The organism is Desulfovibrio inopinatus DSM 10711, assembly GCF_000429305.1.
GTDB lineage: Bacteria > Desulfobacterota > Desulfovibrionia > Desulfovibrionales > Desulfovibrionaceae > Alteridesulfovibrio > Alteridesulfovibrio inopinatus.
In genome coordinates this window covers 1-57,671 of record NZ_AUBP01000020.1, presented here as the reverse complement: position 1 = coordinate 57,671, position 57,671 = coordinate 1, and the positions used below count along the sequence as shown (strand labels likewise).

Sequence of the window (57,671 nt, the reverse complement as noted above, 5' to 3'; positions counted from 1 at the left end):
GGCACAGAGCACCCGCGGGACAGGTCGTTCACCGGTTTACGCAGGCCCTGAAGAATTGGGCCGATGGCCACTGCTTGAGCCGCACGTTGAACCGCTTTGTACGTATTGTTACCCGTATTCAAGTCGGGGAAGATGAAGACCGTCGCATGTCCAGCGACCTGAGAATTCGGCAATTTGGTCATTGCCACGGCAGGGTCAACAGCCGCATCGTACTGAATGGGCCCTTCAAGGGGCAGATCCGGAGCCATTTCTTTCGCAATGCGAGCGGCTTCTTTGACCTTTTCCACTTCTTCGCCCTTACCGGACGCTCCTGTGGAGTAGGACAACATAGCGACTTTGGGGTCGACGCCAAAAATGGTCGCCGTCTGAGCAGAAACCACGGCAATTTCAGCAAGCTGTTGCGCTGTGGGGCTTGGGTTAACGGCGCAGTCACCAAAGACAAGCACACGATCTTTCAAGCACATGAGAAAGACGCTGGAGACAATGGATGCACCCGGCTTCGTTTTCACGAATTCAAAAGCGGGACGAATGGTTTGCGCCGTAGTGGTTTCCGAACCCGAAACCATACCGTCGGCATCGCCTTTATACACCATCATCGTGCCAAAATACGTCGGATCGCTCATGCGGTCGCGAGCATCAGACTGACGGATGCCTTTGTGCTTGCGCAGTTCAAAGTACGTGGAGACATAGTCATCAAACAGACTGGACTCTTCAGGATTGATGATGGTTGCACCTTCAATCGCAGCCCCACACGCCGAGGCTTTTGCCCGCACTTCTTCCGGTTTGCCGATCAAAGTAATGTCGGCCACCCCACGACGCAGCAGGATATCCGTTGCTTGCAAAATGCGTTCGCCCGAACCTTCAGGCATGACAATGCGTTGCTTTTCGGCTTTAGCTTTTTCCACCAGACCGAATTCGAACATTTTGGGCGTGACGCGGACAGACTTCCGGGCATCGAGACGGCTCCGCAATTCCTTCACGTTGACGTGTGCTTCAAAGACACCCAACGCGGTAGCGATTTTGCGCTGATCTTCGGGATCAATGCGGCCATAAAGCTGCCCAAGAATGCGGCTGGCCTTGTAGGTGTGCTCTTTGACAGATAAAATAGAAACAGGCACGCCGGTCCACCCTTCAATAAGGCGGTGAACATTACGGCTCGGCTGCAAACCGCCCGTGAGAAGCACACCGGAAATATCAGCATACGACGTCGACAGCCGGGATGCGAGACAGGCTAAAATAATGTCTTCACGATCGCCGGGGGTAATAACGAGCGACGACGGTTCGATGTATTCGAGAAAGTTTCCCACCTGCATAGCCGCGATGACATAGTCCCCGACCAAAGCATCAAGTCGACCATGACCATAGAGCACATCGGCCTTCAGCCATTTTCGAACGCTGTCCATGCTCGGGTTACCCAGCGTGGGTTCTTCAGGAATGAGGTGAATGAGGCAGTCGGGTTCACCGGTACGTTTACAGGTCAGGGCCGAACGAATCGCTTCCAGATCGCTTGATTTAACCCGGTTGATGATAGCGGCAAGGACGTCGAGTCGCTTTTCATAAAATGTGTCGATAGCCAGCCGGGTAGAGCTTACAATATCATCGGGGTCTTTCCCGTTGGCATTGGTTACCAGCGCAACAGGGCTTCCGATGTTTGCGGCAATTTCCGCATTGATATCAAATTCAAATGCCGGATCATGTCCTAAGTAGTCCGTGCCCTCGCAAACGATGAAATCATATTCGGATTCGAGTTTCTTATACCGGGACAAGATTGTTTCAATAAGCTCATTGGTGCGGCCAGCATTCACAAGGTCGCGAGCCTGTCGTAGGGTGTAAACATGGGTATCTTCATACGCCATATCGAGATGGAAGTGGCTCAAGATCAAACTAATATCATGATCCTTCACATCTTCAGGGTAACTGGTAATGATGGGTCGGAAAAAAGCTACACGGCCGACGTCACGAAGAAGTAATTGCATAAAACCGAGGCAAATCGCCGATTTGCCACTTTTTTGCTCTGTTGCCGTGATATAAACGCTTTTTGCCATAAATGTTCTCCTTGCTCGTGTTTTTTTGGGGGAAATATTACCGCGTGATTTGGAATTAACGACCTCAATAAATAAGCCAACCAGCCACTACACCCCAAGGGCTGGGTGTCGTCAAGTCCTCAACATGAAGAAGCCGGCCGGCTTGACCGGCTTTTCATGTCAGCGGATTGTGACACGCGGATTACGAGCTCAGGGTTTCGGCATAAAGTTCCACGGCGTGACGAACAGGAGTTTTCGCTCCCTTTCGCGAGAGTTGATCACTCAACTGCATCATGCACGCAGGACAGCCTGTGGCCACGACATTGGCCTGTGAATCGATGACATTCTGCGCTTTAGCCTCACCAATCGCCGTTGACATCTCTGGAAATTTAACGGTGAAGCTGCCGCCGCAACCACAGCATGACGCGGCATCTGCCATTTCTACATACTCATACGTCTTCGTCGCAGCCAAAAGAGTGCGAGGTTGCGTCGTAACGCCCATGGAATTCCGTAAATGGCAAGGGTCATGCCAGGTAACAGCGGGTATACCAGCCTGTTTGTCCACAGCTTTGACGCCAACGACATCCACCAAGAATTGCGTAATATCCATCACCTTGGGCGCAAGCTGCAAGGCGCGACGCTTGTCATAGGGTCGGGAGTATTCAGGCCAGAGTTTTTTGATGGTAGAAGCGCAGGTTGCGCAGGGGGTAACGAGATAGTCAAACTCGACACCGTCGAACAAATCCAGGTTTTCCCGGACAAGCTCCTCAAATCCTTCGTGTTCGCCGGATGACAATCCGGGAATACCACAGCACGCCATATTTTCAGGCATGAAGACCCCAACGCCGTGATAATCAAACACTTTCAGACAGGCGTGACCAACTTCGGGAAACATCTTATCCACCACGCATCCCGGATAGAATGCCACTGTGACCCCAGACGCACCAGGCTTTGTCATCCGTTTGGGAACGTCGGCATGAAACGGCGTCTGGGCCAACTTCTTAAAATGACGGTCACCGACGAGGGGAGCCTGAAAGCGAGCGCACGATGTGCCCAAGGTTTCGTTGGCTTCCTTGGTAAAAAGCCCCTGAAACTTGGATGCTACGCTCACCAGGCTGTTGAACAACGTCGGGTTGGTCAACAACTTTTGGAAAGCCAAACGCTGAACCGAAGACATTCCAAAGTATCCGGTGAGAATAGCCCGTGCTTTAAAGAAAATATCCGTCACTTTGACGCCACTGGGACAGTTGGCTTCACACGTACCACACATCAAACATTTATTGATGAGCTTGTTCACCTTTTCCGGCTCAGTGAACATTTCCGAAGCCAGACCATCCAATAATGCCAGCTTACCGCGAGTGACATCCGTTTCACGACCGGTCTGCTTGAAGACCGGACACACAGCCTGACACATGCCGCATCGCATGCAGTTGACAAGCTGGTCGTCCAGCTCTTTCATCATCATTGCAAGTCGTTTTACATCAGCCATGGGAACCTCCTACTCGGCCAAAAGTGGGCCCAGGATTTTGCCGGGATTGAGGATACCCTTGGGATCGAGGACGGACTTCATTCTGCGGCAATATTCAATTGTCGCCCGGCTCGTTTCTTGTTCCATGTACTTGGACTTGGCGATACCGATGCCATGTTCACCCGAAAGCGTTCCACCGAGCGCCAGTGCTTCGTCAAAAATGGCGTCAATGGCTTCTTCGACGCGAACCCATTCGTCATGGTTGCGTTTATCCGTTAAAATGGTCGGATGCAGATTGCCGTCGCCAGCATGGCCGAACGTGCCGATAGTGAGATCATAGCGTTTGGCAATCTTGTCCAAAGCTTCCATCATGGCCGGAATCTTGGAACGGGGAACAGTGGCGTCTTCAAGCACGCAGGTAGGTTTCAGCTTAGCCAACGCCGGCAAGGCATCGCGGCGCGCTTGCCATACTTTGTTGCGTTCAGCCGCATCTTTGGCCACGGAAACACTTTTTGCACCGTTCTTTTTACAGATATCTTCCACCATGGCGGCTTCGTCTTCCACCTGTCCGGGGTGGCCATCGACTTCAATGAGCAGCATGGCCTGCGCTTCAACGGGAAGCCCGGCTTTCCGGAAATTTTCAACCGTGCGAATAGTAAAATTATCCATAAATTCCAACGTCGCCGGCACGATCTTCGCGGCAATGATGGCGGCAACAGTGCGCGAAGCGCTCATGACGTCGTCGAAGACGGCCATCATGGACTTAGCGGTTTGCGGAGGAGGAACGAGTTTGAGGGTGATCTTTTCAAAAACCCCAAGCGTTCCTTCGGAAGCCACCATAAGCCCGGAAAGGTTGTATCCCGTCACGCACTTCACGGTTTTGGAACCGGTTTTCACCAACTCGCCATTGACGTCGAAGAAGTCCACGCCCATGACATAATCTTTCGTGACCCCATATTTAAGACCACGCAATCCACCAGCGTTTTCCGCAACGTTACCGCCGAGGGTAGACACGGTCTGTGAACCTGGATCAGGAGGATAGAACAGACCACGTTTCGCCACTTCAGCGGCAAAGGGGGCCGTTATAACGCCGGGTTCAACAACAGCGTAGAGATCTTCTTCGTTGATCTCGAGAATTTTATTCAGCGCATTCGTCAAGATAACAGCGCCACCTTTGGACGGGATGGTGCCACCGGACAGGTTCGTCCCCGAACCACGTACCGTGATGGGAAAGCCGTTCTCGTTGCACAGCTTAACGCATTTCCCCAACTGCTCGCGGCTGGTGGGACGCAGGGCAAAGCCGGGAACACGTTGATCCAAAGGGGCGGCATCATAAGAATATGCGTGCAGGTCGGCTTCCTCGGTCATGACATTCTGTTCGCCCACGATGGCAGCAAAATCTTTTTTCAGAGCATCACTCAGCATGAATACACCTCGTTTTGTTGGCGAAGCCCGCAGCCCCATGCCGACGGGCTTCGCTTGATGGGGGATTTAACTCGGTTTTACAATTCTGCTTAGAAGATACCAGGGAAAAGGACGTAACAGAAGATCAAACCCATAATGCCGACAACAAGACCGTAGAGCACCAACGGAATGGCGTTGCGTCGAATAATGACGCCTTCCATACCTACCAAACCAACGGTAGCCGATGCGGCAACGATGTTGTGGATACAAACCATGTTACCCATGGCGCCGCCAACAGCCTGCAAAGCAACAACAATCTGATGGGGCAAGCCAAGGTTACTGGCCACACCGTACTGAAATTCAGCAAAGAGCAAGTCGGAAACCGTGTTGGAGCCAGTGATGAACGAACCGAGTGCGCCGACAAAGGAAGCAAACATCGGCCAGGTGCTCCCGGCAATACCAGCAACCGCTTGGGCCATACACAGTGGCATGGAGGGGATACCGATGCTGTTGTTGGCGCTCTGTCGAAAAATCGCAACCAGGGCGACGGAGAAAAGCAACGCGATGGTGGGGTTTTTCATGCGCTTAATGGAATCGCCCCAGGCAGCCTTGACTTTTTCAGGTTTCATGCGGTGCAGGAAAATGGTCAGAATGGCAACCAGCGTAAAAGGAATGGTTCCGGGGAGATACAGCGGTTTGATATTGTAGCTGACCGTGTCGTAACCCAGGATATGGCTCCAGGTGAGCGAAAGCGAAGTAACCCAGCCTTTGAAGGGCAGGGTATTCAAACGCGTAAGAACAAGCAGGACACCGATGAGGATGTACGGCAACCATGCCATGAACTGGCTCATGTGGGCTTTGTATTCGCAATTATCTTCACTGGAAATTTCACCGGTCCATTCAGCTTCCCAGTTCGATTGCGGACCGAAATCCCAAACGTCTTTAGGCAGAAACAGACCTTTTTTAGCCGCCGAAACAACGATACCCAAACCAATCAGGCCACCGAGCAGCGAGGGAAACTCCACACCGAAAACGTATGCCGTAATAATGTAGGGAACACCGAATGCCGTAGAGGCGAACAACGAGAACTTCAGCGCGCCAAAGCCTTCAGACCACTTTTTATTCTGACCGAAAAAGCGGGTCATGAAACAAATGGTGAACAAGGGCAAAATGTAAATCATGACCAAGTGGAAGGTGGCAGACCATTTCCCGACGAGGAACATGAATTGTTCCACGCTGGCGACATTCATGGACGTTCCCGAAGCAATGGCTTCCGTCAAAACGGTCTTCAGCGGGGTGAGGCCAAGTAAGATAGGCGTACCGACCGCACCAAAGGTAACCGGCATAGAGTTGAGAATCAGACAAACCATGGCCGCGGCAAGGGCCGGGAAACCAAGAGAAAGCAACAGCGGAGCAGCGATGGCGGCCGGGGTACCGAAACCGGCGGCGCCTTCAATGAACGCGGCGAAGACGAAGGCGATGATGAGTACCTGGATTCGGCGGTCACGGGAGATGCCGTGAAATCCGCAGTTAATGGTTTCCATCGCGCCTGAGTCGCGTAGAGTGTAGAGAATGATAATCGCACCGAAAACAATGATGAGGACGTTAAAGGCTGTTCCGAATCCGCTCAAGGTGGAGGCGAGAACGAAGCCAATGTCCATTTTCCAAAACACCATACCAAAAATTGCCGTCACCAACCATGCCAGCGGCATGGCTTTGGTTGCGGGCCAACGCATGCCCGACATAAGGATAAGCGCTAAGACGATGGGTACGAAAGCGATCAGAGCAAGCACACCGATTGACATGAGATCCTCCACATTTGTCGCGCCGTTTTCACAGGTTTGGAACATCACCACGCTCGACGCGCAGCATAACGTTGTGATGTTCTGGAGGATTATGCTCCGGCGCTACGACCGCCTTCTCAAACGCTGTGAACGGGAAGCCGGACTCCCATGATGGGGAGCCCGACCCCATAATTCCGTTCCACTGCGCAGAAACGCGCGGTGGTATCAGGAAAAAAGCGATTTCATCCAATAACGATGCATCTCTTTTCTCCTGATGCCGGAGGATCTCCTCACATATTACTTTCCGGCTCGACCATCGTCACAGGCTTCACCTGATTCTGGACGGGCCATTTCCCCAGTTTCCGCGACTTCACACACCGGATTCACCGCGGTATCGTCGGTGGTTGCGACCGATTCAGCCGAAACCGAGACGTCATAAGGATTGTGTTCGGCCAGCAGCGAAAGAATTTCAAAACGGCTGAGAATTTCCTTCTCAATCGCTTTACGCAGTTTGGCCGATTCCTCAGGAGCTATTTTTTCCAAGAGGCCGTAGCGGTTTTCCCCAGCCAGGAATTCCTGAAGGGAGCCGTTGGGGGCTTTGGAATCGAGCGTGAACGGATTTTTACCTTCAAGAGCAAGCAGCGGATTGTAGCGGAACAGCGGCCAGTAGCCGGATTCCACGGCCAGCTTGGTTTCAAGCTGAGTTTTACCCATTCCCTTGCGAATCCCCTGGTTGATGCAGGGGGCGTACGCCAGGATAATGGACGGTCCGGGGTAAGATTCAGCTTCTTTGAAGGCCTTGAGCATCTGCTGCTTATTGGCGCCCATGCCAACTGTCGCCACATAGACATAGCCGTAGGTCATGGCCATGCGGGCGAGATCTTTTTTCGCGGTCTTTTTGCCCGATGCGGCAAACTTGGCGATCGCGCCGGTCGGCGTGGCTTTGGAGGACTGCCCACCTGTGTTGGAGTACACTTCCGTGTCCATGACCAGAACGTTGACGTCTTCACCCGAAGCAATGACGTGATCCAGTCCGCCGTAGCCGATATCGTAGGCCCAGCCGTCACCACCGAAAATCCAGACGGATTTCTTGGTGAAGAGATCGGACATGGAAGCTATTTCAGCCAAAGCCGGATCGCTGGTGTCGGCCAACAACGCTTTAAGCTTGTCACCAAAGACACGGGACTGTTCCGGATCGTTCTTATTGGCCAACCATCCATCCATGGCGTCACGCAGGTCACCGGAGGCGCCTTCCAAGGATTTTTCCATGCAGGCTGCCAAGTAATCGCGACGCTGATTGACAGACATGTTCATGCCGTAGCCAAATTCAGCGGCATCTTCGAACAAAGAGTTGCCCCAGGCCGGGCCGTGACCATTTTTGTTGGTGCAGTACGGCGTGGTGGGAGCGGAAGCACCCCAAATGGATGAGCATCCTGTGGCGTTGGCAATGTACATCCGTTCCCCGAAGAGTTGCGTCAGCACGCGAACATACGGGGTTTCACCGCAACCCGAGCAGGCACCCGAGAATTCCATGAGAGGTTTCTGGAACTGGCTGCCCTTCACGGAATCGCGAGGCATGATGTCGTCTTTCAAGGAGATGGCATCGGCAAAGTCGAAATTCGGGACTTCACTGTCGGTCTGAGTTGCCAGAGGCTTCATAACCAGGGCCGATTCTTTAGCCGGACAGATGTCGGCGCAGTTACCACAACCCAGGCAGTCGAGCGTATTGATCTGAATACGGAACTTGAGCCCCTTGAGGCCTTTGCCTTTGGCTTCCAGCGTATCGAACGTACCGGGCGCTCCGGCAAGTTCTTCTTCCGTTGCCAAGACCGGCACAATGGCGCTGTGAGGGCAGACAAACGCACATTGGTTACACTGAATGCAGTTGTCTTTGACCCACTCGGGGACATTGATGGCAACACCGCGTTTTTCGTACTTGGACGTTCCCGAAGGCATGGTGCCATCGGCGGCAAAGGCGGAAACGGGGAGTGTATCGCCCTTCTGCGCCAAGATGGGGCGCATGACGTTTTTGACGTAGTCGGGTTCGTCCGCGTGGTTGACTGTTTCATCAGCCAAATCAGCCCAGCCAGCGGGATAGGCCACGTCTTTGAGGTTGGCGATAGCGCCGTCAACAGCGGCGATGTTCATGTTAACAATTTTATCGCCCTTCTTGCCGTACGCTTTTTTGATAGATTCCTTCAGGTAGGCAACGGCCTGGTCAAAATCGATGACGTTAGCCAATTTGAAGAAGGCGGTCTGCATGATCATGTTGATGCGTCCACCCAGGCCGACACCGGCGGCAATGGACACAGCATCGATGGTGTAGAACTTGATCTTTTTGGACGCGATAGTCTTCTTCAGCGAAGCAGGCAGATGTGTTTCCAGTGCGTCGAGATCCCAAGCACAGTTAAGGAGGAATGTTCCGCCCTCTTTGATGCCTTCAAGCAAGTCATACATGGTCACATAGCTCGGATTGTGGCAGGCCACATAATCGGGCTTGGTGACGAGGTAGGTGGACTGAATGGGAGACGGTCCGAAACGCAAGTGCGAGATGGTGATGCCACCGGACTTTTTGGAGTCGTACGCAAAATAGCCCTGGGCATAGAGCTCGGTCTTGTCGCCGATGATCTTGATGGCCTGCTTGTTCGCGCCAACGGTTCCGTCGGAACCCAGGCCCCAGAACTTGCACTGAATGGCACCGGCCGGGGTGGTATCGGCGAAATCGGCATCAATGGGCAACGAGGAGTTTGTCACGTCGTCGACGATACCGACGGTGAAATGATTCTTCGGTGCATCGGCATCCATGTTGGCAAAAACAGCGGCTACCATGGCCGGGTTGAACTCTTTGGAGCCAAGGCCGTAGCGGCCGGCAAGGAGCTTCACCGAGCGGCCGGCTTCAAGGCAGGCCGAGGCAACGTCGAGGTACAAGGGATCGCCAGCGGCGCCGGGTTCTTTCGTGCGATCGAGCACCGTGACAACCTTGGCCGACGCGGGGATGGCGGCGAGAACGGCTTCGTTGACGAAAGGACGGTACAACCGCACTTTAACCAAACCGACTTTTTCGCCCTTGGCCACCAGCGCATTGACGACTTCTTCAATGGTTTCACAACCGGAGCCCATAGCGATGATCACGCGTTCAGCGTCGGCAGCACCAACATAGTCGAACAAATTGTATTCACGACCAGTCAGTTCGGCGACCTGCTTCATCACCTCGGAGACGATGCCGGGCACGGCGTTGTAATACGAATTGGCAGCTTCGCGACCTTGGAAGTAAATATCGGGGTTTTGCGCCGTACCGCGAATATTCGGATGTTCCGGATTCATTGAGCGGGTACGGAATTTGGCCAAGGCGTCTTTATCGACAAGTGCGGCCATATCATCATAGTCGGAGACTTCAATCTTTTGGATCTCGTGAGACGTACGGAATCCATCAAAGAAATGCACGAAGGGCAGGCTTGCTTTCAGCGTGGCCAAATGCGCAACAAGCGCCATATCGTGGGCTTCTTGCACCGAAGCCGACGCGAGCAAGGCAAAACCAGTCTGGCGAGCAGCCATGACGTCGGCATGGTCACCGAAGATCGACAGGGCATGCGCAGCCAGAGCGCGAGCCGAAACATGAAAAACCGCGGGAAGCAATTCACCGGCGATTTTGTACATATTGGGGATCATGAGGAGCAGGCCCTGAGAGGCCGTGAAGGTCGTGGTCAACGATCCGGCAGCCAGAGAACCGTGAACGGCACCGGCGGCACCGGCTTCAGACTGGAGTTCGCGAACAAGCAGTTTTTCACCAAAAATGTTCTCGCGGCCGGCGGCGGCCCAGTCGTCACAAACTTCGCCCATAGTCGAGGACGGAGTGATGGGATAAATAGCGGCAACTTCGCTCATGGCGTAGGCCACATATGAGGTGGCGGTGTTGCCGTCGACTGTCATCGTCTTCTTGGACACGAAATCCTCCTTCGAGATATCGTCAGTGTTTCCACATAAACCTCGGCCTGCCGTCAGGGACGCGTATGAAACGACGACAAACCGAGGTAAACTGCCAGGGCAGGGGTGTGGGTACGTGGGTAGCCTGCGTGCTGAGGCTATGGGGGCAACCCCGGCAGTGATGCACATAAGGCAAGACCCGTGCCAGGAAGGTGATTCGAGAGTCAAAATGAATAATTCTAATTAATTATGATTGATTGGTCGGTCAACTGCGTAAGGCTTTGAGAAAATTAAGAATCAGAAAAAACAGAGCAGAGTCTTAAATTCTGGAAAATCAGAATAAAGAGAGGGAAGTTTTCTGGTTTTTTGGAATCGGTTCAAACGTGAAAGCCATGAATCGCCTTCACAATCATTTGTCGTTGACCTCTAAAACTCTTTTTAGAATTGCTTCTGCCCTCGGGACAGTTTCAGTACAACAAACGCCTCAAGCCAATGAGGCATTTACACGACACTCCTTCAGGAAGAGCTCAACAGTGTCTAACTCTAACTGAATATTCCATTCTCCTCTGACACCTTCTCAATATCTGCGATGCCATTCAGGTTCGGCACACGCCGCCGTGAAGCTGACTAACGCAAAAGAAAGCGTTCCATTCATTTTTTCATAGAACAACCTCAAAATGTTCCATATTCAACCTCTTCATCATCTTGAAATGGGTCGATCGGGAGTGGGGTCTTTTTATTTTGCTGATGTTGTTGATGGAGTTTCTTGCAAAGAGCGTATGTTCTTTGGGCTGAAGCGGTAAACCCCATAAGAGAAAATCTGAGAAATATCGGATTGAGCTTGGTATGTATTTTAAAGAAAATCGATCTCCCATAAACCATGTCTTGGAGAAGACCTTGCGGATTGGAAAATTTCTGGAATGCTATTTCATAGAGCCCGGTATTGCTGAAAAGATTAAGAACATACCTGAATTTATGTATTCGTCTTTCATCAACTCTCCCTTCAGCTATCAAATTCTCTTTTGATGTATTTCTTTCACCGCCATACCTCCCGAGAATACTCATATACTGAATACTACAATTGCGTGGTGATCTCCACAGGTAAAGCGTTTCCCCGTAAGCACATTGCTGACATGGAGTTGATGCAACAGCCATAACTTCCTTTTCAGTATCTAAAATAAAAGATTTCCACGCCTTACTCGATTTAAGCTGTGAAGTCGTATTCTCTGCAAGACCTTGAACGGAAAAGCTGAGAAAAATCAGAATGAAGAAACAGTATCTGATAAGCATACGCCCCTCTTTGAATAAAGCTGTCTCCGTTACGAAAATACAAATCTATGAAAGATTACAATAAAATGACACTCCTTGAGGAAAAGGCATGCGAATTCCATCAATATGGGGATACTTTTTCTCTGTAGCACGAATTTCGATTGGTATACAAGAGATGGTAAAGAAAAAGCAGTGAATCTCAACTTGATTTCAATTGGATCGACTCTTTCTCACCGTCATCAAGGCCTGTGGAGGCCACAAATTATCGATACGTTCATGAACGCAATCTTCCGCTTCTGAAATGAATTGAATGCTCTTTTCGAGCACTCAGTAAAGAGTGTTCTCCTATACCATGCAATACATACTAATGAAGTACACATTGACACGTTCCCATCAATATGGATGTTCTTTTTCAAAAATAAAATTAATGCAGAACAAATACAGCAAGGTGTCAATCTCAGATGGCTCAATTTTAAAATGATACTCTAAATAGTCATGAATTTTCATTAAATTATGGAACATGACCAGCCTTCGTTTAATATATTACAAAAATGAACACAACGCCCGCAGCGCTTCCTGATGATTCAAAAACACAAAGCATACACTAAAAAATAACACTTAAATACAAACATTTAAACTAACACCATTACATTTACAACAGATACCAACTTGACATTCACCATGCCACAAAATACTTTTTTGTAAATTTATGAAATGCCTACCCCGTCGTGAGACGGGTGTGTTCGGAAAGCTACGGGTCTCATACCACAGGGAGATAGCCGAGCTGCAAGCCAATCAGGAATACTGATTGGCATTTTTTTTGGCCATGCGTTGGTTATAAACTATGATTCTATAGCGATCTATTATCATGGAGATTGCAATGAGTATGCTTGAGGTTGAAAGAGAAAATCTTCTTAAAATGATGCCTGCTGTTTCTGTATATAAAGAGAAACTAAAAACATTTGATAGGCAATGGGTGAAGATAACACTCACAGGAAAAATAAATTCCAATAGAGTTGCCTCCACATTGATAGATTTCATGGAGACAACGCAAAACAAGTTTTTATCATTGCAGGAGAACCTTATTCACGAGTTAGTGAATAAAAATTGTGAAAAAATTACGCAGGAAATGACGAACCTTTCACAGGTTGCCATCGACATTTTAAAACGCAACCTTTTTGAAAGGACTGCAGATGTTGGCTTTTTGGCAACGGATGATGATATTGTTCAATTCTTAATTGAGGGGAATTCGAGCACAGAGCACACCAATGACATTGAAAATCGTCTCCGCGAGTACCAAGAGAAATACACGGTCTATGAAGAAATCATAATTTTTGACAATTCCGGAAATGTTTGTGCACATCTCGACAAGAGCTCAGATATACGCACCAGTCATGATCCCGTCCTTTCGCAAGCCGCCTTGCATGATGGATATATTGAAACCTTCAACGCATCGGATATGCGACCGTCACAAGAACGTGCCCTCATCTATTCCCATCGCATTGTTCACCCCGAATATGGGACACCGCTGGGAACGCTCTGTTTATGCTTTGATTTTGCGGGGGAAATGGACGGCATCTACAAGCAGCTTATCCAAAAAGAACGCATCATTATCTGCATTCTCAACGACCAAGGACACGTCATTTCAAGCAGTGATCCTCAAACAGTACCGCTTGATTCCCACCAATCCATGGTGCTGGGGAAAGAATTCCAGCTCGTAAGAATCGACAATACCCTCTATTTGGCAAAAACAGCAGAAACAAACGGCTACCAAGGATTCTTTGGACTCCCTTGGTTTGGTCACATTCTGTATCCCCTTGAGCTCGCTTTCGGCAAAAGAAATGGCCTCGACGTTGCCACATCGTGTGATGTCCGCAACACCAATCTCTTTGCCGGCTCACTCCGACAAATCGATGAGGACGCCGATGATATACTGAGTGATCTTGGCCTGGTTGTTTTGAATGGCGAGGTCATGGCGGCCAAACAGATTGTCAATGCAGATCCCGTCATCTGTCAGGAGGCCAATGCACTCCCCCCGGTCCTCGACGCCATTCACCAAGTCGGCGAACATATTCGTGACTTGTTCTCGGAATCGATATCGAGTTTGCTCAACACCGTGCTCTCCTCCCGGCTTGATGATATGAAGTTCCAAGCGTCGTTGGCCATCGATATTATGGACCGAAACCTCTACGAACGCGCCAATGATTGCCGCTGGTGGGCGCTGAATTCAACGTTTCGGCGAATTCTGTCGCAAAGCTCCATCACAGAGGCAGACAAAAAGCGCTTGGAAGATATATTGGAGTATATCAACTCGCTCTATACGGTCTATACGAATCTTATTTTGTTTGATGCCACTGGACACGTTGTTGCCGCATCATCAAAAAACTCTGCCGTCTTTTTTGGAGATAAGTTGTCCTCCGACTACATTAGGCGGTGTTTGGGGTTATCGGCATCACACGAATATTGTGTTTCGAAATTCAAAACATTCGAAGAGGCTCGCATCGGCAACCAACCTTCGCCGTTCACCTATATTTACAATGCTGCCGTCTTTCATGAACACATTCCCGGCCACGCTGTCGGAGGAATTGCCTTAGTATTTGACAGCGGCCCGCAATTCAAAGCCATGTTGAATGATGCATTACCACGCAATGAGGACGGACGTATCCAAGACGGCTCCCTCGCCTTCTTTCTCGATCGTCACAAACGCATTATCAGCTCAACCTCGGAGGCGTGGAATCCAGGAGACAAGTTCCCCATCGAAGAACAATACGTCTGCATCGACAACGGGAATCTCTGTTCCGATATGGTCACAATTGATGGAAAAAACTACATCCTCGGCTGCACCATGTCGAACGGCTACAGAGAATACAAGCGCGATGGCATCTATACAAATGATGTATTGGCTGCGGTTCTAGTGGAAGTATGAGGAGACGAACGTATTGAATATACTTATGATACCGTTGTAGTATAGGCAACACTGTCAAAGCATGTTTTTTTTCATCAACACATGATCAATACCCGACCTCGACGGCGTTGCTCCGGACCTGCGAACTCATCGAGTCATAACAGGAAGCTTCCATCCCCTGCGGCTTGGCCGGCAGGAGTGAGTTGGCGAGTTCGCGGAAGCCTTCGCTTGTGAGATCAGCTCGGCCGTCAACACAGGGGGCGCATTCTACAATATGACCATGTTGCAGCACAGCGACGCGGTTACTTAGTCTGGAGACGACGCGTAAGTCATGCGAAATAAAAAGGATGCTCATTCCGTGTTCCCGGCCGAGTTTCGCAAGCAACTCCATGACTTGCGCCTGCACAAGCATATCGAGCGAACTGACGGATTCGTCGAGGACCACAATTTCCGGGTTCAGCGCCATGGCGCGTGCGATACAAACCCGTTGCAATTGGCCTCCACTGCAATGGGCAGGGAGTTTACCGGCATCCGAAGCACGAAGTCCAACCATTTCCAACAGCTCCGGCACCTGCTGACGCAATGCCGAACTCCTGGATTGGCCGAAATTACGTAAGGGCTCGGCAATGATGTCTCCCACCCGCATGCGTGGATTCACCGCACCGACAAAATCCTGGAAAACGACTTGGACGTTGCGTCGGTATGTCCACCAATCCGCCCCACGAAGCGTTGCAATATCATGCCCTTTATAACGCACAACACCGGCGTCTGGCCGTTCAAGCCCAAGAAAAAGCCGGCCAAGCGTTGATTTACCGCACCCACTCCGCCCCACCAGCCCCAGGCATTCACCACGATCAAGATATAAAGAAACGTCTGTCAGTACTTCGACCTGCTTACCGCGACTGAAGAACCCACCTTGCCGATAAACTTTTTGGACATGGGATGTTTCGAGAAGTGTCATAGCGTGGCTCCCTCTTGGTGAGCGTCGGCAAAGGCGTGGTGCAAAGCGAAATGCGCATCAAGAAGAGTTACCGTGTAGGGATGTGTCGGTGCATCGAAAATACGTTGAACCGATCCCGACTCCACAATGCGACCGTCGCGCATGACGGCGACAGTATCCGCTATTCTGGCCACAACGGAAAGATCATGGGTAACAAGCAACAATCCGATGTTGCGTTCACGGCGAAGATGATCGAGCAAATCAAGTACCATGGATTGTGCGGGCATATCCAGATCGGTCGTCGGTTCATCTGCCAACAACACACCGGGCGAAGTCACCATAGCCAAAGCAATCATGACGCGCTGCAACATACCACCGCTCATCTGAAAGGGAAAAAGCGGCAACACCGATTCGGGATCATGAAAACCGGCATCGGAAAGCGCCTGCAAGACTGTGTTCCAGTGCTTTTTTTCAGACAAACCGTGTGCGGCGAGCGTTTCACGAAAATGACTTTTAATGGAAAATACCGGGTCAAAACAACTGGAAGGGTTTTGCGGCATCATGCCGACATCCTTTCCACATCGAAAAGTTGGCCGCCCTTTGTACTGAATCGTACCTTCAACAATAACGGCCTTTGCCGGTAAAAGATCCATCACACTCAGGCAGGTCATAGACTTGCCGCACCCGCTTTCGCCAATCAAGCAGAGAACCTGGCCGGCGGAAAGGGACAGGCCCACCTGCTTGATGACGGATTTGGAGCGACCACTCGACACCACGTCGACGCACAGATTGTGGATCGCCAAAAGCGGCTCAGTGGCCATGATCGAGCTCCTCTTGAATGTGGGGGTCAAGATGATCACGCAAGGCGTCCCCAAGGAGATTGAATGCCATGACGGAGAGGAAAATCATGGCTCCTGGGATCAGCATAAGCTGTGGGGCCGTGCGTAAATATTGCCGGGCATCGCCGATCATCACCCCCCATTCGGGCGTGGGAGGTTGGACTCCGAGTCCCAAAAAGGACAGTCCGGAAACATGGAGCATCATATGGCCAACGTCCAATGTCGCAAGCACTGCCATTTGCGCGAGTACCGGGGGCAAGATGTGACGTATAAACAATGGAATACTGCGCGCCCCGGCAACGTGTGCCGCTAAGACGTGTTCTCGATGACGCTGTTGCAGCACCATACCACGTACCATACGTGCATACCAGGCCCAGTGTGTAAAGACGATCGCGATAATCACGTTGATTAAGCCCGTTCCTAAAACCCCAATAAGGAACAGCGCGAGGATAAATGTTGGAAAGGTCAGGACCACGTCGCACATGCGCATAATGCTGGCGTCGATCGCGCCCCCGCAGTAGCCGGAGAGACCGCCGACTGCAAAGGAAAGCACGAGGATGGTACAAACAATAATGGCGACGGACCCCAGAGATGCGCGAGCCCCGTAAAGGATACGCGAATAAATAGAGCGGCCCAAGTGGTCGGTTCCAAACGGTTCCGACAGACTTGGCGGCTCCAGCTTTCGGCTGATATCGGTCAGGTTGGGATTCGTCGTCGCAAGCCACGGCGCGAATGCAGCCATAGATAAGAGTACTACGAGGATGACAATCGCGGCCACGAGCACTTTACGACTCCATAGGGCATGTATCATGACTGTCCCCTGCTGCCGGAAAGGCGGATTCGTGGGTCGGCTACCGCATAAGCAATATCCACGACAAGATTACACGTAACAAAAATAGTGGTCATAACCAGCATGAAACATTGCAACACAGGAAAGTCCCGATTGTAGATGCTGGATACGGCGTAATGTCCCACCCCCGGCCAGGCAAAAACCACTTCCACCACGACCGCACCGCCCAACAATTCACCGATATGCATGCCCGTAGCCGTCAGGATCGGGATAAGTGCATTGACGAACATATGCTTCCAGACAACAACACGCTCCGATACGCCGCGCATGCGAGCATAAAGAACAAAGCGGTGGTGCATGGTTTCCAGCATACTCGCCCGGATGAGTCGTGTATTGACAGCCAGAGACATGACCGCCAGCGTAAAAGCAGGTAAAATCAGATGGGATATTCCGCCTCTCCCGAGAGGAGGCAACCAACCGAGCTCCACGGAAAAGAGCCAGACAAGGAGAAATCCCAGCCAAAAGTTCGGAATGGAAACGCCACTGAAGGCAAACAGACGCGTGAGATGATCTTCAATACTATCTTTGCGTAATGCCGCCCAAACACCCATCAACGTGGAAAAGACCAGCGTAATACCAAGGGATGCGGCGGCCAATTCCAAGGTGGCGGGCAGATAATACAGCATTTCATCGATGACGGGCCGCCCCGTCATATAGGAGCGGCCGAAATCGAGATGGACAGCCTTTGACAACCAGTCCGCGTATTGCACGCCGATGGGTTTATCCAAGCCCAAGGTCTCTCGCGCCATAGCGAGATTTTCAGCCGTTGGCGGAATCCGGGACAGCCGTAAATACGATTGAGCCGGATCGCCTGGAGCCCATCGAAGGATGCAGAAAATCACGAGTGACATGGCCAAAAGCAACACAGGTAACAGTGCGAGACGGCGCACGATATACTTTAACACGGTCGCGTCTCCCCTTTACTACGGAATGGTGTGACGACACGTTTGTTGTGAAGGGAAACGCATCGAAACACCTGCCGATTGGCGTTGCTCATTGCCACGACATCTCCTCGAACGGTACAACTTCTTTAATGAGGGCAAACCCAGGAACGATTAAATCATTCTTATGAACCATGATATTCGTCATATATGTAAGCGGCAGATAGACGGCCTGATCGTGCAATGTGGTCAGAATATCTCGGTAGAGAGCGGACCGGGATGCTTCGTCGGTCGTTGTGAAAACCTGATCGATCTTGGCGTCGATATCCTTTTTCATGGGCAACCCGACTTGGGCTTGATAGTCGGCGTGAGACGGGACGCGCATGCTGCTGACCATGGCGTGCGGTTCATACGGAGGGCCCCACGTATCATTGAATATCATGCCAAACGTCCCGTCCTGCTGGCGTCTTGAAAACGCGTCGGGCTCGTCGCCGAGAAGCGTTACGGCAATGCCGACTTTCGCCAACTCACCTTGCAACAGTTCAACGACAGCCTTCTGTAAGGCATCGTTGCCCACGAAGCATATCTCGATCGCAAGAGGTTGACCGTCTTTTACACGGACGGTTTCACCGGCAGGAAGTTTCCACCCGGCTTCATCAAGCAAACGTGCGGCTTTATTCCTATCGAATGCATACGGTTGAAGCCCCAGGTTGCAATATGGAATATCGGGGGCAAACAACGTATCGGCGCGTTTTTCCGCGTCGAGAAAAATCCCCTTCACAAACGCGTCCTTATCCACGGCATGCAAAATCGCACGCCGCACGGCCAGCTCTTTCGTCGGACCATAATTTGAATTGAGACAAAGAGCTCGAGTTCCCATGCCGCCCGATGTCGCCGTAATATTGCTTGTATCTGCCGACAGTGCTTTGAAAGCGTCCAGGCTGATTTGACCGGCAGCGTGTCCCCCAGGCCCATAGATGAGCCCCACCGTCCCGGTTTCATAGGCTGTAAGCCGTGAATTGGGGTCACTGATCACCATGACCCGAACAGAATCGATTTTGGGTTTTAGTCCCCAATACTTCTCATTCCGCACAAAGAGATCGTACTCTCCGAGTCGCGATTCTTTCAAAATCCAGGGCCCCGTCCCCACAGGCGCTTTGATCCCTTCAGTCGTATTGCCACTCTCCGGAAAGGCTTTGGGTGAAAGAAACCGCAAGGGACGAATGAGAGCGAGTTCTTGAAGCGTAGGATAATACGGCGCTTTGAGGTGTAAAACAAACGTGCTGTCATCGGGGGCTTCGACCGACTCGATTCTATTGACGAGTTCCAGCCATTTGTGACGTTTGAAATTGGCCAACACAGCCTCGAAATTTTTCACCACAGAGGGGGCATCGAATGGCGTGCCGTCCGTATACTGAACTCCATCACGCAACGTAAACGTATACGTTTTCCCATCAGGGGAAATACTCCATGATTCAGCCAAGCACGGGACGATATTTCCATTCTCCCCATATTTCACCAATGGTTCATACACCATGTTCTGGGCATACATCTGGTTGGGAGAATACAGGTGAGGGTTGAGCGGACCGGCATTGACCTGCCAGGAGAAAACCAATTCATGATTCTCCGCAAAGACCGAGCCTCCTGTCAGGACAAAGCCCATTGCGAGAAGAAAGGAAAGGACATAGCGCACCATGAGCACCCCTTCGTGTTACTATATATATTTTTTTAGCACGAATTAGTCTTATTTTAAGAAGTATGTCAACATAACGAGATATAGAATTCAATTTTTGATAACAGATATTAAGTGAAAATTCTTCGATACGACAATGAGCAAAGAGGTGATAACGGTCTTTGATGTATGGATATAAGGAGACTGTACAAGTGAAACGCAAGCCGTGCCACGGATCTGACGAGCCTTTGAATCACGACGATGCATCCATCGAGAATCGTATATTCAAAGCGTTGTGAGGCGACCGAACGTTCGGTCATTAGCGAGGAGAGAAAGGAAATATTGATGACGAGGGGGAAGCCCCTGAATGTGGAGGTCAAACGCCCATCACACCACATTCGCCAGGGCAAGAACACCATATAGCGCAATAAAACAATATGGCACGCGCGCTTCAATGCCAGACAAGTGACGACGACCGAGGCCGCGATAGATATCTTGTTCGCGCTTAAACAACGCCAAAGGCAGATCACGCTCGATTTCATGGAGCAAGCGAAACTTTGCGTCATTAAGCTTGTGGAACGACTCAAGCAAGGCTTTCCAGGTCAGACACACCAAAACCCCGGCGATGGGAATGGCCAACATCCACACCAACGACGTCTTTTCGCCCGACACCGGTTTTTTGTCCAAAAAACCATACAACCCAATCAATGCACTATTCACACTCAACATCCACGCATTCGCCTGCGCCCGCCGATCACTCACCTTCTCGACGGTGCTCACATAGAGCTTGTACAACTCGAACTTCTGCGCTTGGATTTGATCTTCAGCTTCAGGCATAGGGGTTATCCTTTGTTATTGAGAAGGTCGGGGTCGTAGTCGAAAATGTGAATTCTGCCTAGGCCATCACCAAGGGCGATGGCGTTGTTATAAATATCTAATTTCGACGGGACAGCATCAAGGACAATGCAGGCTAATTCTTCGCCGGTGTCTGTCTCCCAAATGCGTGCCGTCTTGTCTCCTGAGACCGTGACGATCCGCGTGCCGTCGAGGAAGAAGGCCGCGCGGAATACCGAACCTTCATGTCCGCGCAAAATAGTCATCTGTTCGCCGGTGTCGGCCTCCCAAATTCGTGCCGTCGTGTCCATTGATGTCGTGATGATCCGCCTTCCGTCAGGCGAGAAGGCCGCGCTGCAGACCCAATCTGCATGTCCGCGCAAAGTTGTTACGTGTTCACAGGAGTCTGCATTCCAAATACGTGCCGTTGCATCCTTTGATGTCGTGACGATCCACTTCCCATCGGGAGAAAAAGACGCTACGCGTATCCAATCTTCATGCCCGAGCAGAATCATAATCTGCTTGCCGGAATCCGCATCCCAAATGCGTATCGTCTTGTCATCTGAAGCGGTCAAGATCCGCTTCCCGTCGGGGAAGAAAGCCACGCAACAAATCCAATCCTCATGCCCGCACAAAGTCCTAAGATGTTCGCCTGTGTCCGTATCCCAAATTCGAGCTGTCGTGTCAGCTGAAGCCGTAACGATCCACCTACTGTTCGTAGGAGAAAAATCCACGCTAAGAGCTTGATGTGTATGTCCGCGCAGAGTAGTAATTACTCGGTTGGAGTCCAAATCTCCAATGCATGCAGTACAGTCTACTGAAGCCGTGGCAATCAGCCGGCCATCGGGAGAGAAGACTGAGCTGTTTATCCCTTTCTCATGGCCTCGCAAAGTGCCCAATAATTCGCCGGAACTCGCCCCCCAAATACGCGTCGCCTTGTCCCTTGAAGCCGTGACGATCTTCCTGCCATCAAGCGAGAAGGCCACACTGGTTATCGCACGTTCATGTCCGCGTAGAGCAGCTATACCTTCGTCGAAGTCAGTATCCCAAACGCGTGCCGTGTTGTCCCAGGATGCCGTGACTATCTGGCGACCGTCGGGAGAGAAGTCCGCACTGATTACATCAGCTTCATGCCCGCGTAAAATTGTAATTAGTCTGCCGGATTCCGTTTCCCAAATGCGTGCCGTCTTGTCTTTTGAAGCTGTGACGATCCTCCGACCGTAAGAGGAAAAAGTCGCGTAATTTATTACATGCCCATGTCCACTCAGAGCCATGAGATGTTCGCCAGTAGTCGTGTCCCTAATGTGTATCGTTGTGTTATCTACCGTTAGGATTCTCCTGCCGTCGGGGGAGAACGCCGCGCAGTTTACCCAACCTTCATGTCCGCGCAAAGTCGCCATCAGTTCGCCAGAGTCGGTTTCCCAAATGCATGCCGTCTCATCATATGACGCCGTGACGATCAGCCTGCCGTCGGGAGAGAAGGCCGCACTACTTACTGATTCAGTATGCCCAACAAGCCGAACCAACTCAGCTCCTGGAGGAGTCAAACCGGGCCAGCGTGGTTTGGGGTAAAAATCAGCATCTTGGGCGGCGTGATCCACAAGCGCTTGGATTTTGGGAGCATCGGAACGTTCTTTGAGCCGCCCCCAGAGTTGTAGGGGGAGTTGGTTGGGACGCTCTGACAAGACAGGGATAGACAAAGCCAGCGCTCGGCCAATGAGTTGGGCGTCAGGATCGGTTGCGTAAAGTCGATACGACTCCCATAATTCTTGCGAGCCACGGACTTCCAATTTGCGTTTAATCCAGGCGTAATCCGTTAAAAGCGCATCGGCTTCAGCGATCTGTCCGGCAGCACGGAGGTGGTAGAGACAAAAGCGCCAGCCGTAGTCATTATCGGCTGGCAATGTCTTCCAGTCCCCTGTGATATTGCATTGCCTGGCTAGCGCTTCGACCATGGCGGCGTGGTATTCGATCAGCGTCTCTTTGCTGATGGAATCGCGGAGATACCAGAGGATATTGTCATGGAGGTGAAGGGTTTGGGAATCTAAGTCATAATTTTGCAAGAGAGACAATGCAGCAAGACGATCAAGAAAGTCTTCGCTGTCTAATTCATCCAAATTTTCTGTTTGCTCCCATAAACGTATCGGCACGGTTAAAGGCACGACAACATCTTCCGGCAAGATGGCTAAAGTTGTAAACCGGACTCGCTCTTCAGTATCAAGCTCTTCCAAGCTGGCCTCAATACAGGCCGCAACAGCCTTATTCCTGTCCTCCGGCTTTTTGGGATCAAAAGCGGTAAGACCTTTCATGTTGAGACGTTTTTCAAAATTCTCAATAGCCTGCCCAAGCCGCTCTCCTCGATCAACGCGACTTCGCAACCAGCCATTCGCCATTTCCAGCAATTGCGCCCAATGTTCGAGCCGTTTTGCCAATTGACGTAAACGGGAATCACATGCGTTATCCGAATGAGGAAGCCCCCACTGGAGCAGAGCAAGTGATTCATTGGCTTGCATCTCATCGACGGGAACAGGAATCGCTCCTGCGGGCAAACTTGCCGGGATACGCGTTGTGACAAGCCGAACGCATTTCGGGCCTCCCCGTAAAAACGGCGAGAGTTGGCCCTCGCGCCAGACATCGTCAATCACCAGTAAAATCCGCGCTTCACCCAAAATTTCGCCCAAATGTTCTGCCGCGATATTGATATCTTCAAATGCCGTTCGCTTACCGTCCGGATTCAATTTCGCCAAAAGGTCATTGATCTGTGGCAAGACACTTTTGCATTCCTTGCCAACATCAACGCGTAGAATTCCATCAGAAAACTCAAATTGAACATCATCATCGCGGCAAAGAGCATTGGCGAGCGTGGTTTTGCCATATCCGCCAGCGCCCTGGAGAGCGGTCGTCAGGCCGACGACATTGTCCCCGTTTTCCATCACGGCCTGTTTTAACGTTTCATATTCTTTACAACGGCACACATAGTTGGCCGTGCTTGGTCCGGTCATATACGAGACTCGCCGGGTTTTCCCCGGACCTTGAAGAACCTGAACAAGCTTGTTCCAGCGTTCGGGTTCGCTCAGATCATAAATTTCTGCTCGCCGTGCCCAGTGGGGCAAATCAGACCGCGTTATGCTGTGGTCGGCAAGAATGGGACTGACCATGACCCCATGTTTTCTCGCATGCGTCCACTCCCGCTTCACCCAATCGGAATGAAGAGCGCATTCCGTCAAAATCAGGACGAGATGTTCCGATTCTTCAATAGCTCGCAACACTTGAGGTCGAATATCTTCACCCCCGACCACACTTTTCAGGTCACGCCAAGAAGTCAATTCATCCTTTTGAATCTTCTCTTCAAAATCCTCGGCACACTCACGTCCGTCAGACCGTGAGTAGGAGACGAATACACGTGGTGGGCTGAATTCGTGGCTGGTCATGATATGCGAACTCTTCTTTTGGTGAGCACGAAATACAACGCAATTGTCTATGTTTCTGAAGTGATACCGAAAAGCACGCACAGACGGCAAGAAGAACGTGTGACGTAAAATCAATATCTTGCAGAACTCCGCCCCACCTCTCCCCTTGCCAACCCGCTCGGCATCTGACATCACAGCCTGACGTCGTATCTGTGGGGGAATCATGGGGGTTGGGGGGCTTTTTCGTTGGGTGAGGCCACAGAGTATTCAGTCTCATCTTATTCAGCTTGTCTTGCTGCTTGTGGCCGTACAGACCGTGCTCGGTTGGTTGGCGGTTTCCGATCTTGCCTCGAACATCACCGAAGAGCAGGTGGGGCAGCGCGCCTTGCAGACAGCTGAGACCGTGGCGCTTATTCCTAAAATTCAGACAGCTCTGGAAGCCCAAGATCCAGAAGGTGAAATTCAGATTCTGGCCGAAACCATTCGGCAGGTGACTGGTGCCTCCTTTATTGTGGTCGCCGATTCCACCGGCCGGCGCTATTCCCATCCCAATCCTGATAGACTCGGAGAAATCTTCGTTGGTGGCGATTTCCAGCCCGCTGTCACCGACGGTCGTATGTACGTTTCCAAATCCATGGGCACGCTGGGGCCTTCGCTCCGTGGTTTTGCACCGGTCAAGAACCGCGACGGCGCCATCATTGGATTTGTTTCCGTGGGTTATCTCATTGAAGCGGTTCAGAACATCATTCCTGGATTATTCAGCAAACCATTTGCCTATATTCTGCTCATGTGCCTTGTCGGCATCATTGGCGCGGTGCTCATTGCCGGTCGGCTCAAAAAAATCACGTTGGGCCTGGAACCGGCCGATATCACGAGCTTATACCTGGAGCGCGGCGCTGTCCTCGAAGCCATTCGCGAAGGCGTTACGGCTGTCGATAGTCGCGGCACCATCCGTTTGGCGAACCGAGCGGCCATGCGTTATCTCGGAATGGACGAATATGACGATCACGGTGACGCGGCCAATCGACACATTGACGACGTCATTCCCGGCATCGGCCTGAAGACGGCGTTACGCACCGGGGTGGCGGAATACGACCAGGAGCGGACCGTCAAAGGCCGCGACCTGATTTTCAATATTGTTCCCGTACTCCATGGCGAAACCGTGCAAGGCGTTGTGGCGAGTTTTCGGCGGAAGGACGAATTGGACCAGTTGGCCATGGAGTTATCCCGCGTTCAAGAATATACCGAACTCCTTCGTGTGCAGGCGCATGAATATTCCAACAAATTGCATATGATTGCCGGACTCATCCAGATTGAAGCCTATGGCGAAGCCCTTGATGTGATTGTTCGGGAATCGTCGGGCTATGAGGAACTCTTGCAATTTTTAACCGATGCCGTCCCCCATCCGGTGCTCGCCGCCATTATATTGGGTAAATTCAACCGATCGCGAGAACTCAAAATCAACTTCCTGGTCGATCGAGAAAGCTCCATGGCCGACGTGCCCGCCTGGATACCGCAAACCAAACTCGTGACGATTATCGGAAATCTACTCGATAATGCCTTCGATGCCGTCTTGGAAAAGCCGGAAAAAAAGCGCACAGTCGCCTTGTCGTTCACCGATCTTGGCAATGACCTGGTGTTTGAGGTCGAAGACTCCGGACCCGGAGTTCCGGAGCGAATGCGTGATGCCATTTTCGAGAAAGGCGTTTCCAGTAAAGGCAAGGACAGGCGCGGTATCGGGTTGCATCTCACCAAGCAGATACTCGACGCACTTCATGGTCACATCAGCGTGTCGGAAAGCGAACTCGGAGGCAGTCTGTTTTCCATTGCCATTCCCAAGCAGGGGTCTACAGCCTGATGGACACCATTCGCGTCCTTATCGTTGAAGACGACGAGCGTATTGCCGACTTGCATCGCCGGTTTACGGAGCGTGTCGACGGTTGCGAGGTGGTAGGCGTATCGCATGATCTTGAAAGTGCCTGGGATATGATTGAAATCCTCGAACCCGACCTTGTTCTGCTCGATATCTATTTTCCCGATGGCGACGGCCTGAGTTTACTTCGAAATATCCGGGCCAAAGGCCTCGAAACCGATGTCATTCTCATCACAGCAGCGCGAGAAGTCGCCACGCTGAAAGAAGCACTCCGGGGTGGAGTGTTCGACTACATCATCAAACCGGTTATCATGAAACGATTCCAGGAATGTCTGGGACAGTTTCGAACCTACCGTCAACGCTTGCGACAATGCGACAACATTGAGCAGCAGGATGTTGATACAATTTTTCATTCCAAATCCACAGCCGGCCGCACCGTCCCCCGTGACGACCTCCCCAAGGGCGTTGATCGTTTGACGCTCGATAAAGTGCGCGCCGTTGTCGATGCTCCGGAAGCCGAACATGGCCTCAGTGCGGAAGCCGTTGGCACCTCCATCGGCGTCAGCCGGTCAACGGCACGACGATACTTAGAATACCTCGTCTCCGTGGGCGTTGTGGTGGCGGATTTGGTATATGGAACCGTTGGACGCCCGGAACGGAAATACTTTCGTGTTCGCTAACATGCCCGTTCTGATTTTCTGACACAATCACTGACAATGGAATAGATTCGCCGACGACACACAGGGGCCGTCCATGGCCCTTTTTACGAGAAGTACGAGACCGTGAAATGAGTACACAAACAACGTCAATGCAAGAAAACACCATACAACCACAACCCATCGATCAACACGAACCCATCCTGCATACCGCCCTGTTTTTGGGCATGTTTTTTGTGTTTTTGGGGTACGTCGTCGAACAGTTCTCTCTGCAAGGAGATGCTTCGGCCGGTCTGATGTATCAATTTATCGCGTCGTTTCTTTTGCCCTTTTTCATCATCATGGCGGGCTACATGTCCAACCCCATGACAATGACATTAGGGCCCAAAGCCTTTCTTGCCCGCATCGGCACGTCGCGTATCATTCCATACGTGGTGTTCAGTCTGCTTATGCTGGTGTCGTCCATCGTGCTACCGGGTTGGTTCCCCGCAGGAGGCACCGGTTCGTTGAACAACATGATTGGCGGGGTGATGTCCACGCTGATCGGCACACCCGTCTTTGACATCCCGGCATGGTTTATCGCCCTGCTCGTGTCCACGGAGTGCATGCATTATTTTGTCGGACGCTTGCTGACCACCAAAACCCGACTCATCGCCGTCATGGTGATTTTTTACCTCGAAGGCTATTGGTTCAACGCCGCCGTGCAGTTCATTTTTCAAACATACGACTGGAATCTCAACTTCTGGTTCCTGAGTCAGACCCCCATGATGTATGGGTTCTATTTGTTCGGTGTCTTCATGCGTTCCACGGATTATATGCAACGCAACGTCTCACGCCGGAACATTCTCATTGCCATGGGAATTGGTCTGATCTGTTTGCTGCTGGCATCTCGTTTGAACACGGAACCGTTTCACCTTCTTCCGAGTACGGTTTTTCTGGCCGGTGGAACAAGTAATCTCTTTCTCCTTCCTTTTACGGCGCTCCTGGGAACAGCCCTGCTCATTCTGGGTGCCAAATTATGGAACACCTCCAGCCCGTGGACTGCACGCTTGGGAAAGAACACCATTTTGCTCTTTTGCCTCAACGGAATTTTTTATCACTATATGAATCCGCTCATTGCGAAGTGGTCTGTTACTCTCCTCGGAACAGCATGGTGGGCAACAGGCATTCTCAGCATGGCGATGGCTGTCTTCAGCATGGCGCTGTGCATCCCCATTGTCACGCTTGTTGCTCGCTCTTTTCCACAGCGTATAGGCCGATGGGAAATTGTGGCGTCCGTTCCGGATACGATTGAGCAGTGAGTTTGACGGGGTGTTTGTAAAAAAGACCGGGGGAAAACCTTTCTGAAGAAAGGTTCTTCCCCCAGGCCCCCTTTCCAAAGACTTTTAGCGGGTTATGCGGTGCTTTTCTCATTGAAATATTTTAGGAAAGTGTTCTCTTCTTCCAATTTATTGATTCCGTGATCAAAATGAACACAATGCCGGTAACGAAATATTCGTGACTTATACTCGAATCCGTATTTTCTCGGCATGATATGTAATCTGAACTCCTCGTGGTCAAGTATGTAACGGGAGCAGTCGCAGTGTGTGCCGTCTGACTCCCGCAACCTGTGAGGAGTTATTCTATGAAACGTTTTTCCCTTCTTCTCGTCGTCGCCTTCTTGACATTGGTCGTGTGTGTTCCCGCCCATGCTGAAAAAGTCGTGCTCAAACTCGGACATATTGCCGAACCCGTCCATCCGTACGGACAAGGCGCAGAAAAGTTCGCACAGCTTGTTGCCGAAAAATCCAACGGCGAAATGGAAGTCCAGGTTTTTCCATCGTCCCAGCTTGGTGGTCAAAAAGACCTCATCGAAGGCCTCATCTTCGGCACCGTGGATATGGCCCTGGTGGGAACGGCGGTTTTAGGCCAATTCCAACCGCAGATCTCCATTTTCGACCTGCCCTTTCTTTTTCAAGATCGTGACCACGCCTATATCTCTCTCGATACCGTTGGCATGGAAATCGGCAAAGACCTTGAGCCCAAAGGTATCAAGCTGCTGGGATACATGGAAAACGGTATTCGCCACGTCACGAACAACGTTCGTCCCGTCAAGACGCCGGCCGATATGGATGGACTCAAAATTCGCGTCATGACGAATAAAACCTATGTGGAAATGATGAAAGCGCTTGGCGCTTCTCCCACGCCCATGGCGTTCGGCGAACTCTATTCCGCCATGCAGCAGGGCACGGTTGATGGTCAGGAAAACCCGAGCGCGCATATTTGGACGAAACGCTTCTTTGAAGTGCAGAAGTATGCCTCCAAGACAGCCCATGCCTATTCTCCGGAACCGCTTGTTATTTCCATGATCACCTGGAATCGACTGAACGAAAAGCAACAGGCCGTGCTCACTGAAGCCGCCAAAGAAGCTGTTGCCTGGCAACGTGCGCTTTCTGAAAAAATGGACCGCGAATATTGGGACAAAATCATCGCCACCGGCAAAATGGAAGTCATTGAAGTGGATCGTGACCAATTCGCTGAAGCCACCAAGCCGGTCTATGCCATGTTCGCTGACGTGGTGGGACAAGACAATATCGACAAGATTGAAGCACTGAAAAAATAGCCGTTACCGGGGCCGAATCCGCCGATTCGGCCCCGTCGGGAGAACCCATCATGGAAAAGTTGTTCAAAACGCTTCGGTCGCTGCTCTATTGGTTTTCCGTGTCGTCGATGTCCGTCATGCTGATCATCATCTTTATCCAGGTCATTGCTCGCTATGTGTTCAACCATTCCTTTGAATGGTCCGAGGAATTGGCCCGATTTCTCTTTGTCTGGGTCGTTTTTCTCGGATCGGCACTCATCATGGGAGAAAGCGGCCACCTGGCTGTTCAATTTTTGCCCACACGATTCAAGGGAACGAGCTTCGGACTTTTCCTGGAAGTCTTCACCAATGTGTGCAGCTACGTCTTCATCCTGCTCCTGCTTTCGCAAGGCGCAAAAATGACATCCATCATGACGTTCCAGACCGCACCGGGCCTCGGCATTTCCATGAGTTGGGTCTATGCCGTCATCCCGCTCAGTGCAGCCTTGATGCTGCTCTATCTCATCAAGGACACCATGACGATCGTTCATAAACTGACTGGAAAACGGTCGTAGGAGAAGTCTTATGGAACTCGTATTGTTGGGATCGTTCTTGATAATGACGGCTTTCGGTGTACCTGTGGCATTTGCCCTGTGTCTGTCTGTCGCCGTTATCCTCGTTGAATTCATGAATATGCCCCTCGTCATGGTCACGCAGACTATGTATTCGGGCATTGACTCGTTCTCGTTTATGGCGGTGCCGTTCTTCATGTTGGCCGGCGCATTCATGTCGGCCGGCGGGGTAACATCTCGTCTCGTTAAATTCGCTCAAGCCATGGTCGGTTCATTTACGGGTGGGCTGGCGCAGGTGGTGTGCGTCTCCGGGATGTTCTTTGCGGCTATTTCCGGATCATCAGCCGCCACAACGGCCGCCATCGGCTCCACGATGGTCGATGAAATGGAATCCAAAGGCTATCGACGTGAGTTGGCCACCGGCATTGTTGCCGCAGCGGGAACCGTTGGGATCGTCATCCCCCCGTCCATTACACTCGTGGTCTATGGTGTCATCGCCGGAAGTTCGATCGGTGACCTCTTCGTGGGTGGGCTTGTCCCCGGTCTCATCATGGGACTTGTCATGTGCATTTTGAGTTGGGTTATCGCCAAAAAAGAAGGGATTCCGGCCGAAGGCTCGTTTTCTTTCACCAATCTGCTCGTGGCCTTTAAAGACTCGTTTTGGGCTCTGCTGACACCGGTCATTATTATCGGCGGTATTTACGGTGGTATCTTTACTCCGACCGAAGCCGCCGCCGTTGCCGCGGTTTATGGCATTTTCGTCGGGCTGTTTATCTACAAAGAACTCAAGTTCAAGGACTTTCCCAAGATCATCTTTCAAGCGGTCATGGGCACAACGCTGATTATGTTCATCGTCGGGGCGGCCAAAGTGTTCGGCTGGATGCTGACAAACCTCCAGATTCCGCACCACATCGGCGCCTATATCGTTTCACTGACCACCTCGCCGATTCTCTTTCTTATACTCATGAACGTGCTGTTGCTGGTCATCGGCACGCTGATCAATGCATCGGCCGCGGTAGTCATTCTCACGCCGATATTTTTGCCTGTGGCAACACAACTCGGTATCGATCCGCTCTTCTTCGGTGTCCTCATGGTCATCAACCTCGCCATCGGGTGCATCACGCCCCCCGTCGGGCTCGACCTTTTCGTTGCCAGCGCCATCACCAACGTTCCACTGGAACGTGTCATGAAAGCGTCTATGCCGTACTTGTTTTCACTCCTGGTGAGCCTCCTTCTGTTCACCTTTGTTCCGGCAATCATCACTTTTCTTCCTAACGCGCTCCATTGACACACCCCCAAAAAACCTCGCCTCGACATTTCCCGCAGGAATGTCGAGGCGGGGTCATTCTTTTTCATACTTTCAGCCTCAAAGAAGTGTCTCGATTCAAAATATTACTGAGTTCCTCTCTCCCCCGGTAATTCCCTTTCCAGCCAATCCAGTTCAACCAGATCCGAGAATGTTGCTCCACGCACAGTATGTTTCGTCGTGAGCCATTCTGCAAAAGTACGAATTTTATCGATGAACGCATCGACGTGAGATTGGGTGGGGAAATGGGGGCTGGCGCCGGGGAGAAGTTCCGAGGAATGCCAGAACATGGTCAATGTCCGGCCGCCGCGTTTGATATGGGTTGCTGCGGCATATTTCATGGTGGCAAGCGGCATCCACACCGGGTTGATGCCGAGCGCTCCCCATGTTTTGAAGCCGGTCAGCACGGTTTCTCCGACGTGACCAGGGAGTACCCCAGCCAGCCCATAAGCAAGCCGTTCCAATCCCGGAATAAGCGGAATCTGTGTGGATGGTGCTTCAAGCATTCTCGGGCCATCCGGTCCCATGGGGCGCATCCAGAATGGATCGGGTGGCGTTAAAAAGTGATTCGGTCCGTTGGTGACATGGCGCAGTGGCACAAAACTCGAATCCACAAGATAGCCTTCTTCAGCCAATGCCGGCAACAATCGCGGACGCATATCCCATCGACCCATACGAAACGATTGCGGCCGAACGCCAAGACGTTCTTCTATCGCCGAGGTCAGGGTCTCCAACTTTGCGGCAAAGACTTCCTCAGGCAGCTTATCCGAACCGACCGGTTCGGGCCAGGGCATATCGACAAACGGCGGGGTATTCCATTGATGCAGATGGGCGCCGATCTCACCTCCGTGCCGTTCCATCATGCCCGCCACAGCTCGCAAAGCATCATCCTGTTGTGTTACGGGATAGTCGATCAAATACGTCAAGGGAAGTTGCAATGCATCGGGTAAAAATGCCAATCGTTCCAAGAGCGCCACATTCGTCACCCCCGGCGCAATCCGAGGGTATGTACCGGAAAACAATCCCTCTTCTTCGACATCCAGACTGATAATGAGACGACACGATTCGGACATGTGGCTTTCTCCGGACGATGGCAGCGGAAGACTTCCGCCGGCTTGCAATACAGGCCCCAAGGGAGAAGGCAAGAAGCCCTCTCCTTGGGAGAAAAACAACCCTCGCGTTATTTCTTCTTTATCCGCTCAACAAGCAGTTCAGCGAGATGCTTGACCTGAATATCGGCATGTTGTTTCACAGCTCCACCACGGATTTGCAGAACACAACCGGGACAGTCTGTTGCCAGGTATTCTGCCTGCGTTTCCTTGGCGTGATTGATCTTGTTTGTCAGCAACTCTTTGGACAATTCCGGAAACTTGACCGAATAACTGCCCCCGAATCCACAACAGACCGTTGACTCGGGAAGTTCGGCAACCTCGTATCCAGCAATGCGCAACACATCGAGCGGCTCCTGAACCACACCCATGCCACGACAGAGGTGACAAGGATGATGGTAGGTGACGGTCTCGCCCGAGGGGGTGAAGTCGTCGGCGGTCAGTCCAAGAACGTGCACAAGGTACGACGGGAAGTCGATCACCTTGGCCGCGAAATCCTGGGCTTTGACAGAGAGGACAGGATCGGTCTCGAAATGCTTGGTATAATTATGTTTGAGGCAGGAGGCGCAGGACGCACACATCGTCACAATGTGATCGGCATCATCCTTTTCAAACGCTTCGATATTTTGAATAGCGACACGGCGGAAAGCTTCCTTTTCCCCGGTCATAAGCAGAGGCAGGCCACAACAGGTCTGATCCTCCGGCAAGGTCAGTCGGGCTTCGGCTTCCCCCATCACCTTGACCGCAGCCTCGGCCTGTTCGGGATAGATAAAATCATGCGCACATCCCGTAAAAATAGCCGCTTTGGATTTTGGCGTTTCCGACCAGGGTTGAATGACGGGAAACCGATCACGGAACGGTGTCGCGGCAATAGCCGGCAATGCGCGGAAGTCTTGCTTTTGGGTGAAGGCTAAAGGCAAGTGGCGCAAGAAATGTGTTTTTCCATCGACCAGAGGGCCTTGCACTTTTTGGATCGTCCGCAAAATACCGTGAAACAATTTGCGGTTCTGCATGACCTTGCCGATAAGGGCATTTTGCAAGGGATGTCCGGATTCATCGAAGAGACGCGCTTGAACTTCCTTGATAAGCCGCGGCAAGTCGATACCGGCTGCGCAGACGTCGCCGCAGGCACCGCAGTTGATACAGTTCTGCACGATATTCTTAGCTTTTTCCGGGCCATGCATGAAATACGTCAGAATCAATCCAATGGCGCCGATGTAGATATGCCCATAGTTGTGCCCGCCAACAAGGCGATACAGCGGACAAACATTGGCGCAGGCTCCACACCGTACGCACCGCAAAACCTGGGAGAACAACGGATCTTTCGCCAGCGCACGACGACCATTGTCGAGAAACACGACATGCATAATCTTTTTCTTGTCGGGCAACTGTTCGTCTTTGCACAGGTTTCTCCCGGTGATCCAGGTCACATAGGAGGTAATGGCCTGGCCTGTGGCATTCCTGGGCAGAACGCGCAAAATTTTGAGTGCATCTTCCATGGTTGGAACGAGTTTTTCCAATCCAACCAAAGCGACGTGCACGCGCGGCAAGGTGGTTGTCAGGCGTAAATTCCCTTCGTTGGTCACCGTGCCTAACGTGGCCGTCTTGGCAATGGCAAAGTTAGCCCCGGAAATCCCCATATCGGCCTGCACAAACTTGGCGCGCAACTCACGGCGCGCCACTTTGACAAGACGATCGATATCCGTGTCCTGAGTACTCCCCGTGACCTTCGTAAACAGCTCCGCCACTTGTTGCCGGGAAAGATGGATGGCCGGCATGACCATGTGCGTCGGCCCTTCGTGGCGCAATTGGATAATCCATTCGCCGAGATCGGATTCGGTAACGATCAACCCTTGCCGCTCCAGAGCATGGTTAAGCAAAGTCTCTTCAGCCGTCATGGACTTGGCTTTGATGACGGTTTTACAGTCGTTGTCTTTGGCGATGCGGGCAATAATGGCGTTGGCCTCATCTGCCGTCTTGGCAAGATGGACATGTACGCCAATGGATTCTGCGCGTGCTTTGAAGGTTTCATACAACTCGTCCATATGAGCGGCCGCAGCATCTTTCAAAACGGCAACGTCATCGACGAGTTTCTGAATATCGAGCCCGGCAAAGGCGTTTTGACGACCGGTACGGTACGCTGTGGCAAAATTATCAAGCGTTTTGCGCAAAAACGCATTATGCAAAGCGCTTTCGCACTCGCTCTTGTAATCTTTCAAATTATCGGCGTGTTGCATCTTAAGCGTTCTCCACAAGAAGGATATGAAGTTCGAGCGGCCCATGAACCCCCAAAGCGAGAACACGTTCAATATCGGCTGTACGACTGGCACCGGTGATGATTGCCGTATAATTCGCGGCAGAGGAGGTCATCGTTTCCAGGTCCGAAGCAATATCAAGGGCCGTGGTCCGAATTTCGGACATCGGCAAAACCGCGATGTGGATTTCTGAAACCATGGTGGCTAACCGGACTTCTTCGCTATTCGAATTGATAACGAGCGAGCCGGTTTCGGCAATACCGAACTTGGCAAATGTAAGTCCGATATCGACTCCTCCAAGATATTTTCGCATACCGCTGGAGAGAAGCGTAACACCACGGTCTTGGCATAATGCCTGGAACAATTCGAATTGCTCGGCGTCGAGTCCGGGAGCAGCAATAATTTTTCCCGGCTTGGTCTGGCACAAATCGGCTGCCGGCTCGGAAAGTCCTTCTTCACATCCTGAAACAAGGAGCTGACAGGCCTCTTTCGCTTCACAAATATCCAATGCATAGGCATATGCCTCATCCGGCGAACCAATCACCTTGACGATGGCGGATACGGCTTCAGCTTTCTGGATAAACGTTTCTTTCAGTGCGGTTGTTGTGGTCATGGTGGGCGTCATTTTGGTTGAAAAGTTGGACGGGATGCGTTTTCGTACTGAATTTGGACGGTTTGCTCAATGCAGAAGACGCGTGGTCATGCAGAAACCGACTATGCATCACCCTTTCGGCAGTTCTCCCGTGTCGTGTCCGACAAGGAGCGGGGCTCTATCAAAAAAACGCGTCATTTCGGCAAGCTCTTTCAATGTTTCCGGCACTGCAGCATCGCGTGTCAGCCTCCATTCCCAATTCTTGGACAAGGTGGAAGGCTTGTTCATACGACAGGCGCTGTCCAATCCAAGAATGTCTTGCATAGGGATAATAACCGTATTTGCTACACTTTGCATAGCCATACGCATAAAGATACGGTGTATATCTTCAGACTCCGGCCAGTGTCCGAGATATGTTGCAAAAGATTCTCGCTCATCCAGTGATGCTTCGCTTTCAAACCATCCGCGTGCAGTATTGTTATCGTGTGTTCCCGTGTAGACAATACAGTTTGTATCATGAAGATAGGGAATATGCTTTGGTTTTTCATCGCCGAAAGCAAACTGGAGAATCTTCATCCCTGGAAGGTTGAAGCTATTTTTCAATTCCCGCACATCGGCCGTAATGACGCCAAGATCCTCGGCAATAATCGGCAAGGAAGAAATACGCCTGGAAAGCAGTTCAAAGAGTTCCGCCCCCGGACCGTCAACCCACGTTCCATGAATAGCGGTTTCTTCATGCGCCGAAATTTCCCAATAGGCGGCAAAACCGCGAAAATGATCGATTCGAACTGCATCATACAAGGTAAGGTTATGGGCTACGCGCCGGGTCCACCAACCATAGCCTTCGGCTTTGTTCGCCGGCCAGTCATAGACAGGGTTCCCCCATCGTTGGCCGGTGGCGCTGAAATAATCGGGCGGTACACCGGCGACGACAGTCGGTCGTTTGTTTGCGCCAAGCTTGAACAGGTGCGGGTGTGTCCAGACATCAGCACTATCCTGGGATACATAAATAGGCAGATCGCCTATAAAACGCAGGCATCGTGCGCGACAATAGTCACGCAATCGATTCCATTGCTGAAAGAACAAAAATTGGGCAAAGGCCTCCCCCTGAATTCGCTCCGCTGCTTCTTCGCGCCATGTCGCAATGGCATCATCGTGCCGATCGCGATGCGGAACGGCCCAAACATGCCAGGGCAAGCCGTTATAATGTTCTTTGAGCGAAACAAACAGCGTCCAGTCATCGAGCCATTCAGCATGTTCCCGACAAAACGCTTGAAATGCATCATGTGTCTCCAAACTTGATGCCGCGTTGGCATACGCCTTGCCGAGAAGACGACTTTTCCTGGCAAGCTCGGCTTCATAATCGACACGATCCGGTCGAGCGGGTGGATCAGCCCCGATATCGGAAATGGAAAGCAGCCCATCAGTGACAAGGTCTTCAAGGCTAATAAGCAGTGGATTGCCAGCAAAAGCGGTAAACCCGGCATAGGGGGAATTGCCAAGTGCAGGCGACGTGGGACCAAGAGGCAAAATTTGCCAGTACAACTGGCCGGCATCGGCCAAAAGATCGGCGAAATGCCTCGCTTGCGGTCCCATATCGCCAACACCGAAGCGGGATGGAAGGGACGTGATATGAAGCAAAACGCCACTGGCGCGAATATTCATGAAGCCTCCTTGCTCTTGAGAGGGGCGAATGCAGCCGAAAGGCTACGCAAATCAATATATTCCTGACGTTGCCGTATACATAGGGGAGTGAACACTGAAATTCAACCCGCGCGGAAAAAAGAAATATCATTCCAAAAGATGTTCAGACTGCCGATACCAATACAAACTGATCACGTATCGATTACGGCATATTGGCCTTGTGCCGCTCCAACCAGTCGGTGGCTGCACTTTGCGTGGAGTTCACCTCATCTTCGGTCAACTCGTCTTCAACAAGATTACGAAGTTTCATCGCCTTATCAAGTTCGCGCGGGGAAAGCGTATCGTGTGCCGCGGCTAAATTGGCCCAAAAATAGGCCGTTTTTTTATTCTTCTTAAATTCCCCGAAGCCAACGAGGTAGACTCGTGCCAAATCGAATTGGGCAAAGGCATTATTTTTTTCAGCAGCCAGTTTCAGCCACTGCACGCCTTTATTATAATCCTGCGGCAAGCCATCTCCATTGATATACTTCGCGCCTAGTGTGTAACAGGCATCGCCATCCCCCGTTTCGGCCAGCAAGCGTAAACGGGACAACATATCTTGGGGTTCTGAAGTGTGCGAACGTTGGACGCGGTAAGGATTCTCAGTATTTTGTGCATGGATCAGATTCGGCATCGTGACCAATCCGGCCACCATGCAGAAAACACTCATACATCCGAGAAGCACGCGTGAGAAAAGCATGGGTTGGACTCCTTTCTGTGATTGCCATTCCCCCATGTTGATTACGGTTTCCTGTCCAGGCTTTCAAGGGCCAACCTCAGACTTTCCAGATCGACAGGCTTGGCAAGATAATCGTTCATTCCCGAAGCAAGAAAATGTTCTTTGTCGCCCTTCATGGCATGCGCAGTTACAGCAATGATGGGAATATTTCGATTGATTTCCCCAAGCTCCCCTTTTCTGAGTCGTCGCGTTATTTCAGTTCCATTGGTCCAGGGAAGCTGAATATCCATAAGGACGACATCGTATGGAGTTTGCTTGAGGGCCGCCTGTGCATCTTCAGCGCTTGTGGCTATTTGGGCAGCATGGCCAAGTGTAGAGACCATATTGACTATAACTTGGCTGTTCACAGGGTTATCTTCAACCACAAGCACCTGCAAAGGTGGAACGAATTCGTGTATTGGGGGCTCCATTCTCATAGAGCGACGACTTGGCGATTGCTCTTGAGCCAACGGCATCGTGAGCGTAAAGGTAAAACGAGAGCCTTGTCCTGGGGTGCTTGTTACCGACAATTTTCCTTGCATAGAATCCAAAAGCGTCTTGACAATAGACAATCCAAGCCCGGTCCCTGGATATTTTCGCGTATACTCATCTTCGAGTTGAGTGAATGGTTTGAGTATAAGTTCTAGAGAATCAGGATTAAAACCAATACCTGTGTCTTCAATAGAAATCGCCACGGTGGCCGTTTGCTCGGTTGCGTCGAGGCGAAGGAGCGAAGCTTCCAGACGGATAAAGCCCACTTCCGTAAATTTGCATGCGTTTTCGAGAAGATTGCGTATCACTTGCCGTAACCTCCCCTCATCGCCGACAAGACGATCGGGGAGCCCGGGATCGATATAGTGTTTGATAACAAGGCCTTTTGGTTCAGTGGCAGCATGCAATTGACTGGTCACTTCATTAATCAAATTTAATAACGAAAAGGGCTGTGCCGCAATTTCGATTTTTCCCTGCTCCATTTTTGAAAAATCGAGCAATGCATTAATCAAACTCAGCAGCTCCTGACCGCACTTATATGCCTGCTCCAAAAATTCTTTTTCTTCCGGCATATTGCAACTCAACAACGCAAGTTGAATCATGCCGAGATTGCCATTTAAAGGCGTACGAATTTCATGGCTGATATTAGCCAAAAATTGACTCTTGGCTCGATTGGCCTGTTCCGCCACTTCTTGTGCAGCGCGGCGCTCATCGACTTCTCGTTGAAGTTGGCTGTTGATTTCGGCGAGTTCTCGTGTTCGCAACGTCACGGTCGTTTCGAGTTCTTGATTGATATTTCGCATAGCCTCTTCAGCCATGCGTTTCTCATTCAGATCGACCATCGCGCACAAAACAAACGGACTTCCTCCATATTCGTCATAAATAAAATTCATACGAACCCAAAACGAGTTGCCCGTGTGCGTACGCAGCATCAGCTCAATGCTTCCAGTCGTTTTATTCGGCCCAAGTCCTTTGAATACGGAAGTGAATTCATGCAGATGCTCGGGCGGAACAAAGGACTGTATCCGCTGACCGAGTAGAAAATCCTTGCTCAAGCCAAGACAGTGGACTCCTTCCGTGTTGATTTCACGTATAACGCCGGACGGACCAAGCACGGCAAACCCCACAGGTGCGCTTGCAAACAAATTTCGCATGTAGCGCTCCGACGATTCGAGCCGATCGCGAGCTTCACGCAATTCCTCATTTTGCACTTCGAGTTCAATTTTGTTGATATTGAATTCTTCAATGAGTGTCTTAATCTCCATATCAGCAGCCTGTGTGGAGTCACCTTGTTCATCAAGGATACGTTCTGCTTTTTGGCGTAATATATCATATATCTTCTTCTGCATGGGCAAACCCTTTCCAGCATCTACTCACTGTGGAAAATGTACTTCTCACTCTGTTGCAATTCAATTCTGTCTTGACGGAAGCCTCACGAATTCAAGCCAATAGGAAAGAAATCCCCTTACTGTTGCAACAAAACGCTTCATATCGCTTGGCTTCTGGATATAACTATTGGCCCCAAGTGTATACGAACGCTGAATATCGTCTTCATTATCCGATCCTGAAAATACAATCACAGGGATATGACATAGGCGAGAATCGCCTTTAATATTCTGCAACAACTCGAAACCATTTTTTCCAGGTAAATTGAGATCAAGGAGCAAGAGCGCAGGGAAAGCGAGGTGTTGAGAAGATGGAGTGTCTTCGAGTAACTTCAAAGCCTCATTGGCTGAACCACAGATGTGAATTTGAAGCGAATGCGTATTCTCTGCTTTTTTCAAAGCATAGAGTACAGTTCGAACATCTTCCGGACTATCTTCGACAAGCACAATCGATGTATTGGCGGATCGACCCGATTCAGAGCTCATGATTTTACTCTGGAAGCGTGAAGTAAAAGGTACTCCCGTGTCCCGGTTCAGAAAGGAGTCCAACTCTACCTCCGTGACGCTCAACGATCCTCTTGACGATAGTCAATCCCAAGCCACTTCCTCCACCGTACTCTTCTTTACCATGCAACCGTTTAAAAAATCCAAAAATAGTTTCTTGAAACTCAGGATCAATACCGAATCCATTATCTCGTACCAGCACGGCCACTCCGCTCCCTCGTTCTCCAAACATCGCAACAAAGGCACCACTCTCGGCATGCATACCATCGACTTCTACCCACCTCTCACTCTTGTTATTGAATTTGATAGCATTTGCAATAAGATTCTTGAAAACTTCTACAAGCAACGCCTCGTCTCCAACAACAACAGGAAGCCGGTTGTTTCGCCGAATTGTTGTAGGATAGCGTTCAAGGAGCGACGCAAGATCGGCCAGCGCTATGTCCAAAGCATGTTCCAAGTCAACGGAGCCGGGGGTGAATTCAGCATTGTTTACACGTGAATAGTGAAGCACAGCCATAATCATGTCTTCCTGCCGACGAGCAAGCTTCACCATCGTCTCAAGCATATCACGGGCGTCGTCATTAAGCGACGAGCCATATTCTTCTGCCAACATCTGCGCATAATTGCTCAGTCCACGTAATGGTTCACGCAGATCATGAGAGACTATGAACGCAAACTCATCAAGACGATGCATAGCGGTTTGAAGCTTGGCGTTGTTCTGGACAAGTAGTGCTCGACTTTTCTCCAGATCGGTCACATCTGAAATAACGTGTATAAGGTATTCGGGATGATCGGCAAAATCACGGACCAACGCAGCATTCAACATTGCGTGAATTTCCTGACCATTTTTTGCTCGATACCGTCTTTTGACCCCACATCCGCCGGGAGGACCAAACACAAGATCATGATTGAGAGCCAAAAGGCTTTCACGATCTTCCGGAAAGACGACGTCGGTCACACTCTTTTGCATCAATTCATGGCGTTCATATCCAAGTAAACGACATAATGCTTGATTGACCGATATCCAGCTTCCATTCAAACTAATATGTGCAATTCCGACCTGGGAGAGCTCAAAGGTAGTGCGATAGCGCCGTTCGCTCTCCATCAGGTTGCGCCATGCTTCGACCTTGTCCGTAACGTCATGAATAATAGAAAAGAGTCGAGTACCAAAGGAAGATTCCACTTTTCCGGAATACACCTCCACGTGACGCAGGCCATGTGCAGTTTTATGGGTAAAATCAAAATGTCTGTTCCGGGATGTCGCGGCATTTTCCATGGAAGCATTGACAGCATACTCTTCCATCGTGTTGAAATCATATATTGTTTTTTTCAGTAACGTTTCGCGTGGAAATCCGTAAAAAGCCTCTGCCGCACTATTGGCATCAATGATCGAGCCCGTTGCTTTATCGATCAACAATTTAATCGCCGAATTGTTTTCGAATAAATCTTTATAATACTGTTCACTTCGAGCAAGTGCTTCATCCTTCGCTGCAAGTTCAGCTATCTTTTCTTTCATTTGTTTTGAAAGCGGACCAAGCCGTGTCTGCACGACAAAAGCTGAAAGGCAAATTGCAGCCAGACAAGCCAGCCCAGCAACGACGGCAATACGATAGAACGGCGCCTCAATCTCTGAAAGATCCATCTTGGCGACAAGTCCTATGGATGAGCCCAATCCGGTATATGCGGCGACAACAATACGCCCACTGTAATCCGGCCCGATAATAGTACCAGTTTCGCCGGCAAGGGCGTGTTTCATTGGTTCGGCCAAATGGTTGTTGAATGGAATATGACTATCACTTGACATACGATCCTGCCGAAAACGCATCAAGAAAACCATGTCCTGATTTTGCCGTTCAGCCAGAGTGAACTCTCCGGTATCACCAAAGTCCGTGAGCGCGCCTCCAGATTGGTTCACGATTGCCGAAGCCGCCTGGAGCAAACGCGCATCGGAGGGGGATGGTCCCCCGGTAGCATCGCGAGGAAGAAGGCGGGCCGCAGCCTTGATGAGGGAGGCACTACTCAAGACCAGGTGCGTCAATTCCTTTTTGTGCGACTCCAAAGTGGTGTGGTGTAAATAAAAAAGAATGCTTCCGCTTGTGAGGAGGCATGCTAACGCCGTTGAAACCACGGCGGCAGTCATAATATTCTTTGTCGAAGTCATGCAGATGAGGTGCCTCGACAAGGATGTTCGTCGAGGACTTCACGTAAAACCGATAAGATTTCACGCAGATTGTAGGGTTTCTCCATGAATCGGCATGCGCCGAGAGCAAAAGCCTGATTTCGTGTCTTTTCATGTTCGACAATGGAAAGCATAACAACTGGAATATGACGTAAAGCAGGGTTGTCTTTGATACGCTGCAAAATATCGAGCCCGTGCTCTTTGGGCATCACGATATCAAGCAAAACGACGGAAACAGGGACGTTCGCCAAAATCTCAAGACCGCCTTGTCCTGAAGATGCTGTTTGCACCTCGAAACCATTGCGCACCAAGAGACGTGAAATGAGTTTCCGGTTGGTTTCGTCGTCATCAATTATCAATACTGTGGGGACATCCATGATACGATCCCTTATGCATCATGAGCTATAATTTCAAAGGAAAGAACAGCACCGTCAACCTCTCCTACAGCATCAAACAGAGGACTTCCTGTAACACTGTATACTGTTTTTCCACCGGATTCACCAGGAAGAGAGACAATGTATCGTTCGATTTTATCGCGTGTTTTTTGGATCAACGTAAACGGCGACGTCTCCTGCTCCAAAGGAACATCATCGATATCTTTGACGGCAAGTTTAAGATCTTCAATCTGCAAACCAAGTAAGGCTTCACGTGAACGGTTGAATATTTTCAAGGCATTGGCATTGGCAAACACAATAGCCCCTTGCTGATCAACCATAACTTGTGCCGAAGGACTGTTGGCAAGAATACGTTCGAGAAATTCAAATTGCCGTTTCAAGGCTTGTTCCGCCCGGCGACGTTTCGTGACGTCGATAAGAATAATCACCGAACCTTCGATTTTTCCACGATCGTTACGGAACGGAAGAACACGCAAAATATAGGACCGCAGCTCCATATCCACATTACGTTCAAGCATTTCTCCAGTGTTCATCACCTGTTCGATGTCGGTAACAATATCGCCAAGCACGACACTCGATAAATCTGTCAGTGGACGCCCCGCATCCTGGTTAATGAGCTTGATCACTTGCGTCACGGCCGGAGTAAACTTTCGAATTTTTAAATCGCGATCCAAAAAGATCGCTCCGATCTCCGTGCTTTCCATGAGACTTTTGATATCATTATTCAACGCGGTCAATTCAAGATTCTTTTCTTGATACTCCGTATTGACGGTATTCAGTTCCTCATTGACCGATTGTAACTCTTCATTTGTACTTTGAAGTTCTTCATTTGCTGCCAACAATTCTTCATTTGTTGCTTGCAACTCTTCATTCGATGTCTGTAATTCTTCAATAGCTGCCTGAAGGTTCTCTCGTGTAAGTTGAACTTCCTGCTCAAGATCAGCAATACGTTTATCTGAACGACTTTGATCTTGATTGCTATCGTCTTTAGATTCATCTGAAGTCGCTTCACGACTGCGCTCAATAATAATCAGAAATCTATTTGAATCATCTATTGAGTCATGCATAAAATCAACAGTCAAATCAACAAGGTTCAAAACATCATTGATACGGCAGCGAATACTCATATAATGAGCTGGCTTTCGTTCTTTTGCTGTTTTATGCAACCCGGACGAAGCAGCCAAAGACAATTCTCTGGGTAACATGGTCAAAATATCAAGATTTATATTCCCAGGAGGAAAGTCCAAAAATAATTTGGCATCACCAAAAGACTGGAGCAAACGTCGATTTTCATCAACGACAAACACGGTAAGTGCTGTTTTGCTAATCAACGCATGATAGTATGCTTCATTACGTTCTAGAACTCGTGACGCTGCATATCGATCGTTTCGTTCAGAGATAGTGTCAAAGGAAAAAGAGAATGGCTGAGAACCATGTTCAACAATCGAATCACGAAGTGGTAATGTCCCCTTCCCGTTATGTTGATAGATGCGATGTCTTGGATTAAACGTTGTGAAGGCTTCACTGAATTCTCCAACACTTTCACTCGATCCAAGGAAAAGATAGCCATTAGACAGAAGAGCATAATTAAAAACAGACAACACACGACGTTGTAATACGGGCTGGAGATAAATAAGAAGGTTACGGCAGGATATAAAATCCAGTTTGGTGAATGGAGGATCATTAATAAGATTATGCGCTGCAAAAACAATACTTTCTCGAATAAAACGTTGCGCTTTATAATACGCGCCATTTTTTTCAAAAAAGCTCTGAAGAAAAGCGGTATCCACATCGGCGGCAATACTCTCCGGGAAAAGCCCCACCCCGGCCCGCTCGATGGCATTCTGATCGATATCCGTAGCAAATATTTTTACTTCAATATCCGATTGAATATCCTTCTTGTGTTGATGAAACAGCATGCTCAAGCTGTAGGCTTCTTCTCCTGTTGAACAACCAGGCACCCAGATACGGATATCCTTCGAGCCCCGATCCAAAGCATTCGAATATATTTGGGGAATAATCGTAGTCGCCAGAATATTAAAGGACGCTTTATCTCGAAAAAAACGTGTTACTCCAATAAGGAGATCCCGGAACAGGATGGAGAGTTCTTTTGGATCAGAGCTGATCAGTGCGACATAGTCCTCCAAACTTCGAGATTGGACAATGCCCATTCGTCGTTCGATACGTCGGACAACCGTGGCTGGCTTATAATGTGAAAAATCAACTTTCGTCGCTTTGTGCAACACGTTAAGGAGTCGTTTCAAACCATTTTCTTCATGGCTCAAAGTTTCTTGTCCTGGGAGACTTCTGGAAGCAAACGGATGCGAGGCAAATGTAATAAGAGCCTGAGGCATCTTTTCCGGAGGAAGGACAACATCGGCAACCCCCGTCGCCAAAGCGCTTTTCGGCATACCATCGAATTTCGCCGAATCGCTCTCCTGCACAAAAACCATCCCACCGGCCTCTTTGATCGCGCGAACACCGCGGGTTCCATCTGAGCCCGTACCTGAGAGCACCACGGCAATAGCCTTCTCGCCTCGATCATCGGCAAGCGAATTGAAAAACACGTCTATTGGCAGATTTAACGAATGCCGATCCGGTTGCTCGGAAAGATATAGATTCCCCCCGTACACCTCCATGTTTTTCTTAGGCGGAATCAGGTATATGGTATTCGGTTTGATCGTGACTCGATCTGTTGTACGAACAACAGGCATTTCTGTATGCTTCGACAACAATTCGACCATAAGGCTCTTAAAATCCGGGGACAAATGCTGTACGACAACAAACGCCATCCCCGTATTCGGTGGCATATTGGAGAAAAACGCCTGCAGTGCTTCGAGTCCTCCAGCCGAGGCTCCAAGGCCAACATAATATTTGGGGCGTTCGGGAGACTCCTTTTGCGACATAATACTTTGGTCAATGATATCTTTATCCTGGCTTGCGAGCAAAGCCGCCGATTCCATATCGTTTTGCTTGACGTTGTTGTCTCTTTGTAAGTCGGAAGACACGGTAAACTCCTGTGCAAAGTCTGCATTTCCTGATGAAACGCTTTTAAAAAAACTAGCAGGTTTCATGATGCGAGAAAAGCATGTCTATGCGCCCCTTCCGAAAGGGAAATCTCCCGAGGTTGGCTCGCATCGCACGTACCGCAAGCAAAAGCATGGTGAAGTGATGATTCTTCAACGATGCCAATGTGAAACCATTCTCTTCGACACGAATGAAAAACCACACGTCACGAAGTTATGGAAAGAAAAGGAAGACGACTTCACCATAGAAGGAGGGCATCGTCTCCGTTGCCGAATGTGCGGCCATGTCATAACGTTTGGTACCAGTGCCATCGCTCTGTTTGGAGCATCACGCCATGTCTTTTTCAATCCACACGGGCAGATGTTTGAAATCGGTCTTTTTTCTCAAGCCCCAGGGTGTGTCGGTGTTGGTGTGACAACAACGGAATTTACGTGGTTTCCTGGGTTCGCCTGGCAGGCGACGCTCTGCCGACAATGCAATATCCATCTCGGTTGGGTATATACAAGCATCGACGCCAGCTCTCGTCCTGACGCATTCTATGGGCTTATCATGGGATTACTCATTGATGACGCTGACAACGACTAACACCAAGCCTATATCATTAATTTTATTTACTTAATTATAAATCTTCCAATCTCCACAAAATCGTCACACAAAAGAATCCGTCTCATGGTAAGATAAAGGGATTTTTTTGAGACCTGCTTCTTCGGATGCCATACACCACACTCAATGGCTTCCGACTTTGCATTTCCTCGTACGACAACGTAGAATACCCTCTGTAATTACAGACTCTCCTGCCGGATTGACGTCTCTACACTCTTCCGGCTGATTTTTATTTCACCAGCAAGGTTTGGGAGATGACATGGAAGTACTTGCCAAAAACGAACCAAGTCGATGTGTTGAAGTCAACCTCGATGACATCCCACGTGATCTTGAGCAATGGGACTATGATGCCTTTGCCACCATTACGTCGACCGAACTTACACCGGAACAAGAAGAACTCATTGTCAATCCTCCGGCGATCTATCCCAGACAAGAATATGTTCTGGCGGTGCATTGGCATCCTGAATTTGTCCCCATGCACCTCATTAAGCGCCGCATCGCCAACATGTTTCCCAATGCCAAAGATAGCCTTATCATTCCGACTCAGCACAACATTATCCTGGACTATGACGGATACAGCGGAGTGGAGGTGGATTGCTATTCCAGCGGGTTCAACAGGAAAGTCCAATTACTGCTTCATTTCCAAACAGAGAACCTTGTCAAATCCGACACACTTCAGGCTATGCTCAAGCATACCTTTCTGTACCGTTCCTCACAGCTTTTTGAATTTCTTGAAAGCCTGGTCGACCCGGCTTTTGAAGACCGACGTCAGCTCGCTGCCGGAAAAACAAATACCAATGAAGAACTTGTTGAGTTTGTCCGCATCCAGGCCGGGAAAATCAAACAGATTCTCATGGAAAAAGAAGCCGACATTCCCGAAGATGCCATCAAAAATAAACTTGTCCGTAACTATTTTGATGCCATGCGCGAACTTTATGGCGACTGGTTGATCAATCGTGCGCAGGTCTTCATCAAGGCCGTCAAAGACATTGTTAAAGAGCATTTTTCTCTTGCCTATTTCTACAAAGCATCTCAAGTCATTGAAGAAGCTCGAAGCATCGGGGCCGGTGTCGTCATTCCCCACCCCGAACAATTCTGGCCCATTTTATTGGCAAACTACGATGTCGACGGATACGAAGTCTGGAATCCGCAGTCCCAACGGTATACCGAATTCCTCGTCAATGTCGTGACCCGACAAAATGAACGCGGCTGGCACGTCAAACGTCCTTTGCTCATCTTCATGGGCGATGACTGCCACATGAGCGAGAAAGTAAAGAACCCCAAAGAGCAAAAGCCGGAAAAAGCCTCTCGTGAAATCGGTTATCAACCAGCTTGGGATGATCCAGCCATTCGCAAAAGTCTCATTATGTACGGGGTTAATAGAAAACGAGCCATCGAAGAATACAAGGAACGTCTGTCATAGACCGCAAAGGAGTCCACTGGATGAGCAAGGGTGATCGTTTCAAGTACGAGTCGTTGCAAGACAGAAAAAATATGGCCGAATATCTCCGGGCACTGGCCGATGGATTCGATTCCGGACATATCGTTTTTACCCGTAAGGATGCCGAACTCATCATGTCCCCACTTGGTCTTGTCGAATTTGTTGTAGAAGCAAAAAACCGTGAAGGACGTATGAAGCTCAATCTTAAATTCGGCTGGCGTGAAGGCACAGAAGAAGAACCTTTAACGGATGATTCGCTTTCCATAAAAGGATAACGAAACACCATGAAATTTCTGACATCCGTTGAAGAAAACTTTCGCTTCATGGTCATGGAAGTGACCAAGCAAGTAGAGAACACACGTATCGCGTTGGAACGCCAAGACCGATCATTACGAGAGAAAATTGAATCCCGCGACGATTACATCGACAACCTGAAAAGCGTTATCGAAAATAGTTGTTTTTCTCGCGTTCATGGCAGCACGTATACGGACAAACGAACCACCGACTTCATTCGCGCTGTCAATATCGTTACCAACAACCTTGAACGTATGGCCGACCATGCTGTCAACATCGTTAATCAGACACAGTATCTCTCTGATATCGGATTCTTACGACGATACAATTGTCAGGCGTTTTTTGATGAAGTCCAGGCCGGTCTCAATCACGTTGTCGATGCCTTGATTAAACAAAACATCGGTCTCGCGTTCCGTATTTGCCGATGCGAATACACGTTGGATGAACTTTTCAAAGAAAACTTCGACCAGGTCATGGATGACCTGCGAAAAGGCGAATCACCCAACGACTGCATTACGGCGCACAACATCTTGCGCTATCTCGAACGCATGGGCGATACCCTGAAGAATGTCGGGGAAGCCGTCCTCTTTGCAGCCGTCGGTGAAAAATTTAAAATACGCCAATATCAAGCCCTCAGTGATACCCTCAAAGGCAAAGGAATGAACGTCCCCATCACTCGCGGGGAGTTTCAATCCATTTGGGGAACGCGTTCAGGTTGTCGCATTGGCAAAGTGGAAGGATCGGAAGACGGGAGCCATAGCCAAGGGGTTATTTTCAAAGAAGGGAATGCCGCCAAGCTCACCCAGGAAAAACTGAATATCGAAACATGGGAAACCATTCTCCCAGGACTTCCGCCCCGTATTCAAGGATTCCTGGTCAACGGAGAATCGGCATCCATGCTTGTCGAATATCTCTCTGGCTGCACGTTTCAGGAAATTGTGCTTTCCGCCACCGATGATATTCTGGAGAACGCTCACTTCATCATTCGTCAGACCGTAGGCATCTTGTGGTCCCAAACCATGAAGCCTCAATCGATCTGTGCTCACCCCATGAAGCAATTGCGCTCGCGATTGCCTGATGTCTTTCGACTGCATCCCTTGTTTGAGACGCCGTCCATGGGGCTCAGTGGAGTCAAAATCAACTCTGTCAAAAGCATGATCGACCAGGTCTCCCAATTGGAAGAGACGCTGTGTGCTCCGTTTTCGGTGTTTATTCACGGAGATTTCAATATCAATAATATTGTGTACAATCATGGTGAGCAACGCATTCACTACATTGATCTCCACCGATCTTGCGACTCCGATTATATCCAGGACATTTCTGTCTACCTTGTCTCCAATTTCCGTCTTCCCCTGACGGATCGTGCAATGCGTTTGCGCCTGTCGAGCGTGATTGAAACATTTCTGAATTTTGCCCGCCGATTTGCTCAAGAGCACGGCGATAGCACATTCGAAGCTCGCCTCGCTCTGGGGCTCATACGATCGTTCATCACCTCGACCCGTTTTGAATTCAATCGAAAATTCGCCCGCAACATGTTTTTGCGAGGCGTCTATCTCATGGAGAAAATGCTAGAGCATACAGGCCCCATGCATGAATTTGTGCTTCCCAAAGACGTGCTTGTCTATTGACCTTCGACACCCGGAGCCCCCATGTCGCCCGATAGTTCAGCAGAGTTTCCCATCCCCAAGGCCCTGACACAGGAGACGTTCAACCGTCTGGCCGATGGCCTTTTGGCCTCGACGCCCTTGCCGCTCCAACTTGACCTTGATTTGGGCGGTCTGCCTGCAGCCATCAGTACAAACAATGCAACACTGCTTGCCAAGTTGGCCGACTATCTCCATCCGTTTATGCGTGATGATGACCGTACGCCATTGCTCCATTTGGCGGCCGTGGAATCCGTACCGGTCCGGCTCGGTCTCAAGTACACTCCGCGTCGACCTGATCCTGGGAAAGAGGTCAAGGAAGAGTGGGTACGATTCCTTTATAGCCGCATTGTACATAAAACTCGAACAGATATGACGTTTTTCGTCAGTGCCAAGTACAATATCGCGGCTGGGCCGTGTCTTGATAACTGGGATCAAATCGTCAACTTTCTCAACTTTCGTTTTCTCAACGCAAAAATTGGCCTGGGTGGCGTGTTGTGTCATGCGTCTGCCGTTGCCGTAGACCAAGCAGGTCTCATGCTTGCCGGCCTGGCCGGTCGAGGGAAGTCAAGCCTCGCCTTGACCATGATGCACGACGATGATGTCGACTTTATCAGCAACGACCGAGCCGTTATCACGACGGCAGACGATGGGCCGTACCTCTTTGGCTCGACGAAATTACCGCGCGTCAACCCGGGTACCATCCTTCATAATGAGCATCTCCATCGGCTTTTGACTCCCGAAGAGTTTATTCGCTTCAAAGCTGTCCCCGAAAACGAACTTTGGACGCTTGAACAAAAGTATGATGCGTCCATTGAATCCTGTTTTGGACACGGACGTCAGCGCCTTGCAGCCAACCTCTCCGCTGTGGGCATTCTTACCTGGGATCGTATCGATGCCCCCGCGAAAATCGTTCCGGTCAATCTTGAAGAAAAACCCCACCTGCTCCAGGCATTTATCAAGCAGCCGGGCATATTCATTGAGCAAGATGGACAAAATCTGCCTGACACCGACTTTTTTACACCGGAAGACTATTTGGAGGTTCTTCAAAATACTCCGGTATATGAAATCACCGGTGGTATCGATTTCGTCAGTGCCGCAAAAGAACTCCGTGACGATCTTGTCCTCAAAGCCAAGACTCTGAGAGAAAAACAACCGCAACCGGAACCTGCTACCGACCGTATTGATGAAGATGTGTAATACAATGTCTCAATCCCATGACTGAGCTCCGTGTCGATCCATATGGAAACTCTAAGCTAACGACGGATGCAATAAACAACTCAGCCGACGTATCTGGTGATACGTCGGTTTTTTTCTTCACAACCAGCGGGTTTAACAAAAACCGCCATCATCTAGAGCGGTTATCGTTTATGTTGAACAACTTGAAATTCCGACAGATATACCGTTCATTTCAAGTCGTACTGTAACCATTTAAAGTTTTTGAAGATTATTAAGAAACTTTTTCCAAAAAGTTTCTTAATCCGCCGGAGGCATTCTTCCTTTTCACTAAAAAACGCTCTATATCGAAAGAGTCCTCGCTTCTCGTCTATGGTTCCGTACTCTACGATCTGGTGGCGGAGATGGCTCCATCTGATGACAAAGCAATCGAAGAATGTATCACGGTCTGTTTGTTGATGACGTCACGAGATACCATGCTGCCAGAGAAAAAAACTTAAACGGGCTTTTCTTCATTCGTCGTGAGATGAGAGATGGCGCCATTCATGTCCCGACGAGTTTCTCGCGATATCGGAAGAGACATAAGAAAACAGCTCCCTTCTCCCGGTTCGGTCGTAACGGAGAGGTGTCCTCCATGTCGTTCCGTCACAATAAAATACGAGACCGACAGCCCGAGTCCCGTGCCTGTTCCGGCCTCTTTAGTTGTAAAAAACGGCTCAAAAATTCGTCGAGCCACATCCTTGTACATGCCTGGCCCATTATCACACACCTGGAGCTCAATCTCATCGTTATTCTGTCGAATCGTTATATGAATGCTCGGATGCTCAGGCCCCGACTCAGCTAATGCATGAGCAGCATTCCGAAGGAGATTCAAAATGACTTGTTCGATTTCATTTTCAAGACACGGAATGTTTGGAAGATCATCTTCGTGATCAATTTGTAAATCAATATTCTTGAAATCATATTTCTTTCTTAAATTATAGTCGGCTTTCGCCAGATTAATGGCTCGCTGAGTGATTTCCAGAAGAGAACATTTGTTCAACGTCGAATCTGTCTTCCGGCTAAACGAGAGCATATCTTCAACAATCTTTGCGGCTCGCACTCCCGCTCCTCGAATATCCTCATAGGTTTCATCAATACCAGTTGAATTGAGAAAGCAACGGAGTGTATCGAAATCAAGCCCACATGCACTGGCAGCCTGATCACCAACTTTTGTTCCGGGCTTCGATCGACGAATGACGTTCTGAATGCTTTGCAAAATGACGCCGAGCGGATTGTTGATCTCATGCGCCATTCCAGCAGCCAAACCACCAACTGAAAGCATTTTTTCCGATTGGATCATGATCTCTTGAAGACGCCGTCGTTCCGTGACATCGCGCACCACAAGCAAAAACTGAAGCTTTCCGTCCAGGGCGACGGTTTTGACGGTTCCTTCAACGAGAAATGTCTTCTCTGCAGTTTTCCCCTGACCTTGAAAAGATAGAGTGCCACCTTCATGACTCTGCTCCAGCGCATCCACAGGAGGACACGTTCCATCGGCAGCGACGGCGAACAAATCGGTTATGTGCTGATTATAGAGCGTATGTACCGTGAGGTTGAACATGTCGATAAAAGCGGAGTTGGCTTCGGCAATCGAAAAGTTGTTGGGATCGATAACACCAATGGCCTCTGCTCCGGCATTGAAAATTTCCTTGTATTTTTTCTCCGATGCCCTGAGACGTGCCTGGACTTCCTTATCTTGTTGGATATCGTACGTAATGCCCTGCACCTGCACAACGTCTCCTTGAAGATTGAAGGAGGAACTCAAGGCTTTCGTTTTCACCCACATATAATGACCATCTTTACACTGAAGGCGATATTCTATTTCAAATATCTCCCCAGGAGATGCGGACGATACGGCATTAAAGAAATGATTCACGACCCGAACGCGATCTTCGGGATGCACCAAGTAATTCCAGTGTGCCAAGTCGGCACCAATTTCCTGTTCGTCATATCCAAGAGCCGTTCGCCATCCCCTTGTCCATTCAATGGTGTCGCTTTCGGGATACAGCTCAAAAATACCAGCATTCACAGCTTCCAGAGTCATCTCAAGCTGTTTACGATTGACGTTAAGAGCCTGCAATGCATTGCGCAGATCCGTCATATCGCGGCCTTCGGCAATAAGAGAAACAATATTCCCGGTATCGCCACGAAATGGAGCGAGTGAAAAATCCACAATGTGTTGTTGGTCATGCTGGTCGACGAAAATGATTTCACGTTGAACGACGATCCCTTCACTGGCTTCATGAATAGCTCTATCAATAAATTCCTGGCTTTCACTGGTCTGCTGAACCCACGGAGCAACCGCAAAAGGCAACCCTATCACATCTTGGGCTCTTACTCCGGCTAACTCAAGCAGAGCCCGGTTGACTTTGAGTATACGCCCTTTGACGCCCAGCAGTCCCATATATTGGACAGTCTGGTCGAACATTGCCCGAAACAGCCCTTCGGACTCACGAAGTGCAACCTCGGCTTGTTTCTTTTCACTGATATCGCGCAGATGAACCAAAATTCGGCGTTCGCCGAGTAGAGTAACGATCTTGGTTTTGACCTCAGCCCAAAAGAAGTCACCGTGGCGTGTTCGAACGAGCCACTCGACATGCTGCGGACCTTCCAGTTGGGTGTACTGCAATAACGCTTCGACCTCTGCACGACCATAAGGAGGCATCCCCGCGCTCAAATCCTCAAATCGAACTCCCCGCAACTCCTTAAGCGACTCATAGGCAAATCGTTCTAAAAGCGTTTTATTCGCATCAAGAATGATCCCGGTCCCCGGCTCCTGCAAGAGGATGGAATCTTGAAATGCATTGAACAATTCACGATAGGTCATTTCCGAGACGCGAATGTGTTCTTCAGCAACAGTCTGTTTGTGAATATCAAGGTTGATCCCGATTATGCGGATTGGCTTTCCGCTATCATCCCAGGCAACAGTTTTCCCTGTACAGAGTACCCATCGCCATGTTTCGGATGCGGCCTTCATGCGAAATCGAGTTTCAAAAACCCCCGAAGCAGACGTCTTGATGTAGGCATCCAGCTTCCGTGTCATTTCATGCACATCATCAGGATGAATCAAATCGATCCACGTATCAAACGTATGTTCGAAGACATCGGGCTGATAACCCAGCATGATGAACCACTGATTATCAAAAGAAGCCTTGTCCGTTCCCGGATAAAAGTCCCAAATGCCGGCATTGGCTGCTCCCAATGCCAACTCCAACCGATTGGTGTTATCAACAAGACTTTTCTGTTCGCGCCGATACAGGGTCACATTGCGGAAAAAACCTTGAAACCTCGTGGAAGAATATTTTGAGGATTCGGCAAATGCCGTACACTCCATACGTAAAACAACGCCATCGTTGCGTCGCAACATCAAATCGGCGCCGCTGAATCGTCCCTGTTGCTTCAGCATATCCATAAAGACGGCGTATCCATCAATGGAAGCAAACAGGCTTTGCATAATGCCATGACGCTCTTCAATTAAATTCTGAGGAGAGGTATGCCCCATCATTTCAACCATGGCGTCATTGACATCATGAATATCACCTTCGATTCCAAACCAGAGAACTCCCAACGGCACTCGCTCAAGGGTTGTTTCAAATTGTCTTTGTTTTTGGCCGAGGCGGCGGGAGAGAGAAAACAAGGCAAGACTGAATAATCCGATAATAAAAATGCACACTCCGGTAACCAGCCAAAAACCGGGAAAAAATATCATGTCGACGAAATGTGCTCCTTCATTTTGAGAAGACGCTGCGAATGCCGAGGTGGTCGTCAGAATACCCAGACTCCCTCCCCAAACCACATTCCATCTCCATCTTTTCGACACAATGACCGACTTCATCGTGACGCCCTCGATCATGATTGGTTATCTTCTCACCGTGTTAAGGCTATAATACGCACAAATTCGCTTCTGATACTTCGTCTTTGTCCATCAACCGACTTGTCAAAGCCAGAAGTTGCATTTTATATTGCATAATAATTTTTTTTTTACCATGACTCAAACCCCACAACGGATCATAATCCCTGCGATATAAGAATGGAGAGTATCATGAGATTATTTTTTCGCCGATTTCGGTTGGTATGTTTCGGCTGCTTGTTGTTCATAAGTGTCGGCGTCTCCACAGCCTTTTCGGCTGCCCCTGATACGGATCGCGCTGATCAAGCCGCCAATGCTACAATCAACGCCATCACCGCGATGCTTGCCGACCTCAACCTGACGTTTGAACAGCAAATCGCTTTGGCTCCGATCATGACGGAACAAATGAGCAAAGCCTACAAAATTTATACAGCTTATCAAGCGGGAGAAAATACCGCCACAATAGCAAATGATTTACAGTCTTTGCGAAATGAAACTTATGAACGTATCACACCACTGCTCACGCCGGAACAGCTCCAGAAAGTGGAACAAATGGAACGCCAAGCCCAGCAGTCATTTGACAATACGCCAACACCATAACGTCATCGGCTTCAATGATCGGTCTGGCTAATCTCATGTCTTTCAGCTGAGATACACCTTCCGACAGGACAAAAGGTGTGTTATTTCTCTTGCTCTTGTCTTTAAATGAGGTATGAAAAGAATATGAGCGATTATCTTATATGGTTCCTTGTCGGAACAGCCTTCCTTATTGCCGAAATGATGATGCCGGGATTCATTGTCATCTTTTTCGGCATTGGAGCATGGACGACAGCCCTGTTCAGTGCGCTCTTCAGCACGGGGCTTGAGGTGGAGTTAGCGATATTCATTACGAGTTCTTTGCTTGCTTTGTTTGGTTTACGTCGCTTCTTTCTGCGGACATTCAGCGGCGTATCCAAACCGGCACCAGATCGCTATATTGATGAGATCGTGGGAAAAACCGCCCAGGTCACCAAAAAGATAGGCCCACACCACCGCGGAGAAGTCAAATTCAGAGGAAGTTATTGGCAGGCCGTCGCCGATACACAGCTCGTTCCTGGAGACGACGCCATCATCCTTGGCCAAAGTTTGGATGACAGCCTGACACTTGAGGTTACCCCTGCATCACGCATTCAAACGGAGGAGTCCCTGTCATGACAGCCCTGTTGCAAGGCCCAATCATCATGTTCATCGTTTTGGCGGTTATTGTTGTCGTCTTGTTTGTGAAAACCGCCGTCGTTGTCCCTCAAAAATCAGAATACGTTGTCGAACGATTGGGTAAATTCCACAATGTTCTCGGCGCGGGCTTTCATATACTCATCCCATTTATTGATCGGGTCGCGTATGCCCGCTCCTTGAAAGAAGAAGTCATGGATATCCCGTCACAAATCTGTATTACCCGCGACAATGTCAGTGTCGCCATTGACGGGGTGATCTATCTCCAGGTCATCGACAGTCAATTATCGGCGTATGGCATCGACAATTACAAGATCGGCGCCACCCAGCTTGCCCAAACCTCCTTGCGATCGGCTATTGGCAAAATTGATCTCGATAAGACCTTTGAAGAACGCGATGCGATTAATTACCAGGTCATCAAAGCTGTTGATGAAGCCGCTCAAAGCTGGGGCGTCAAAGTCTTGCGCTATGAAATCAAAGATATCACTCCGCCCGATACCGTCATGGCTTCCATGGAAGCTCAGATGAAAGCTGAGCGGGAAAAACGCGCCGAAATCGCCCGGTCCGAAGGGGACAAACAGGCCCGGATCAATCGGGCTGAAGGCCTGCGTCAGGAAGCCATCGCTATGAGTGAAGGCGAAAAACAAAAACGCATCAACGAAGCTGAAGGACAGGCTCAGGAAATCACACTTCTGGCGGAAGCCACAGCCAGTGGCATTGCCAGAGTGGCTGAAGCTATTTCTCAGGGAGATGGCATTACCGCAGCCAACTTGCGTGTGGCCGAACGATATATCGAAGAATTTGGTAAGCTGGCCAGCACGACCAACACGATGATTCTTCCCGCCAACCTGACGGATACGGCCGGTATGGTCGCAACAGCGATGTCTGTCTTGGAAAAAACGAGTTCAGTGTCCAAAAAGGACAACACTGTCGGTTAAGCGATCCACAATCGCGATACGTAATACAGCGTGAGGGGAAAAAGTATGGCACGGTTTAAGGCACAACATTCACGATTCGGCATCCGAAGTACGGCATTCACCGGCATAACGACATGTATCTTTCTCGTCGCCATGGGAGTTTTGGCCCCCGTTGGATATGATGATAATGCCCCCTGCTTGCTGGATCGGCAATCCGTTGCCATGGCTTCCTGCTCCCCCACGTCCAGCCACAGAACCCTGTCCGATTTGGAAAAATTGGAAAACGAGGCCCGGCACGGCGATAGCGAAGCACAATTCCAACTTGGAGTGACCCTCTTTTCTCAACGTGACTTCACGAATGCCATCAAATGGTACACGCTCGCCGCCAAGAATGGCCAACGCGATGCGCAATTCAGGTTGGGGCTCCTCACCTATTTCGGAGGCGCCATTCCTCGCGACTATATCGCGGCGGTCAACTGGTTCGCCATGGCGGCCCAAAACGGCCTTGATGATGCCGCCTATTATCTCGGGGTAATTTATTATCTTGGTGAAGGCGCCCCCAACGATCCCAAAGCAGCATATTACTGGTTCACCAAATGGCAAAACTCCACGACATCACCGCAAAACAAAGATGTCGCCATGCAGATTCTTAACCAGCTTGAAGCCGAACTTCCTCCTGTGGAGACAGAAGCTATCCGCAATGCAGCATTGGCGTCTTGACATCCTCCCCGGCCTGAAGGCCGAGGATTCCAAACAGAGTCGTTAAACGGCTCTTTTGGCGGGTTCCTGCTTCAACGTGGGCGCTTGAGCCTTTCCCACTCCACAGGCTGACACGGCTTGCCCAGCCGTCAAAATATTCAAAGCGCCCACAAAATCTGCATTCGCAGTGTAGTCGCATTCAACACAAGCGAAGTTCGCTTGAGTCTTTCTGTTGTTTTTTGATGTGTGTCCGCATTTCGGGCACGTTCTTGACGTATTTTGGG

41 protein-coding genes and 1 riboswitch (1 of these 42 running past the window's edge) are annotated in these 57,671 nt (G+C 50.0%); of the genes, 16 read left to right on the top strand and 25 right to left on the bottom strand.

The window, feature by feature from the left end; translation table 11 throughout:
• The 6 genes from pta to G451_RS0112615 form a co-directional block, all read right to left on the bottom strand.
• On the bottom strand, positions 1-2,045 hold the 5' portion of the coding sequence (pta, locus tag G451_RS0112640) for a phosphate acetyltransferase (protein WP_027184546.1). Its footprint begins 61 nt before the window's first position; 2,045 of the gene's 2,106 nt are visible here — the first part of the coding sequence; its start codon is at positions 2,043-2,045; its stop codon lies beyond the left edge, outside the window.
• Positions 2,046-2,226: 181 nt separating this feature from the next.
• Positions 2,227-3,513: a (Fe-S)-binding protein gene (locus tag G451_RS0112635; protein ID WP_027184545.1), complete on the bottom strand. Its 1,287-nt coding sequence runs from the start codon at positions 3,511-3,513 to the stop codon at positions 2,227-2,229.
• A gap of 9 nt (positions 3,514-3,522) precedes the next feature.
• The gene (locus G451_RS0112630; RefSeq protein ID WP_027184544.1) at positions 3,523-4,917 is read right to left on the bottom strand and encodes an FAD-binding oxidoreductase; all 1,395 of its coding nucleotides are present in this window, start codon (positions 4,915-4,917) and stop codon (positions 3,523-3,525) included.
• An 89-nt stretch (positions 4,918-5,006) separates the two neighbouring features.
• On the bottom strand, positions 5,007-6,701 hold the full coding sequence (locus G451_RS0112625; RefSeq protein ID WP_027184543.1) for an L-lactate permease: 1,695 nt from the start codon (positions 6,699-6,701) through the stop codon (positions 5,007-5,009).
• 276 nt (positions 6,702-6,977) lie between these two features.
• Positions 6,978-10,625 (bottom strand): pyruvate:ferredoxin (flavodoxin) oxidoreductase, encoded by a 3,648-nt coding sequence (gene nifJ, locus G451_RS0112620; protein ID WP_027184542.1) that lies wholly within the window; start codon positions 10,623-10,625, stop codon positions 6,978-6,980.
• A 651-nt stretch (positions 10,626-11,276) separates the two neighbouring features.
• The gene (locus G451_RS0112615; RefSeq protein ID WP_027184541.1) at positions 11,277-11,894 is read right to left on the bottom strand and encodes a hypothetical protein; all 618 of its coding nucleotides are present in this window, start codon (positions 11,892-11,894) and stop codon (positions 11,277-11,279) included.
• A 685-nt stretch (positions 11,895-12,579) separates the two neighbouring features.
• Positions 12,580-12,665: riboswitch (cyclic di-GMP riboswitch) on the top strand.
• A gap of 88 nt (positions 12,666-12,753) precedes the next feature.
• On the opposite strand from G451_RS0112615, the gene G451_RS0112600 reads away from it, so the two are divergent.
• Positions 12,754-14,799, top strand: coding sequence for a cache domain-containing protein (locus tag G451_RS0112600; RefSeq protein WP_027184540.1), 2,046 nt, complete (start codon positions 12,754-12,756; stop codon positions 14,797-14,799).
• An 85-nt stretch (positions 14,800-14,884) separates the two neighbouring features.
• Here G451_RS0112600 and G451_RS0112595 read toward each other — a convergent pair whose 3' ends face one another.
• From G451_RS0112595 to G451_RS32755, 7 genes are all read right to left on the bottom strand, one after another.
• Positions 14,885-15,739, bottom strand: a complete 855-nt coding sequence (locus G451_RS0112595) for an ATP-binding cassette domain-containing protein (protein WP_027184539.1) — start codon at positions 15,737-15,739, stop codon at positions 14,885-14,887.
• Positions 15,736-16,539: an ATP-binding cassette domain-containing protein gene (locus tag G451_RS0112590; protein WP_027184538.1), complete on the bottom strand. Its 804-nt coding sequence runs from the start codon at positions 16,537-16,539 to the stop codon at positions 15,736-15,738. Before G451_RS0112590 ends, G451_RS0112595 begins: the two co-directional genes overlap by 4 nt.
• Positions 16,529-17,368, bottom strand: a complete 840-nt coding sequence (gene nikC / locus G451_RS0112585) for a nickel ABC transporter permease subunit NikC (protein WP_027184537.1) — start codon at positions 17,366-17,368, stop codon at positions 16,529-16,531. The genes G451_RS0112590 and nikC overlap by 11 nt, the downstream gene beginning before the upstream one ends.
• Positions 17,365-18,312, bottom strand: coding sequence for a nickel ABC transporter permease subunit NikB (gene nikB / locus G451_RS0112580; RefSeq protein WP_027184536.1), 948 nt, complete (start codon positions 18,310-18,312; stop codon positions 17,365-17,367). The genes nikC and nikB overlap by 4 nt, the downstream gene beginning before the upstream one ends.
• An 88-nt stretch (positions 18,313-18,400) precedes the next feature.
• On the bottom strand, positions 18,401-19,984 hold the full coding sequence (nikA, locus tag G451_RS0112575) for a nickel ABC transporter substrate-binding protein (RefSeq protein ID WP_034642133.1): 1,584 nt from the start codon (positions 19,982-19,984) through the stop codon (positions 18,401-18,403).
• Positions 19,985-20,347: 363 nt separating this feature from the next.
• Positions 20,348-20,797, bottom strand: a complete 450-nt coding sequence (locus G451_RS0112565; protein WP_027184534.1) for a RipA family octameric membrane protein — start codon at positions 20,795-20,797, stop codon at positions 20,348-20,350.
• 5 nt (positions 20,798-20,802) lie between these two features.
• Positions 20,803-24,225, bottom strand: coding sequence for an NB-ARC domain-containing protein (locus tag G451_RS32755; RefSeq protein WP_027184533.1), 3,423 nt, complete (start codon positions 24,223-24,225; stop codon positions 20,803-20,805).
• 202 nt (positions 24,226-24,427) lie between these two features.
• Between G451_RS32755 and G451_RS0112555 the strand changes: the two genes are divergently transcribed.
• The 6 genes from G451_RS0112555 (at position 24,428) to G451_RS0112530 (ending at position 31,153) form a co-directional block, all read left to right on the top strand.
• On the top strand, positions 24,428-26,062 hold the full coding sequence (locus G451_RS0112555) for an ATP-binding protein (RefSeq protein ID WP_051261455.1): 1,635 nt from the start codon (positions 24,428-24,430) through the stop codon (positions 26,060-26,062).
• Positions 26,062-26,757, top strand: a complete 696-nt coding sequence (locus tag G451_RS0112550) for a response regulator (RefSeq protein ID WP_027184531.1) — start codon at positions 26,062-26,064, stop codon at positions 26,755-26,757. Before G451_RS0112555 ends, G451_RS0112550 begins: the two co-directional genes overlap by 1 nt.
• Before the next feature lie 107 nt (positions 26,758-26,864).
• A complete protein-coding gene (locus G451_RS0112545) occupies positions 26,865-28,034 on the top strand; it encodes an acyltransferase family protein (RefSeq protein WP_156921612.1) in 1,170 nt (389 codons plus the stop codon).
• 323 nt (positions 28,035-28,357) lie between these two features.
• On the top strand, positions 28,358-29,335 hold the full coding sequence (locus G451_RS0112540) for a TRAP transporter substrate-binding protein (protein ID WP_051261454.1): 978 nt from the start codon (positions 28,358-28,360) through the stop codon (positions 29,333-29,335).
• Positions 29,336-29,385: 50 nt separating this feature from the next.
• A complete protein-coding gene (locus G451_RS0112535) occupies positions 29,386-29,868 on the top strand; it encodes a TRAP transporter small permease (protein ID WP_027184528.1) in 483 nt (160 codons plus the stop codon).
• Positions 29,869-29,878: 10 nt separating this feature from the next.
• Entirely contained in the window at positions 29,879-31,153 is a 1,275-nt protein-coding gene (locus G451_RS0112530; protein WP_027184527.1) for a TRAP transporter large permease, read from the top strand.
• Positions 31,154-31,257: 104 nt separating this feature from the next.
• Here G451_RS0112530 and G451_RS29205 read toward each other — a convergent pair whose 3' ends face one another.
• The 10 genes from G451_RS29205 to G451_RS29190 form a co-directional block, all read right to left on the bottom strand.
• Positions 31,258-32,244, bottom strand: coding sequence for a polysaccharide deacetylase family protein (locus G451_RS29205; protein ID WP_034642175.1), 987 nt, complete (start codon positions 32,242-32,244; stop codon positions 31,258-31,260).
• A 107-nt stretch (positions 32,245-32,351) separates the two neighbouring features.
• The gene (gene ldhH, locus G451_RS0112520) at positions 32,352-34,517 is read right to left on the bottom strand and encodes an L-lactate dehydrogenase (quinone) large subunit LdhH (protein WP_027184526.1); all 2,166 of its coding nucleotides are present in this window, start codon (positions 34,515-34,517) and stop codon (positions 32,352-32,354) included.
• 1 nt (position 34,518) lies between these two features.
• Positions 34,519-35,148, bottom strand: a complete 630-nt coding sequence (locus tag G451_RS0112515; protein ID WP_027184525.1) for a lactate utilization protein — start codon at positions 35,146-35,148, stop codon at positions 34,519-34,521.
• A gap of 108 nt (positions 35,149-35,256) precedes the next feature.
• Entirely contained in the window at positions 35,257-36,792 is a 1,536-nt protein-coding gene (malQ, locus tag G451_RS29200) for a 4-alpha-glucanotransferase (RefSeq protein WP_051261453.1), read from the bottom strand.
• A 181-nt stretch (positions 36,793-36,973) separates the two neighbouring features.
• Entirely contained in the window at positions 36,974-37,510 is a 537-nt protein-coding gene (locus tag G451_RS0112505; RefSeq protein ID WP_027184524.1) for a tetratricopeptide repeat protein, read from the bottom strand.
• 41 nt (positions 37,511-37,551) lie between these two features.
• Complete coding sequence (locus tag G451_RS29195; protein ID WP_051261452.1) at positions 37,552-39,369, bottom strand: PAS domain-containing hybrid sensor histidine kinase/response regulator; 1,818 nt, start codon at positions 39,367-39,369, stop codon at positions 37,552-37,554.
• Positions 39,370-39,429: 60 nt separating this feature from the next.
• The gene (locus G451_RS0112495) at positions 39,430-39,891 is read right to left on the bottom strand and encodes a response regulator (protein WP_034642126.1); all 462 of its coding nucleotides are present in this window, start codon (positions 39,889-39,891) and stop codon (positions 39,430-39,432) included.
• A gap of 4 nt (positions 39,892-39,895) precedes the next feature.
• Complete coding sequence (locus G451_RS0112490; RefSeq protein WP_027184522.1) at positions 39,896-42,070, bottom strand: sensor histidine kinase; 2,175 nt, start codon at positions 42,068-42,070, stop codon at positions 39,896-39,898.
• Complete coding sequence (locus tag G451_RS0112485) at positions 42,067-42,465, bottom strand: response regulator (protein WP_027184521.1); 399 nt, start codon at positions 42,463-42,465, stop codon at positions 42,067-42,069. The genes G451_RS0112490 and G451_RS0112485 overlap by 4 nt, the downstream gene beginning before the upstream one ends.
• An 11-nt stretch (positions 42,466-42,476) precedes the next feature.
• Positions 42,477-45,491 carry a chemotaxis protein CheB gene (locus G451_RS29190; protein WP_051261451.1) on the bottom strand — a complete coding sequence of 1,005 codons (3,015 nt, stop codon included), beginning with the start codon at positions 45,489-45,491 and terminating at the stop codon, positions 42,477-42,479.
• Positions 45,492-45,555: 64 nt separating this feature from the next.
• Here G451_RS29190 and G451_RS32750 point away from each other — a divergent pair, with 64 nt between their 5' ends.
• From G451_RS32750 to G451_RS29180, 5 genes are all read left to right on the top strand, one after another.
• Entirely contained in the window at positions 45,556-46,095 is a 540-nt protein-coding gene (locus tag G451_RS32750; protein WP_051261450.1) for a cereblon family protein, read from the top strand.
• Between the two features lie 277 nt (positions 46,096-46,372).
• Positions 46,373-47,536: a hypothetical protein gene (locus tag G451_RS0112470; protein ID WP_027184520.1), complete on the top strand. Its 1,164-nt coding sequence runs from the start codon at positions 46,373-46,375 to the stop codon at positions 47,534-47,536.
• A gap of 20 nt (positions 47,537-47,556) precedes the next feature.
• A complete protein-coding gene (locus G451_RS0112465) occupies positions 47,557-47,829 on the top strand; it encodes an amphi-Trp domain-containing protein (protein WP_027184519.1) in 273 nt (90 codons plus the stop codon).
• 9 nt (positions 47,830-47,838) lie between these two features.
• Positions 47,839-49,476 (top strand): PhoU domain-containing protein, encoded by a 1,638-nt coding sequence (locus tag G451_RS0112460; protein ID WP_027184518.1) that lies wholly within the window; start codon positions 47,839-47,841, stop codon positions 49,474-49,476.
• 21 nt (positions 49,477-49,497) lie between these two features.
• Positions 49,498-50,691, top strand: a complete 1,194-nt coding sequence (locus G451_RS29180; protein ID WP_051261449.1) for an HprK-related kinase B — start codon at positions 49,498-49,500, stop codon at positions 50,689-50,691.
• A 472-nt stretch (positions 50,692-51,163) separates the two neighbouring features.
• Here the strand turns inward: G451_RS29180 and G451_RS32745 are convergent, their stop codons facing one another.
• Positions 51,164-54,562: a PAS domain S-box protein gene (locus G451_RS32745; RefSeq protein ID WP_084448550.1), complete on the bottom strand. Its 3,399-nt coding sequence runs from the start codon at positions 54,560-54,562 to the stop codon at positions 51,164-51,166.
• A gap of 189 nt (positions 54,563-54,751) precedes the next feature.
• Here G451_RS32745 and G451_RS0112440 point away from each other — a divergent pair, with 189 nt between their 5' ends.
• The 4 genes from G451_RS0112440 to G451_RS32740 all read left to right on the top strand — a co-directional run bounded on the left by G451_RS0112440 (position 54,752) and on the right by G451_RS32740 (position 57,408).
• Positions 54,752-55,159 (top strand): hypothetical protein, encoded by a 408-nt coding sequence (locus G451_RS0112440; protein WP_027184517.1) that lies wholly within the window; start codon positions 54,752-54,754, stop codon positions 55,157-55,159.
• A 123-nt stretch (positions 55,160-55,282) separates the two neighbouring features.
• Positions 55,283-55,753, top strand: a complete 471-nt coding sequence (locus tag G451_RS29170; RefSeq protein ID WP_051261447.1) for an NfeD family protein — start codon at positions 55,283-55,285, stop codon at positions 55,751-55,753.
• The gene (locus G451_RS0112430) at positions 55,750-56,709 is read left to right on the top strand and encodes an SPFH domain-containing protein (protein ID WP_051261446.1); all 960 of its coding nucleotides are present in this window, start codon (positions 55,750-55,752) and stop codon (positions 56,707-56,709) included. The genes G451_RS29170 and G451_RS0112430 overlap by 4 nt, the downstream gene beginning before the upstream one ends.
• Before the next feature lie 45 nt (positions 56,710-56,754).
• On the top strand, positions 56,755-57,408 hold the full coding sequence (locus G451_RS32740) for a tetratricopeptide repeat protein (protein WP_051261445.1): 654 nt from the start codon (positions 56,755-56,757) through the stop codon (positions 57,406-57,408).
• A 42-nt stretch (positions 57,409-57,450) separates the two neighbouring features.
• On the opposite strand, the gene G451_RS29160 is transcribed toward G451_RS32740, so the two are convergent.
• Positions 57,451-57,671, bottom strand: a 221-nt coding sequence (locus G451_RS29160) for a zinc ribbon domain-containing protein (RefSeq protein WP_034642123.1), incomplete at its 5' end; no start/stop codon positions are given.

Coding starts and splice junctions, on each gene's coding strand:
- G451_RS0112635 (WP_027184545.1), bottom strand. CDS start 3,513: ATGGCTGATGTAAAACGACTTGCAATGATGATGAAAGAGCTGGACGAC.
- G451_RS0112630 (WP_027184544.1), bottom strand. CDS start 4,917: ATGCTGAGTGATGCTCTGAAAAAAGATTTTGCTGCCATCGTGGGCGAA.
- G451_RS0112625 (WP_027184543.1), bottom strand. CDS start 6,701: ATGTCAATCGGTGTGCTTGCTCTGATCGCTTTCGTACCCATCGTCTTA.
- G451_RS0112615 (WP_027184541.1), bottom strand. CDS start 11,894: ATGCTTATCAGATACTGTTTCTTCATTCTGATTTTTCTCAGCTTTTCC.
- G451_RS0112600 (WP_027184540.1), top strand. CDS start 12,754: ATGAGTATGCTTGAGGTTGAAAGAGAAAATCTTCTTAAAATGATGCCT.
- G451_RS0112595 (WP_027184539.1), bottom strand. CDS start 15,739: ATGACACTTCTCGAAACATCCCATGTCCAAAAAGTTTATCGGCAAGGT.
- G451_RS0112590 (WP_027184538.1), bottom strand. CDS start 16,539: ATGGCCACTGAGCCGCTTTTGGCGATCCACAATCTGTGCGTCGACGTG.
- nikC (WP_027184537.1), bottom strand. CDS start 17,368: ATGATACATGCCCTATGGAGTCGTAAAGTGCTCGTGGCCGCGATTGTC.
- nikA (WP_034642133.1), bottom strand. CDS start 19,984: ATGGTGCGCTATGTCCTTTCCTTTCTTCTCGCAATGGGCTTTGTCCTG.
- G451_RS0112565 (WP_027184534.1), bottom strand. CDS start 20,797: ATGCCTGAAGCTGAAGATCAAATCCAAGCGCAGAAGTTCGAGTTGTAC.
- G451_RS32755 (WP_027184533.1), bottom strand. CDS start 24,225: ATGACCAGCCACGAATTCAGCCCACCACGTGTATTCGTCTCCTACTCA.
- G451_RS0112555 (WP_051261455.1), top strand. CDS start 24,428: ATGGGGGTTGGGGGGCTTTTTCGTTGGGTGAGGCCACAGAGTATTCAG.
- G451_RS0112550 (WP_027184531.1), top strand. CDS start 26,062: ATGGACACCATTCGCGTCCTTATCGTTGAAGACGACGAGCGTATTGCC.
- G451_RS0112545 (WP_156921612.1), top strand. CDS start 26,865: ATGAGTACACAAACAACGTCAATGCAAGAAAACACCATACAACCACAA.
- G451_RS0112540 (WP_051261454.1), top strand. CDS start 28,358: ATGAAACGTTTTTCCCTTCTTCTCGTCGTCGCCTTCTTGACATTGGTC.
- G451_RS0112535 (WP_027184528.1), top strand. CDS start 29,386: ATGGAAAAGTTGTTCAAAACGCTTCGGTCGCTGCTCTATTGGTTTTCC.
- G451_RS0112530 (WP_027184527.1), top strand. CDS start 29,879: ATGGAACTCGTATTGTTGGGATCGTTCTTGATAATGACGGCTTTCGGT.
- G451_RS29205 (WP_034642175.1), bottom strand. CDS start 32,244: ATGTCCGAATCGTGTCGTCTCATTATCAGTCTGGATGTCGAAGAAGAG.
- ldhH (WP_027184526.1), bottom strand. CDS start 34,517: ATGCAACACGCCGATAATTTGAAAGATTACAAGAGCGAGTGCGAAAGC.
- G451_RS0112515 (WP_027184525.1), bottom strand. CDS start 35,148: ATGACCACAACAACCGCACTGAAAGAAACGTTTATCCAGAAAGCTGAA.
- malQ (WP_051261453.1), bottom strand. CDS start 36,792: ATGAATATTCGCGCCAGTGGCGTTTTGCTTCATATCACGTCCCTTCCA.
- G451_RS0112505 (WP_027184524.1), bottom strand. CDS start 37,510: ATGCTTTTCTCACGCGTGCTTCTCGGATGTATGAGTGTTTTCTGCATG.
- G451_RS29195 (WP_051261452.1), bottom strand. CDS start 39,369: ATGCAGAAGAAGATATATGATATATTACGCCAAAAAGCAGAACGTATC.
- G451_RS0112495 (WP_034642126.1), bottom strand. CDS start 39,891: ATGAGCTCTGAATCGGGTCGATCCGCCAATACATCGATTGTGCTTGTC.
- G451_RS0112490 (WP_027184522.1), bottom strand. CDS start 42,070: ATGACTTCGACAAAGAATATTATGACTGCCGCCGTGGTTTCAACGGCG.
- G451_RS0112485 (WP_027184521.1), bottom strand. CDS start 42,465: ATGGATGTCCCCACAGTATTGATAATTGATGACGACGAAACCAACCGG.
- G451_RS32750 (WP_051261450.1), top strand. CDS start 45,556: ATGATGCGAGAAAAGCATGTCTATGCGCCCCTTCCGAAAGGGAAATCT.
- G451_RS0112470 (WP_027184520.1), top strand. CDS start 46,373: ATGGAAGTACTTGCCAAAAACGAACCAAGTCGATGTGTTGAAGTCAAC.
- G451_RS0112465 (WP_027184519.1), top strand. CDS start 47,557: ATGAGCAAGGGTGATCGTTTCAAGTACGAGTCGTTGCAAGACAGAAAA.
- G451_RS0112460 (WP_027184518.1), top strand. CDS start 47,839: ATGAAATTTCTGACATCCGTTGAAGAAAACTTTCGCTTCATGGTCATG.
- G451_RS29180 (WP_051261449.1), top strand. CDS start 49,498: ATGTCGCCCGATAGTTCAGCAGAGTTTCCCATCCCCAAGGCCCTGACA.
- G451_RS32745 (WP_084448550.1), bottom strand. CDS start 54,562: ATGATCGAGGGCGTCACGATGAAGTCGGTCATTGTGTCGAAAAGATGG.
- G451_RS0112440 (WP_027184517.1), top strand. CDS start 54,752: ATGAGATTATTTTTTCGCCGATTTCGGTTGGTATGTTTCGGCTGCTTG.
- G451_RS29170 (WP_051261447.1), top strand. CDS start 55,283: ATGAGCGATTATCTTATATGGTTCCTTGTCGGAACAGCCTTCCTTATT.
- G451_RS0112430 (WP_051261446.1), top strand. CDS start 55,750: ATGACAGCCCTGTTGCAAGGCCCAATCATCATGTTCATCGTTTTGGCG.
- G451_RS32740 (WP_051261445.1), top strand. CDS start 56,755: ATGGCACGGTTTAAGGCACAACATTCACGATTCGGCATCCGAAGTACG.